Here is a 45,563-nt window from a genome sequence, read left to right on the forward strand (position 1 = left end):
GCACAACACTTTGCGGACTGTATTCGCGAAATTCGCAAACACAATCCGGGTATTACCATTGAGATCCTGGTACCGGACTTCCGCGGCAGAATGGACCGCGCACTGGAAATCCTAACTGAAACACCACCGGATGTGTTTAACCATAACCTGGAAACTGCACCACGCCTGTACAAAATGGCGCGCCCGGGTGCCGACTACAAATGGTCACTGGAGTTATTACGTCGCTTTAAAGAAGCGCACCCTGAAGTAAAAACCAAGTCAGGCCTGATGGTTGGACTGGGCGAAGAAATGCCAGAAATCGAAGAAGTACTGCGCGACCTGCGTGAGCACAACGTCGACATGCTGACCGTTGGTCAATACCTGGCACCGTCTAAGCACCATCTGCCGGTAAAACGCTATGTGCCACCAGCTGAGTTCGATGCGCTGAAAGAATACGCCGACGAAATTGGCTTCAGCCACGCTGCCTGCGGCCCGTTCGTACGCTCCAGCTACCATGCTGATCAGCAAGCTGCGGGTAAAGAGGTAAAATAACGCCAAATTTGTCGTTACCCTTACCAAAGAAAAGCCGCACTTTTGCGGCTTTTCTGCTTTTTACAGCTCAAAGTTCCATAATTAATAGCTAATACCTATTTCACTTAATACCTGTTCAATTTAAAGGAGCAAATATGACGCTAACGGCGTTATAAATTTCTCATTTAGAACAACTAAATAGCAAAGTTTCCGTCTCGCCTACATGAATGTAGATGGCTCAGCGATAGCAGGACACGAGCGTGATGTTATCACCCCTATTTTCTGACTTCAAAATAGAACATTTAATTAAGCAAATTGCTATAACTTGTTAAATCAGTCTCAATATCAAATTTGTACCTTACTCTACATATCTTTAACTTTAGTTTAAGGACCAGTTTCTACATACTTTTAAACCAGCGCTTTAGGGGCGCAGTCAACCTACTCCAAGTGGTCAAAGACATCTAGATCTTAAAAAACGATCCCCTTAAAAACCAGTGCAATACGATTAATGGCAATTACAACGTGTGTGTCGTTTTCAATCAGCGATGCTAAGTTAACAGCCAACACGTCAAAACACAGCGCAGTGGGGAGAAATATCTCCTCACTTATTAGACTACGATGATCGTATCGATAACTAAGCCAATTCGTATGATCGATTAAAAGTGAAAGTTGCAAACTCATCCCAAGTTACCAGTCATTCAACTCAAAACCCATCCTTTGTTCAAAAAACATTCTTGACATATTCACAATTCGTTAATACTGTGGAAATGCGACTTATTATTCGCAACAACAAACAATAGAAGGAATTAATTATGAAAACGATTAAAGCTAAGCTACTACGTGCACTCGGCGTTCGCAGTGCAAAACCATCCACCTCAGCGAAGTATTTCTGGCATCACTACAACAACATCTAATCAATGAAATAGAAGGAATTGACTATGAAAACACTGAAAACTAAGGTGCTTCGGGCACTGGGCATTCGCGCAACATCCCCTTCTCAGTCCAAGCGTTACCTATGGATTATGTACAACAATATCTGATTGATATTGCCTGACTAACCACAACTTAGAAGGAATTGATTATGAAAACACTGAAAACTAAGGTGCTTCGTGCACTGGGCGTTCGCGCTACCTCTGCCTCTCAGTCCAAGCGTTATTTTTGGATTATGTACAATAATATCTGATTGATATGACCTGAATAACCGCAATCTAGAAGGAATTTAACTATGAAAGCACTTAAAACAAAAGTAATGCGCGCATTGGGCCTTCGCACCGCCACTCAGTCAAAGCGCTATCTGTGGAAGTTGTATAACAACATTTAATTCCGCTCTTCAGCCCATGACCTAACCCATGGGCTGTTTCACCACCTCTCCCCAGAATGGCAACCCACAGAGCGAATAATAACAATGATGATACCCAAAGAGCGCCCTGACATTACGGCAATGAGAGAAGATTGCAGTAAGGGAAAAGAAGATTATCAGGTTGACGACCAGAGCTATGCCTTTTTTAACCCACAAAGTGCCCGGCTGGCGAATCAGCTGAACTTTGCCGACATGACCCTGCCGGAGTCCCTGTTTGATACCCAAGACGACGGTCAGCAGGCAATGAGCTGGCAGCATATTCGCAGCGGCTGGCTTAAAACCCTCAAAGAGTTAGACACTCAGGCCGCGCTCAGTCAGGTCAAACAGACAATGAAGACGCATTTACTGAGTGCCGCAGGCAAGCCTGCTAACCTGGACCTGCTGATCCAGGAATGTATTGCATTTTCTGTCCTGGACGTAATGATCTGCGATCTCACCATACAGCAGCGGGCACTGATAACCCGCCACATGCGCGCCCAGATCCAGGTGTTACTGAAACCCGAAACGCACACTCGACTGAGACAATATCCCTTGCTCTGGTATAACCTGCGTGCGGCTCAGGTGATCCGCAAGGCAATCCATAAACGCCGCAAAAGCAAGGAGCCCAGGCTCGACCTGCTACAAAGTGTTGTCGATAACTACGCTGCGCTGGGTATCGACAGAGCACTGGACGCCATGATGACCCTAGTCACCGCGATTTCCGGCCCGCCCGGCGCGGTCGCCAGTTGTATGGCAGCGCAGCTGCTGCAATCTCCCCAATGGCAAGACAAGCTTCGCACAGAACTTAACGCAGCCCCCACTCAGGTGCCCGCTCTGCCCTTTAAACACACACCGCAGTTACACTGGTTTATCAAAGAATCGCTGCGCATGTGGAGTGTTCCAATTGTATTTCGTGAGGCACGCTGTCCGTTTAGCGTGGGTAAACTGACCGTGCAGGCTGGCGATACCTTTTTTAACAGCAGCTACTTTGTGCACCGTAATGAGCAGTACTGGCCCGAGCCTCATGTGTTCGACCCACTGCGCTGGCAGCAGGCAAACGTGCAACCCAACACCTATGTGCCATTTGGCTGGAACCCACGCGCCTGTGTTGGTACGCAGCTGGGCACCAACCAGCTGGCTATCTTGTGTCAGCTGTTATTGTGTGATCTCAACATCACCCTCACGAGTCCGTCGGCGCTCGCGTTTGAAAATATGAACATCCCCTCTGTAGCCGGTTTTGAGGGCACCATTAGCGAGCAACAGGCATGAGATTAGAAGACACCGAAGAAAAATTTAACAAGCCTTTTCAGGCGCTGGACCAGGCACTGTCCAAGTGTCCTGCACACATTGAGTTTGAGCAGGACAATTACTATGTGACAGACTTTGACTCCGCGAAACAGGCGATGGGCAACCCCGACGGCAATTATGTTGAACAATCCGATTTTTTTAGCGTTAACGGCGCGATGTTTTCGACCCGGGATGTACAAATTGCCATCGGCAAAGACGCCATCCTCAGCCTCAAACGTTACTATGAGCAGCGTCGGAGCAAGATAATTGAGCAATTCAAACATCAGATAAGCCTTGGCCAGCGCTGGCCGGATAGTGCCAATGACCTGATGTACAATGCGTTTTATGACTTTCTGGTCGATAACCAGCGCAGTCCCCAGCTACGTAAACTGCTCGATCAGGTGCTCGTTTATTCTCTCTACAGTGGTCAAAAAACCCATGGGGCTGGATGGCGACGCGCCTTTATCCGCATGCGTGTGCACCGGGCACTGCGCGCAGTATTTAAAGCACGCCGCCAGCAAAGTCCGTACCAGGGCAATAACCGAGATGTGATTGACATCTTGCTGGCATCGAGCCCGGAAAACGAGTCACCCAAAGCGCTGGCACAGATTTTTTTATCCTTCTTTTTTGCCATTAACAGCTCCATGGCGTTTACCCTGGCCTGGTCTTTGTATTTTTGTGCCAAAGAGGGTGGCGTTTTGCACCCGGCCCCCTGGATTGTCAAAGAAGCTTTGAGGCTCTGGCCCGTCGCCTGGAACCTGCCCCGCACACCCAGTAAAGCCCATACTCTGGGGGAGCTGGACATTAAGCAGACGGATACCGTTACAGTCTGCCCATACGTGCTGCATCGCCATCCGGACAACTGGCCGCAACCCGAGCGCTTTTATCCGCCACGCTGGGAAGATGCCTCTGCTGACGCCCCCTATATGCCGTTTGGCTGGGGCACCCATAAGTGTATTGCCTCGGCCTTTGCACTGACCTTTACCGCAGATCTGATTGGCGCGATACAAGGCCAACAACTGACATTTGAGCAGCTGTCAGACGAGCTGCATCCGGAGCCTGCCATCGCGCCCCCCGCTTTACAGTCACGGTACACAACCCGGCCTGATCCTATCCTGAAAAAGCCCGCTCTGCGGGCCTGTTCAGCTACCCAGCTTCCTCACGTAACCTGTTGTAATAGTTATTACACGACTTTGCATCTAGAGTTTCATCAGATACCGATCGGCACAGCGCAGCTATACTCTCAGTGGGTTGGCGTGAATCGTCATGCCCGGTCGGGACAGGTAAACGGCGTAGCTGTGGCTCACGCGTCAACTGGCGGGTGAGCATGTGCGCCATTGCAGTTACCTGACAAGGAAACATAGATAAGCGGAAACCGTTATGAGCGATAAGAAAAAACGTAGTAAGCAACAACAAGGTGAACTGGTTAACCCCAAGTATCTGAATAAAAACATCAAACATGCCCCAACCGCCAACAAGGTGCAGTGCTGGACCGGTGGCGATGACTACCAGCCTATTGAGCTGGCCACTCAACGCCTCAAAGAAATGTTTGTTGAAATGGGACAAAAAACCCGTATTGAGCGTGGTCAGAAACCCGCAGAGCGGGCCGTATTTCGAAAGCAACATGGCATCGCCTATGGTACCTTCGAAGTACATGGAAAACTCGATAAAGCCCTTCAGAAAGGAGTGTTTGCCAAACCTGCCAGTTACGACTGTGTAGTACGCTTTTCCAGTGATACAACACCAGATAGCCCGGATCTGCACACCACCTTAGGGGTCGGCATCAAACTGTTTGGCGTGAAAGGCCAGAAGTTGCTGGGCGACAGCGACAATGTTGATTTTATCATGCAAAACATCGATCGCTTTTTTGCCCGCGATGCTTCTCAAATGTGTGCCTTTACCACCGCAGGTGTCATCAACCGCGATTATCCGGCTTATCTTAAAAAACACCCAAAAACGGCCGCTGTGCTTGATGCCATGACCAAGGTCGAAGCCAGCTGCCTGAGTGCGCATTATTGGGCAATACTGCCCTTTAAACTTGGCGAGCAAAATGCCGTGAAATACCGTATTCGCCCTGTGGATACCTATCGCGGTGCGCCGGCACAAGGCAATAATTACCTGGCTGATGATCTACAGATCCGCCTGCGTCAGGGTGAAGCCAAATTTGTGTTTGAGATCCAACGTCGTCCAGCCAATGCCTCAGAAGAAGACTTCCCCATCGACAACGCCATGGTGGTGTGGCCGGAAGATCAGGCACCTTTTGAACCCGTTGCCACGCTAACGCTGCCACAGCAAGATATTTGCGCCATTGGCCAGGCCGAGTTTGGTCGCAACCTCGCCTTCAATATCTGGCGGACACTGGCCGACAATGAACCTCTGGGTTCCATCGCGCAGGCACGAAAAGTGGTGTATCAGGCCAGTGCCGATACCCGCCACCAGGCCAATGGTCAGCAAATGAATGAGCCCGATGCCATTGACCCAAAGTTCACTGGTAATACGGACGAAGACAGCACCTGTATTGTGCGTGCCGGCATTTACCCACCCATAGGTGTGATGCGGGTTGGTGGCAGTAACGAATACTTTATCGGCCCGCAAGTGCCTAACCCCAAACCCCGGCTGGAAAAAGATGCCTATCGTGATGGCAAAGGGCTGCTTAAACGTCAGGCGGCCGAATTCCGTATCTATGGTTTCAATGCCGCAGGTAAGGCTGTCAAAGAGCTGACCATGGATAATGCCAAAATCAGCTGGCAGGTGCATTTGGCCAATCAAAAGTCGTCCTGGTATGAATTTCAGCTAGCCCTGGATGTACCGGAAGCGGCCGATGCGCCACCTAGCCTGCTGCGTAACGCCAACGTTGCCGATCGCAACCGCTTGCTGATCGATGGCGGCAGCCACACGCTCGATAAGCCCAAAGTGAAAAAAGGCCCGCAATTCCATGGCGAGTTTATGGGAGAAGAAGTCTATCTGGGTGAGCTTAAATCCGACAAACAGGGCCGTTTGGTTGTCCTAGGCGGCAATGGTGTATCACGTAATATCAATGGCGATATCGCAATCACCTTTGCCAACAATGAAGGCTGGCACGACGACATTTCCGACGGTCCGGTCACTGCCGAGGTAGAATATGAGGGCGTTAAGCTCCAAGTTGACCCGGCCTGGGTGGTATGTGCCCCACCTGACTATGCGCCAATGCAAAAATCCGTGCGTACCATGTGGGACTTAATGCGCTCAGTGGCCGTCAATGCCGGTATGCTCACCCGCCCGGCTCGGCCTTCTTTCAGACAGGATATTTTGCCCATTTTCGAGCGTATGACCGACTTACAATGGGTCAATGCGGGGTTTGCCGCGGGGTTTGGATTTAAAGCCCCCTTTAACTACACCAGCGAAGAATGGAAAGCCAAACTCGGCAACCCTTCCCCGGCTTATAAAGAGCTGCGTCGCACGCTGTCGAACAATTTCCGTCGCTACGGACAACCTGGCGCTCAGGCAGCGCAACTGTGGCCCTGGCTTTATGGCGATGCGTTATCGATCCCGCCGGCGGGTTCTGAGCGACAGCACTCCACGTTATCAGCACTGCAATTGTCTTTCTTAGATCAGTGGGTTGAGGGCGACTTTACGGCCGATTATATCGATCCAGCAATTTGTCCGCATGCGGCTGAGCCCAATGACATAGACAAAGTGCCGGTTGCCGAGCAACCCGATATGCTTACCCGTGGCGCATTGGATTTTTGTCTTGCTGATGCCTTCCACCCGGGGTGTGAAATGACCTGGCCTATGCGTACGGCCGGTATGTATTCAGCCCCGTTCCGTATCAAGCATGCTGACAAAGCGATCTGTAAAGACACTATCTATTATGGCGCGCAAATCAATGGCGATACCATTACACTGGCACAAGGTCCCATTCTGGGCGGCCAAGTTGCCGGGGGTATTACGCGCTGGATGGCCATTCCCTGGCAAACAGACACAGCCAGTTGCCGAGACGGCTACACACCAGAATACGACCCTTACCTGCCTACCTTCTGGCCAGCGCGGGTACCCAATAATATTCTGGATGTCGCGCGCTACGAAGAAGCAATCAACCCAGCTCTGGATGCCCAAACCCGCGTCGAGGCATTCAATTATCGCAGTGACTGGCTGGATGCTCTGCCGCTCTATGGTCAGCCTGCAACCTACACCGCACAGATCAACAGCATGATCAAAAACTTCGACAAGCTCGCTGTGGTACAGGGTCGCCCGGGCGCAACCGACGACGTCGACCTGCCCGCTAATATGCAAGTCGGTATCACGGCTGAAGATCATCGCGAGGGGCTGGCCAGCGAAGCCGAAACCACCGAACTGGGCAAACTACAAACCATTGCTGAACTAGCTGCTAATCTGGTGCCCAGCCCCGATGGCCGCGATGCAGCTCAACCGGTAATGGCAACCTCGCGTTCTCGGGTCGATCTCGGGGTCATAGAAAAGGTCAGCCGCTTTGCGGTGAACTTCCCCAAAGACTTTAAGTAAGGTCGAGCGCAATGACACAGGTAAAACACTGTCAAATTGCGATCATGGGTGCCGGGGTGGCAGGCTGTATCGCCGCCCTGGCACTGAGTCGCCACTTTCAGGTACTCTTGATTGATAAGCAAGCTGCCTGCCCCGACAAGGTTGGAGAATGCCTGCCGCCTGCTGCGGCGCGGATCCTTCGCAGCCTGGATCTGTTGCATGCTTTTGAACAGCGCCAGGATCTGCATATGCCAAACTATGGCATTCGAAGCCATTGGGGCAGTGAACATGGCCTTATCAACGATACCCTCAGTAACCCGGATGGAACGGGCTGGCAGCTTAACCGGGCCGGATTTGAAAACTGGTTACGCGAGCAGGTGACTGCGCGGGGCATAGAAACGCTCTGGCCTGCTAAGTTGCTGGATGCTCAGCCTGGCAGCGATGGTTGGCTACTGCATCTGGCTAAGCAAACACAAGTTCAGGCCAGTGCGCAAAGTATCGCGGTGCCCTGTCACTTTGTGATTGATGCAACCGGACGTCACAGTGCGTTTGCCACCAAACTCGGGCTCAAACGTAAAGTACTGGATAAGCAAATTGCACTGTGGGCCAGCCTGGATTGCGCTATGGAAAATCAACTGGCATGCATCAATACAAGCCCACAAGGGTGGTGGTATAGCGCCAAATTACCCGCGCAGCGTCGCATACTGGCACTACAAACAGACAGCGATTTACTCAAAAAAGGACTGCAACATGACCTAAGTCAGTTTTGCCGCCTGGCACGCTCACAGGCAGGGTTAAAAGCACTGCTACCAAAGGGTATTGAACAATCAGGGAGCATGCAGCTACATGGTGTGGTATCAGCCAACAGCACCTGCCTGACCCAAACCGCAGGACATCGCTGGGCCGCTTTGGGCGATGCGGCATGTAGCTTCGATCCTTTGTCTTCGCAGGGAATGTTCAATGCCATGGCAACCGCCATGCAGCTAACCAATAGCCTGGCAGGCCATGGCCTGACCGACCCCAGTGTCACGATTGAAATTGCCCGCTTGCATCAGACGCAAATCGGCGCAATCTGGCAGCACTATCTGTCTCATCGGGCGCATTATTATGGTCAGGAGCAACGCTGGCCCGATGCCCCCTACTGGCAACGTCGCCATACGCAAAAAAACGCCGAGTTCAGTTGAGCCCGGCGTGAGGTTCGCAATTCAAGTCCTTTTTAGATACCTGTCCATTTTTATATTTGCTCATTTGGGGGGAGCAAAGTGGTATTATTTTACAATCAGCTGATCTTCATAGGTGTAGATGCTGTTTGGATCTGTCAGGTTAAAGACTTTCACCGCCATGGTCTTACCTACTGCGTTTTCACACTCAAGGATTTGATATAGCACTGGATTCTTAGCCTTGTTATCTACCACAGTGTCCAGAGTGAAAACGTCAGAATGGAATGGACCCTTGCGATCTTCACCATGGAATAAGCCCAAAGACACACCGCGGTCTGCAACTATGCTACAACGCGCGTCGTTGTTTTGGTTATCAATGACCAGACGGCTGCTGATGTGATAAGCCGTGTGATAGCCATATGAGTATGGTTGATTCACGAAGTCACCAGCGGGTGTCAGCTCGATTTGCCAATCGACAACAGGCGCTCCCGGCACGTTAACCAGTACCTTGTACCAGTCACCCGCCGCATCATAACAGCTGACATGCAGTACTTTCTTTTCGGTTAGCGTCGCTTCAGGAATAGCAACGCCCATTTCAACTGTATTGCGATCCGCAATCGTCTTCACACCCAGGTTAACAATATGACGACCGTCATTTGCAGAATACAGGTTTGCAGATTCACAGTAAGCACCTTCACCACGCAGGATCAATTGCGCTTCAAAGTTATGCGCAAACTCACCGGTTAGTAATGCTGAGCTTACCGGGCCTGAGGTATAGTTAGTCAAACGCTCGTATCCGTCAGTATCAAACACATTTTGATAAGCAGTAGCCTGGCTACCAAATGCACTGAACAAAGCGACTGCAGCAAATGACAAAGATAAGGTTTTCATGGTTATGTCCTTTTAGAAAGTAACGAGTAAAAAATATTAATGATTAAACAGCGCAGCGCAGATCAACGATTAACAATCATGCCTGACCCTTGCTGGCTAACTGAGGTCACCATAGCAAGAGAAATTCGCCCCGGACAAATTTCATAAACAAGTAGGGTTACTTATCGAAAATCAAAAAATATCAAATATAATCAAAACCATAAAAATCGAACCACCTACACTCCTAAGCATTGCTCAGGGTTTCAAAACCCACCCCTAAGAGACCCTGTTTTATTCTGTTCAAAAAATAATGAAACTTCATCTGAGTCACTTTATTCCCATTTCTATAAGCTGATAATGCTTGATCTACGACAAAAAAATTTGTCATTCAGCAGCAAAATTTCTCGTCGAAGTAAAGCTTGCACGCCTACCCCATGCGCCCTACTATTTGCGTGTTTTCTGAAGATAGCCAATCCGAGTACATCGCGGTGGTGTGTTTAGCATGTCGAGTCAATGAGCCCGTCATGATGTGGTCACCCCGTGGCAAGGCAATAGAGCAACTATCCAGGATCTGTAACTAGTTCAGGTCAAGGTAATACGCTGATGCGTCATCAATACCTGAGTCACTTTGCTCAAGACCTGAGGCGTTGATCGTGTGCACCACAAACAAGCACAGATCACACTGACAGCCTGCCGGTCGTTATTCGCTGATACTATTTGGAGTCGCTATGCCTATTCAGCCGCAAGTACAAAATTTTGATATCGACGCAACTCTGGTCACCGACTTAGTTGCTCAGTATGGCTCACCCTTATTAATGCTTGATTGTGCGCAAGTGCGTGAACACTATCTGGCCCTTGCTGATGCATTGCCCGGTGTACGTTTACACTATGCATTAAAGCCTTTGCCACACCCGTCGGTAGTGCGCACTTTGCTTCAGCTTGGCGCCTGCTTTGATCTGGCAACCAGTGGCGAAGTCAATTTGGTCCGTGAGCAGGGTGTGCCGCCTGAATGCACAATCCATACCCACCCGATCAAACGTCGCAGTGACATTGTCGATGCACTGGACTACGGTTGTCAGGTGTTCGTAGTTGACAACCTGAACGAACTGGCCAAGTTTCGCGAGTTCACTGAGCAGGCTGAAGTACTGATCCGACTGAGCTTTCGCAACAGCGAAGCCTATGCTGATCTATCGAAAAAGTTCGGTTGTAGCCCGGCCGATGCAATGACGCTCATACGCCAGGCACAACAATGGGGTATTCGGGTGAAAGGTCTGTCGTTTCATGTCGGCTCACAAACGGCCAATGCAGACAAATATGTCGCGGCTATTGAAGCGTGCAAACAGCTGATGGACGACGTGGTGGCTGCCGGATTACCGGCGCTAAGCTGCCTGGACATCGGGGGGGGATTTCCGGTCTCTTATGCGAGCAACCAGGTGGATATTCGTGCCTTTTGCGCACCGATCAATGCGGCACTGGCCGAGCTGCCAGAGACAGTACAGCGGATTGCCGAGCCAGGGCGCTTTATTGTTGCCGGCGCCATGACCTGTGTTGCCTCGGTCATGGGTCAGGCACAGCGTGAAGGCCGCACCTGGTATTATCTCGATGATGGAATTTATGGCTCTTTCAGTGGGCTAATGTTTGATATGGCCTGTTACCCGTTACGCACCTTAAAAGCCGCAGATGTGGTCTACCCCAGTGTGCTGGCGGGGCCGACCTGTGACAGCATAGATGTGATATGTGATGCCGTTGAACTGCCCAAACTGGAAGACGGCGATCTGGTGATCACCCGCATGATGGGTGCATACACCAGTGCAACAGCAACCGACTTCAATTTCTTCAAACGTGCCACCACTGTGGTACTCAATGAAGTGATCCAACTTCACCAGGCCGAATTCGGCAGCTAAACGCCCACCCTTCTGAGGCCCCTTCGGGCCTCTACTTGCCGTCTAAAACCTATCGCGTAACAACATACGCATTGCTCTAATCCGCATCGTTAATAAAGTGAGATAAACCCCCTTAAGAATAAGACCAATGGCGAATAAACCTGAGTCTCACCACAATGATGACATTTAAAACAACCACTGAGCATGTCTAAGGCCTTTGTGACAGTGCTGATAGCAACATTGATTTGTATGTAAGATGCCGCAAGTCGGCCACAATACTGCCTACACCCGAAGTGCGACTGCAAAAATAACAATCCTGCGGCCTCACAGGTTCAGACCGATATCCCCTGCGCTTGCATCGACCTGACACCAGCAATCGCCTGCATAATATCCATAAAATACACATCCTCAAGCAGGGAAATCACATCATTCCATCGGGGGTTAAATTCGTTATTTTCCCAGCGTCTCAGGGTACGCTCCTCAATACCATAACTCGCGGCAGATTCGGCCTGAGTAAATCCTCTTAATTTACGCGCATACTTTAATAACTGTGCCCCCCGGGGAGCACGCAACAAATCAAATGCCTTTGCATTGTCTTGCTGCAATGATGGCACACCTCCTCCCAAAGCGAACGGGTTAATCATAGTGTCTGTTGGGATCTTGCAGTTTGCTGTGCTGGTCATATCCACTTCCTTACTTTTTTACGCAATCTTGTCTTGTTACCCATACATATTGGTGTAATTGGGTCATTATCTACTATCAGCAATGGCTGTTAACGCGGACTGAATCCTTAAAATACCGCCAATGCGTAATTTATGAAAGATGATAGTTTAGTTTTTTACGCAGATCAATGCGTAAATTTCAAATTTTTGCGTAAAAATTTGAATTGCGTTTTCCCGGTTAAGTTCCTATAATGCCTTACTGCTTAAAAATGGGACACCAGAGGCGTGGTATCAAACAATGGAAAAACAACAAAATACGGAAGCTGACAGCTCGGCATTCGCTGAACGCGTTGAATATGCAATAAAACCGCATAGCATTCGTGCCTTTGCGTCAAAAATTGATATTTCTGAAGGCACCTTAAGACGCATACTCAAAGGTGAAGATCCGAAACTGAGTATTGTTGAGCGCATTGCTCAGGTCGCCAATGTTGACCTGATGTGGCTGATCCAGGGGGAAACCGCAGCAGATTGCCCCCAATCCCCCATCATCACCCAACCTCTGGTCAAGCTCGATGAATTTAACGAAGCCTTTGTCTTAGTGCCTGGATATCATGTTTCGGTCAGTACCGGGTATGGTGCCTTTAATGATAATGCCCAGGTTGCGCGCCATCTGGCATTTAGAAAAAAGTGGATTGAGTATAAAAACCTCGATAAAAGCGAACTGGCTGTTGTGTTTGCCAAAGGTGACTCAATGGAACCGACCATCCACAACAACAACACCATTTTGGTCGATCTGAGCGATAAAAAGCTCAGCGAAGGCCTGATCTATGTGGTCCGGCTGGGTGAAGAGTTATATGCCAAACGGTTACAACAGTATCTGGATGGCTCAGTTAGACTGATCAGTGATAACAAAGAATATGTCGAACAGGTGGTGCGTGCAGACGAACTTGAGCAACTGGAAATCATCGGTAAAGTGGTGTGGATTGGTAAAGATTTGGCATAACGAAGCTACCAAAGGTCACTAACGCACCGAATTTCCTTACCTCAAAAAGAATACTGAAATATCAGGTCAGTACCAACGGCCCCGTTCTTTTTCGCTTGTGACTATGTCACCCTGATACAGTTGATTGCGCCCTGCGCCTCCGTTCAGGGTGTCGTAACCCGCACCACCGGCCAGGATATCATTGCCCTCTTTGCCTTCCAGTACATCTTTGTCACCGCCGCCGTTGAGGGTATCATCGCCAGGCCCACCCACCAGCTTATCACGCCCGGCAAAGCCACTTAATTCATCATTGCCAGCACCACCAAATAGCCTATCTCCGCTGCGGCCTCCCATGACCTCATCATCACCGTTACCTGCCCAGATATGCTGCGCTATCGTAATAGTACGACCATCGTAATTGTCATCACCGTCGCCCAGATAAACCTGAACTTGCTCAACCTGGCTGGCATAAATAAACACACAACTGGCACTGTCTGACGTCGCCCGCATCACTTTAATACGCCGACCGTCTCGTGTCAGGCGGTATGTTTCGGCCTCAGCAGTGCCAACAATATTCAGTACAACCAGGTATTTTGCTGATTTCGCCGTTCTCAAAGCCATACGTTTGACCTCAACAACAGCGCCCCCACTGAGGCCGGTACACACACCATCTGATGCAATAGCAATGCGCGTATCAGCAAAACTCAACGCGCTCAGTAACAGTGCAAACAAACCATACTTGTTCATATCCCTATCCCTCTCATAGTCCCACTCACTCGGGCTGGTTGACAGCGCAGCAGCGACATCAGCGACATCAGCCAAAACTGCTGTTATTTTAACCATAGAGTGTGGACACAATGTGCAGATATCACACAGGGTTCAGGTTGTAGACCCGCTGTAAGTCATAGCTATACGATTAATACTTCCAACCTCAGCAATGGCACCATACTGATAAGTAAACACTTCTAGCATAGCATCTAGTGGATGAGATGCTGTTCACACAAAGTGCCCAGATACTTGTGGCTATGACAGCGCCCTGAGAAGCGTTAACTGCGCCTTTCCTCATCACAAAATATTTTAATGCACAACCTTACGATTACTGATGCATGACGGTACAGCGGAGCTTATAAAATCAATAACACGAGAAAAATTTATGGACTTATTTCTAAAGTAGAAAATCAAAATGAGGGACTTTGATTCGCAAACTGGCAAACTGGCCCCACTGAATAAACAGGGTTTTCATTTGCTGCAATGGGAAGAACCTCTGCGCATAACCATTCGCAGAAACTTAACCTATAACCATCAACAATGAGTTCAAAGCGTTATCAGAACGCCATCCACATGATTCATATCCTTGTATGTGAGTACGGCTAACAGCAAAAATGAGCCCTGATTTCAAGGGCTCAGGTGACATTACACAATGCAGCGTGTATTAACACATACACTGCCAGAATTGATTGCCCGTTTCAGACTCAGCCGGGCGACAACGGTAAGTATATGGAGCACCACCCGCGATGTTTGGCGTTTGTTGCTGTGCAAGCTGTTGTGTTTCTGTCAGACGTTTCAATGCAGACTTCTTAATTTGTAGTTTCATATTCATTTCCTTGAGTTGAATTTTTTATGATCATTAATGTGATGATCAAAAATAAACTGACACCCTGCGGACAAAAAATCAACAACTTTATTACTTTTTCATGAATCATCCGTCATCCACTCAGCCATTCTGGCGATAACCTCCTCTTCACTCAAATCTTCCTGATGCGTCCCTATGGTCCAAACGTGGCCGAATGGGTCCTGTAATGTACCCGCTCGGTCACCATAAAACTGATCGACCACAGGGCGAAGCTCTGTGGCACCAGCGGCAATCGCCTGGGCAAAGGTACTGTCAACGTCAGGCACATAAAACATCAAGCTCACGGGCGTACCACCGAGCTGCTTCGGGCTCTTGAAATGGGCATCCGGGCACATATCAGACAGCATCAGATGGGAGTCACCGATTTTAAGCTCAGCATGCGCCACACCACCGCCCGGCATAGGCAATTGCATTATCAGCTCAGCGGCGAAGGCTTTACGGTAAAAGTCTATCGCCTGAGCCGCATTCTCGGTTATCAAATAGGGCGTCAGGGCATGGTAACCATCCGGTATCGCTGAAACTGTCATGGTGATTTCCTCACAGGTTACGGGCAGTATCACACTTTGTCTGTTTGTCGTTACCTATCGCCGGTAATCGCGATACTGCTCGTCAGGCAAACGGTACATTTAAAGCTAGCCTAGTTCAGTGAAATGTCGAATTGTGACAGCGTTGAGAGAATTCGCTTTACAGTGTGTTCATCGCTTTTTCACCACGACAAAAAGCGCTAAACTAAGCGCTTTTGACGCCTTATACAGTGAGAGCATGATGCAACGTAAAAAGCTGGTAAACCACCTCAATGAATATCTTAAGCCGTTCCAGATCAAAGACTACTGCCCGAATGGCTTGCAGGTCGAAGGCAAGCCTGAGATCCGAAAGGTCATCACCGGCGTTACAGCCAGCCAGGCCCTCATCGATGCAGCCATTGAAAAACAAGCAGATGCCATACTGGTTCATCACGGCTACTTCTGGAAAGGCGAAGACCAAACCGTAACCGGTATGAAAAAACGCCGACTCCAGGCCCTGCTCGCACATGATATTAACCTGCTGGCCTATCATCTGCCGCTGGATGTGCACCCAGAAGTGGGCAATAACGCGCAGCTGGGTAAGTTGCTTGAGCTGACATTAGAACGTCCACTGGAGCCCTGGAACAGCAACAGTGTTGCGGTAAAAGGCAAACTCAGTGAACCCATGTCTGCAACCGACTTTGCTGCTTTAATTGAGCAAAAACTGGGACGCAAGCCGCTTGTAAATCAGGCAGGCGATCACCTGATAAAAACCATTGCCTGGTGCACAGGTGGTGGACAGAGCTTTATCGACCTGGCTGCCAGTCAGGGGGTCGATGCCTACCTGACCGGCGAGGCGTCAGAACAAACCATTCACTCATCCAATGAGCAGCAGATCCACTTCTTCGCAGCCGGACACCATGCAACGGAGCGTTACGGTGCCAAAGCACTGGGCGAGTATCTGGCCGCCCAGTTTAACCTGGACGTTGAGTTTGTTGATATCGATAACCCAGTGTGATCTATGGCTAAGCACAAACAACGGACCCTCAACCGAAATGAGGACCGCAATTTCGGCGAGCTCACTAGCAAATTTAAAAACAACATTTACGGCACCACAAAGGGTAAGCTGAGAGAGGCTGTGTTGCAGCGCGATCTCACTCAGCACGTGCCCTGGCTCGGAGTTGACCTGGATAAAACTGTACTTGATGTAGGTGGTGGCCAAGGTCAGCTAGCACTGTATCTGGCCCAGCTCGGGCACGCTGTAACACTCGTCGATATCTCTGAAGAGATGCTGGCACAGGCACAACGTCAGGCCGACGCAGCGGGCGTGAGCGAGCGGATAACCCTGATCCATGCTCCGCTTCAGGCACTCCCGGATCTGGCACTCGGCCAGTTTGATCTCGTGATGTGTCATGCCGTGTTGGAGTGGTTGAGTGAGCAACAGCAAGCTTTATCACTGTTGACACAGCGACTGACGCCACGTGGGTTTTTATCACTGATGTACTACAATCGTGCCGCTCAGCGCATGGCCAATATGGTCTATGGTAATTTTGATTACGTGCGCAATGGACTCAAGGTAAAGCAAAAGGTCGGATTGAGCCCGAATCGTCCACTTGAACCGTCTGACGTCGAGCATTGGCTGAGCCAGCTACCGCTGCAAAAACAAGTGCAATCAGGGGTACGGTGTTTTCATGATTACTTGCGCGATACAAGTAAAGCCAGTGATGAATTTGATGCATTACTGGAGTTGGAGCTGAAGTACAACCAGCAGGAGCCTTATGCCTCACTCGGCAGATATACGCACCTGGTGCTAAAGCACCTCAGCACCCCCTCAGATGCATAAAAAAGACCCTGGCACCGATTACAAGTGCCAGGGCCGAGACATGTGTCCAGGTCTTTAATCCTGTCGTCATACACTCACATTGCTCAGCAAGTGCATGTCAATGCCAAAGGTCGGGAGAGCAACAATTTAACCGTGGCACAGCACTGTAAAAAAGTCATCAATTATCCTTTGAATCATTTGGAAAAGCATTATTTTCATACACTTACAATGATTTATTTCTTTGCAAAGTGCGATAATATCTGGCCATACAACTGGGGCCGTTCAGTGGCAACCCCCTGCCCACCACTGGTTTTAATCACTTCAAGCATCTCCTGATTGTCAATCAGGGTATAAAAATAATAAGGCGTATGATCGCCCTCAGATCTAAGGTGTTGCAACAACTTCAATCCCGCCAGAGGCTCCTGTGCCCGACCCATATCTGAAATAATCAAATTGTATTCGTACATCTGCAATAGCAATAATGCTTCTTCACTGGATTTCACGGTATACACACCAATATGGTGGCGCTCAAAGTAGCGTTTTTCCTGCAGGTTATTCGTCGGATTGTCATCCACCCACAGTATTCGCCCAATCGCATCACTCGGCTCGCCGTAATGTAATCTCGGCGTCTGTTCTGTGCTGTGTGTCATCAACCCAACAAAGCACAGACAGGCAATCACCAATACAGGTAACCAATATCGTGCTGGTAAAGTGTTATCGCTTTGGGGAGATACCACCTGCGTAGACTGCTCGTTCACCTGCGGCGTCTGTGCGCTCATTAAGGCGCTAGTTAACGGATGCTCACTGACCTCAATTGCGGGTGCAAACCGGTAGCCCTGTCCACGCACGGTAACGATACAGTTTTGCTGTAAGCCTGCACGGTTTAACTGGCTGCGCAGATCGGAGACCAGCTTTGGTAGCGACCAGTCGGATACGACGGTATTTGGCCACAGCAATTTAACCAGATCGGCATGAGAACAAACCTGCGGCCGGCGCTGCAAAAGGCAGTGGAGAAGCATAAAGGCGCGGTCGTCTAATTGTGTCGACCGCTCATCGATAATGACGCACTGCGTCGCAATATTCAAACGCGCGTTGGCGAATTGAAATTCCATAACCCTGACAATATTCTTGTTATTATCGCACCAGCCTAGCGGATTTTTTATTCACATGCTAGTTACATGCACTTGAATAGTTATCAACTTTGGTCTTACTGGTACTGTGATTTATACTGAAAAAATCAATTTATAATTATTAAAATCAAACAACTAAGTATTTTATTCAAGCCACTCAAAAGCACGCTTTAAAAAGGCAACAGCGTCTTTTTCAACGATCAAACCATGCGCCATGATCAGGCGCTCGGGTGCCCAATCCAGGATGGTGTTCAGGTGCGTCCTTGCCGTGTCATGATGAAAGATAAAACTTAGTCGCCAGTCCAGTGGAGTCTGACCTTCGGGTGCCACTACGCCAGCGCCTTTCGCCACAAAACGCTGGAATATATTCAGGCTGTTAGGATCAAAGTTCTCTATAAGGTCTGTGACCAGCAAAGTGCAACTTTGCGGGTGGAAAAACACCGCCTCTTCCATTGCTGGTGAGCCGGTAAAAAGCAGTGTTTTTAGGGTATTATCCCAGGGATAATGCTGTCCATTATCGAGGATCCCATCAAAGCTAAGTGTCTTGCACTTCTCTTTTACCTCTTGGGTGCCAAATGTTTGTGCTTCCGGATAGGTCTCCTGCCAGGGCGACATGAACAAATGGTGCAGATGATTGGGTGCCAACAGGTAAAGTACAGGTCCAAGCGCATCCACTTGCGCTCGCAATTCAGGCGTCAGGCGGATTGGACTATGCACCCAAAGTCCACCGCATGGCAAACGTATTATGGTCATCCGGGTAGTGAAAGGCATGGTAAAAAACGACACGGCTTCACCGTCGAAGATCCAGATATTTTCGTCCAGCTGTCTCATATTAATCTCCCTGGGGACCTAATTTCCCCTTATCAAACTTATCTAATATAAGAAAAAGTAATGGGATTAGAGACTAACACACCTGATGATATTTTACCCAACACACTTCATAGCAAGGCCAAATAACCCGTACATTTAACTTTACTGACAGACGTCTTTGAGTATTTGTGCCCCCAGATCTCGCATGATCTGTGGCTCCGGGTGGGTATGCGCAAAAGTACGTAATCCATAAATACTGACAATGAGGCTACGCGCCCTATCCAAAGCACTGCGCTTGCCAGCCAGTTCTCCCTGCTCAGCAATACGCTCAAATACTGCGCAAAGAGCATTACGCCACATCGCACATTGCTCACTGAGGATAGCTTGTGCCTCTTCATCTTGCTCGGCCAATTCGTTTAGCGCTTTTTGTGTCAGGCATAATTTTTGTGGATCATAACTCACACATTCCTCCACAACATGCGTCAAATATGCTTCCAGCCCGGCACTGGCAGAGGGGTGTTGTGAAAACAGCGCCTGTAACTCATCGCTGCGATCTCGGTTATATTGCTCCAGTGCCGCCAGCAGCAGTCCTCGCTTGTTTTGAAACGCACAGTAAATGGAACCCGGGTGCAATCCAGTTGCTGCTTTGAGATCCTGCATACTGGTTTTTGCGTACCCCTTTTCCATAAAAGCCGTCATCGCGGCTCTGAGTACCTGCTCTTTATCAAATTCAGCACTGCGCATTCATTACTCTCCTCATCAAACGTACTGCATTTTACTCATTTTTGAACATTTGTTCAAAATATACTTGAACGATCATTCAAATGATCATATCTTGAATAAGCATTCAAAAACTAACTGGGTCCTACTATGACGAGCAAACTGTTTGAAACTTATGCATTAAATGATCAAATTTCACTTCAAAATCGTATTTTGATGGCGCCGCTTACCCGCTGTATGGCAGATGATAAATTGGTGCCAACTGATGCAATGGCCGACTATTATGCGCGCCGTGCCGATGCAGGCCTTATTATCTCCGAAGCCACCATCATTCGTCCAGACGCTCAGGGCTACCCGAACACACCTGGCCTGTTTACGAGCGAACAAATTGACGGATGGCGCAAAGTAACCGATGCAGTGCATGCTAAGGGGGGTAAGATTTTTGCCCAGCTATGGCATACCGGTCGGGTGGCTCACCCTCACTTTTTTGACGGTGATAAAGTACTGGCACCCAGTGCAGAGAAAGTGGAAGGTACAGTGCCCCGCATGCGGGATTTGAGCTACATCACACCAACTCCGGCGACACTTGATGACATCACTCAGCTGGTAGCAGATTATTCACAGGCCGCCAGTAATGCAATTGACGCGGGTTTTGATGGCATTGAAATTCATGCAGCCAACGGTTATCTGATTGACCAGTTTTTACATTATGAAAGTAATACACGCACCGATGAGTATGGTGAAACCCCTGAAAATATGAGTCGCTTTGCCCTGCAAGTTATCGACGCCATCACAGACCGTATTGGCGCAGAGCGCACAGCTGTGCGTCTGACGCCTGGCGCTTACTTCAATATGCAAGCTGATCCGCGTGATAAATCGGTCTTTGATTACCTGCTGGCACAACTGGAACAGCGTACACTGGCATTCGTGCACATAGGTATCTTTGATGATGCTATGGAATTTGACTTCCTAGGTGGGCGCGTTTCTGATTACGTCAGAGCAAACTACAGTAAAACGCTCGTCGGTGTGGGCGGCTTTACACCACAATCAGGTGAACAAGCGCTGCGTGACGAACGTTTTGACTTACTGGCTATAGGCAGGCCTTTTATTGCCAATCCGGATTATGTTGAAAAAGTCAGACAAGGCGAAACGCTGACGCCCTATTCTGAAGAAATGTTGGCAACCTTAGTGTAACCAGCTGACAGAATATAAACAGGTGCGGATGATCATCTTCCGCACTGTTTCTCCGATTTCGGTGATTACTGCTCGGTCTTTGTGGTGCCGGACATAATCACGGGAAGCTCAGCAGCTTGCCAGTCACGAAAGTCACCACTGAGGTGCAACAGGCTAAAGCCCTGCTCAGCTAACACTTGTTCAAAAATCGCTGCACGACGCCCGGAACGACAATAGACCACCAGCGTTTGAGGTTTTAGCGTATCCAGTAAAGATTGATGTTGTGAGATCTGGTCAAACGGAATATTAATGGCTCCTTTGAGATGCCCAGCCTCGAACTCATTTGGGCTTCTGACATCTACTGTGACATGCGCCCGGGCTGACATCTGATTACGCAGCAGTGCCTGCTGACTAATGATATCGGTTGCTGCTTGTGCAACGAAACAAAACACACTGAGCAACACAAAAATACTCGTCCTTACCACATAACCCTCTCTACTTCTTAGACTTGTCAGTAATTGATAGCGTAGCAAAAAAGCCCGTTATCCACCTAAAGAATAATTTAATTTAAAAAGCAAAAAAGTAGGAATAAAAACCTTTCTTAGTTTAGATTTACCCGCAACAGGCACATCGCGCAAGATGGGAATTTTTCATACGGAAGGCTTACCATTTATTTTACAATTACTTAGTTATTTGATCTGGCTCATTGGTAAGACAACTAAGGCTATAGTCTAATACTCAGCAGCTTGTTTTACTCCTATTACTAATACTTTAAAGATAGTGAGCACTTGGCAGATCAGTGAAAAAGAAACATCAGAGCAAAACTTGAGCTTTTACTCTATTTTGCTATATTTTTTATCAAACCTGAGATAGCTATACCTTACCCCTCAATAAGGGACAGAACAAAAATAACGAATAAACAGATGAAAATTTGTCTTGGGAATTAAATATATCGGTTATGAATTCGTCACAATGGCGAATGACAATAACATCAGTTCGTAAACCTTTTCGGTTGTATTAAACCCAACCGGAAACGTGGCTTAGAAGTGCGATAGTTGAGCCGCCTTAAGTTCGGAAGAGCAATATGGAAAGCAAAAAAATCGCAGTCGTCACTGGTGCACTGGGTGGCATCGGTTCAGCTATCGTTAAAGAGCTGGTAAATGCAAACTGTTTTGTTGTGGCTGTTGCCAGCCCACGACGTACCTCAGCGGATATTGACGCCTGGCTCAATGAGCAGTCGATCAACCCAGCTGCGGTACATGGCATATTCCTGGATGTAACTGATCATCAGGCGTGCCAGGAACAGCTCGATGACGTCATTGACCAGTTTGGTCATATCGATATTCTGGTCAACAATGCAGGCATCACACGGGATACCTCATTTAAAAAGATGACCCTGACACAGTGGCAGGAAGTTATCGACACCAACTTTAACTCTATGTTCAACATGACTCACCCGGTCTTTGCACACATGTGTGCAAACAAATCAGGCCGCATCATCAATATTTCCAGCGTGAACGGCCAAAAAGGCCAATTTGGCCAGGCTAACTATTCAGCAGCCAAAGCTGGAATGATCGGCTTCAGCAAAGCGCTGGCTTACGAAGGCGCCCGCGCAGGCGTAACCGTAAACGTGGTTGCCCCTGGCTATACGGCCACCCCTATGGTTGAAAAAATGCGTGAAGATGTGCTCGAAAGCATCAAGGCACAAGTGCCGATGCAGCGCTTAGCCACGCCACTCGAAGTGGCTCAGTCGGTCGCTTACCTGGCGTCTGATCAGGCAGGCTATATCACAGGTGAAACGCTGGCGATTAACGGCGGACTTTATATGAACTAAGCGGCGTATATCAGGATTGAGCCTACGCTCTGAAGTACCTGGGCAGTAACGCTACCTATACGGACTTTTTTGATAAACAGGAAGCACACCATGTACAACGATCTAATGAAAACTTTTACTGAGCAAAGCGAGCAGTTTTTCTCTCCGGCCATCAAGTTCAACCAACTGGTTGCTAAAAACATTGAGCAACTGGCTCAGATCCAGCTTGATGCAACAGAGAGCTTTACTAAAACTTCTGTTGAGCAGCTGAAAACAGCCGCTGAAGTAAAAGATGTTAAATCTTTCATCGACTTCAATGCAAGCCAGCTCACAGCAATGAACAAGCTGAGCCAGCAAATGATCGACGATGGTCAGAAGCTGACTCAACTTGGCAACGAGTTCAAAGAGCACCTTGACGCAATTTCTAAAGACAGTGTTAAAACCACTGCAAAAGCTTAATCGCTGTCGCCTGCCCCTGCCTATTGCAGGGGCATTTTTTTAGCCTGTTTTTTGTAGTGGCTGATCCGCTATACCAAACACGACACAAGACACGTGCAATCAATTTGCCTATTAGGACACGAGTAATGGATACCGATAACACAGATCTTAATAAAACGCTGACGGCCTGGTGGCAGTACAATCAAGATCTCTACACTATATTCAGTAATAACCTGCTCAAAGAAAACCCCGTTCAACAAGCCCTGAACGAGCAAAGTGCCCGGGATTTTGGTGTCTGGTTGAACGAAATAGCGAAGCAGCCAGAAACCTTTGTTCAGCATCAGTTTGACTGGTGGCAGGAACAAATCAAAATTATGCAACAAACCTGGGGACAGGGGTTCGACACCGAACAACCTGATATCATCGAAACAGAGCGTGGGGATCGCCGTTTCAAGGCCGATGAATGGCGTGATAACCCTTGGTTTAATTACATTAAACAAAGCTATTTGCTATTTGGTCAGTCTTTACTGTCGTCTATCCGTGAAACACCGGGACTGGATGACAAACTCAAAGAGCGTCTGGAGTTTTTTGCCCGCCAGGTGGTGAACTCTATCTCCCCGAGCAACTTCATTTCCACTAACCCTGAGCTGCTTAAGCTGACGTTAGATTCAAAAGGTGAAAACCTGATCAAAGGGCTGGACATGTTTAAAAAAGACCTGGCCAAAAGCGGTGACATGCTGCGGATCAGCATGACTGACGAACACGCTTTTGAGCTGGGTAAAGACATCGCGACCACCCCTGGACGCGTGGTATTCCAGAATCATTTATTCGAACTTATTCAGTATGATGCCACCACCAAAGATGTATTCAAAACGCCTTTGCTGATCGTGCCGCCTTATGTCAATAAATACTATATTCTGGATCTGAAACAGCAGAACTCACTGGTGAAATGGTCTGTTGATCAGGGCCATACTGTGTTTATGATTTCTTGGAAAAACCCGGATGCCAGTATGGCTGATGTGGGTTTTGAAGACTACATTGTAGATGGGGTCATTGCGGCACTGGATGCCATTGAAAAGCAAACCGGTGAAGCCTATGTCAATGCCGTAGGCTACTGCATTGCAGGTACTTTGGTCACCACAGCGATGGCGTACTTTGTTTCGAAACGTATGAAGCACCGTATTAAGAGTGCAACCTTATTAACGACCCTGTTGGATTTCTCACAGCCAGGTGAGATTGGCGTGTTTGTCAATGAGCCAACGATTTCTGCGCTGGAAAAATACAACCTTCAAAATGGCATCATGCATGGTCACCTGCTGGGTGTTTCTTTTAGCATGCTGCGCGAAAACAGTCTGTACTGGAATTACTACGTTAATAACTACCTCAAAGGTGAGGCCCCCATGGATCTGGACCTGCTGTACTGGAACGGCGACAGCACCAACCTCACCGCAAAATGTCATAACTTCATGCTGCGCGACCTGTATCTGGAAAACCGCCTCGTACAACCTCGCGAAATTGAAGTCAGAGGCACCAAGATAGACCTCAGTAAAGTCAAACAGCCTGTGTACATGTTATCAACACGGGATGACCATATCGCCCTGTGGCAGGCTACTTTCCAGGGCATTCAGCACACCAGCGCAAAAACCACATTTGTACTGGGTGAATCTGGCCACATTGCTGGTGTGATCAACCCACCAGCCGCGGAAAAATATGGTTTCTGGTATGGCCCGGAAGCAACCGGTGAAGCCAATGCCTGGTTGGACAAGGCCAAGCATCAGAGTGGCTCATGGTGGCCACACTGGGGTAAATGGTTAAGCCAGTATGTGGACGAGAAAGTGCCCAAGCGCGTCACCAGCAGCAAAACCAATCCAGGCATTTATGCTGCGCCCGGAGAATACGTTAAAGTTAAAATCTAATCGACTAAGAGGCTGCCAATTGGCAGCCTTTATTTTTGCCGGAGCAGCTCACTGTGTCTAGCTGACATCATATGTAAACCACTCAGCCTGACGGCCTGCTTGCTTAATCTTGGAAAATCCTGACGTAGCTTGTAACTGTGATAAAGATTACTGAAAATACTGCTGCGAGAGAGCCTGTCCAGCTGACTCAGAAACACCTTTGCGCTATCTGGCTGCCCTGCTGGTGCCTGTGCCCTGCAACAGGTCTGATAACGCTTTAGCAAACTCACCAAAGTCAGAGCAGGATCTTTTTGCCGCAATGCCAGCTCCGCTTCTATAAAAAATGCCGCACCACTCCAGTAAACACGCGCGTGAGCCCTGAGCCGCCACATATCCTCACTGACCCGGGCAAGTGGACCCGGTGTCTCCCAGGTGCCCAATCGGCCCCGCTCCAGACCCGCCATGATCCGCTGTACGTACTCATCAGTGGTGATCACACCGCCGTGCAGCATAATGACGTTTTGTAAATAGGTGGCAAGGCCTTCAGCTAACCAGAAGTCCGGATAATCGAGCAAAGGATGATACAGGTGGGCCAGCTCATGATACAGGGTCCAGTCGCTGATCAGTTGCTGCTGCGTTGCGAAATAGCTGATATGCAACTCGATTCCATCCACTTCGGAGCGGTTTACGGCCCCCCAGGGGACCGGATCACTACTCAAATAAACATTCTGTAGCTTCACAGGCAGATGAGATTGTGCCAGGGGGCCCAAAGTCTGCTCAGTCGTTCTGAGCCCCTGGTTCAGCCAACTTTTAACAATGGCTTGCTGCTTGCCATCGAGCACATGCAAATCCTGATAAACCACTTCTGTGGCCCAGCCCTGCGAGCACAGTAATACGGCCCCTATCAATCCACGCATCGCGCCTCCTGTCAGCCTCTTTCTCTGTCTCTCACCATAACATACACAAGGTATTTGTCCTGTGCCGTGGTTAATTGGACACCGGATATTTTAGTTTTATGGGCAAGAGCACAGATTAAGATCACCAGGAACACTCACCCCTTAACCTGTGAAGTTCAGACCACGCCCCTTCAGTGAAAAACTCACTCGTAAAGAGCAAAATTTCTTGTTAGACACGCAAGTCGATTGTCCGTTTAATGCGCCCCATCACCAAGACTTATTGAAATCACTTTTTACCTATTAAGGAACGTTAATGACAGATTTGATCTCTTCTGAGCAGGCACGTGAATGCTACAACGTGCGCCACTGGAGCCAGGGCTTCTTTGGTATCAATGATCAGGGAGAGGTAACCGCCATGCCGACAGTAGATAACCCGGGGCACGCCGTTACTTTGACACACATTGCCGCGCAGATTAAAGCGCAGGGCTATGGCTTACCAGCTTTAGTGCGGTTCCCACAGATCCTTGAGCAACGTGTCAATGACATCTGTCAGGCGTTTAATACAGCCATTGCAGACTACCAGTATCCCAAAGACTATCTGCTGGTTTACCCCATCAAAGTAAATCAGCAAAGAGAAGTGGTTGAGGGGCTGATCGCCAGTCAGGAAGGTAAAGAGAAAAAGCAACTGGGCCTTGAAGCGGGCAGCAAAGCCGAGCTATTGACGGTGCTGGCATTGAGCGAAAAAACCAGTGCCGTGATCGTGTGTAACGGCTACAAAGACCGCGAGTACATCCGCCTGGCGCTGATCGGCGAAAAGCTCGGCCATCGGGTATATATCGTGCTCGAGAAGCGCTCCGAGCTGGATCTGGTACTGGCCGAAGCCAAAGCACTGAATGTAACGCCAAGACTGGGCCTGCGTGTACGTCTGGCTTCGCAGGGTAAAGGGAAGTGGCAGGCAAGCGGCGGTGAAAAGTCTAAGTTTGGCTTGTCCGCGTCTCAGGTGTTAACTGTGATTGAGCAGCTAAAACAAGCTGACATGCTGAGCGCATTGCAACTGGTGCATTTTCACCTAGGGTCGCAAATGGCCAACATTCGGGACGTACGCTTAGGCGTAAGCGAAGCGGCACGCTTTTACTGCGAGCTGCGCAGACTGGGCGCTAACCTGATCAACCTGGACGTCGGCGGTGGCCTAGCGGTGGACTATGACGGTACACGCAGCCAGTCACATAACTCGATGAATTACAGCCTGGCTGAGTATGCCAACAATGTGGTGTACACCATAGGTGATACTTGTCAGCAATATAACCAGCCGATGCCGACCATTATTTCGGAATCGGGTCGGGCGCTGACGGCACATCATGCGGTGTTGATCACTGATGTAGTAGGCACCGAGAGCTATCAGCCAGAGCAGCTAACCGCGGTTGCCAGCGATGCCCCGCAGCTGCTGCGTAATATGTGGCGTTCGTGGCAGGCACTGAGCAAGCAAAGCGACGACAGAGCGCTGATTGAGCTCTATCACGACACGCAAGGCGACCTGGCGGAAGTACATGGACAATTTGCCATGGGCATGCTGTCGCTGGAGCAACGCGCCTGGGCTGAGCAGGTAAACTTGCGTATTTGCTACGAATTGCAGCAAAGAATGGACAACAAAAACCGTTTTCATCGTCCGATCATCGATGAACTGGGCACCAAACTGGCCGACAAGTTCTTTGTGAACTTCTCCTTGTTCCAGTCACTGCCCGATGCCTGGGGCATAGATCAGGTATTTCCTGTGCTGCCGCTGAGCGGCCTGACACAGGCGCCGAAAAAGCGTGCGGTGCTGCTCGACATCACCTGCGACTCAGATGGGGCGGTGGATCATTATGTTGATGGTCAGGGCATTGAAAGTACCCTGCCTGTGCCCGAGTATACGGCGGATTCGCCCTACTTGCTGGGCTTCTTCCTGGTCGGTGCCTATCAGGAGATCCTGGGCGACATGCACAACCTGTTTGGCGACACCCACAGTGTGGTGGCCCGGGTGGATGCACAGGGTCAGCTACAAATGGACGACATCGACGCAGGCGATAGCGTGGCAGATATGATGCGTTACGTACATTTGGACGTAGCAGCATTTAAAGAGAACTTTATTGCCCAGGTCAATACCCGACTGGACCAGGCCGATCAGGCCATGTGTCTGGCCGAGCTGGCGTCGGGCCTGGAAGGCTACACCTATCTGGAGGAGTGCTAAGTGACACAGTTGTTCGACCATTGCGACCACTCGTTATACTCAAACGGCATGACGTTTTTACGTCAGCCCATGGTGCGCGACATCGCCCATATTGAGTCCGACGTAGTGGTGCTGGGGTTGCCATTTGATTTGGCAACCTCGGGACGCCCTGGTGCCCGTCTGGGTCCGGATGCGATCCGTCGCGCCTCGGTCCACTTAGCCTGGGAAGGTAAACGTTACCCATGGCAATTTGCGCTTTGGGACAAAATTAGCCTGCACGATGCTGGCGACTTTACTTATCCGGTGGGGGATCCGGAATACTTTACCGCGCAGCTGGAGTTGGCGGCTGAGCAGATCCTCCATCAGGGTAAAGCCTTACTTGGATTGGGCGGCGACCATTTCGTCACTCTGCCCTTATTGCGGGCGCACCAGAAGATACATGGCAAAATGGCCTTAGTGCATTTTGATGCCCATACCGATACCTACAGTCAGGGCTCGCGTTATGACCATGGCACTATGTTTTTTCATGCCCCCAGAGAAGGGCTGATCAGTCCGGAGCACTCCATTCAGCTGGGGATCCGCACTGAGTTCGAGCAAAGTAATCATCGCTTTGCCGTGGTCGATGCAATGCAAGCCAATGATATGGATGCCCAGGCCATTGCCGAGCAGATAAAGGCCAGAGTCGGCGACCTACCGGTCTATCTGACCTTTGATATCGACTGCCTGGATCCGGCCTTTGCACCCGGCACCGGCACGCCGGTGTGTGGTGGCCTGAGCAGCGACAAAGTGCTGAAGACACTGCGCGCACTGCAAGGGATTAATATCATTGGTATGGACGTGGTGGAAGTCTCACCCTCATACGATCAGAGCGAGCTGACGTCCATCGCCGCGGCCACCATCGCCTACGAATTGCTCCATTTATGGGCTATTCGCCACAAATAACTAGAGGCGCCTGCGGGCGCTTTTTTGTTGCTATCAGCACAAAACTTCCGCGCAAAAAACGTCCCAAACCATGCCTTTTTCGTATCCTCTTTGTTTACTATTACTGCTAATTTATTGCTGTGTGAAAGGCGGTTGCTCAGAACGTCGCCTTTTGCAGAGGTGCAGTGCGCTCTGTCACAAAGTGATGTGCACTTAACTCACAGCCACACAGCGTTGTATAGCACACTGCAACAAAATGGATGAAGTCTTTTTGGTCAATTGGAATGGTCAAACTTATGAAAACACCTAATTATACAACACTCACTCTCGGAGCTTTATCGCTCGCTTTTTCTCTTCCTCTGCTGGCAGCAACCAGCGATAACGCCAACTCAGGCGTGGGGATTAATCTTACCGGCATTAATTACTGGTCCAGTCAGTGGACCACGCTGAATGTCATGAAGCACGCTTCTAACGGCAGCGGTCAGCTATGGGCAACCAGTAATGCTCATACCTGGGAATACAACACCGGCCATCAAGCGTTACTGGACCTGGACGAGCAAGGCTGGCCGCGATCTTTACCTAGCGACTCACCCGATGCGCCTTTTCACTATGTCACCACCATTATTTATCACGATAACCCGCACCACCCAGTCGGTGAATTTGTGATCTTATATGAAGGTGAAGGCGAGCTCTATTACTCGGGCCCTGAACTCATCAGCTCAGAACCCGGACGCGACGTGGTACGTATGTCTGAAAATAGTTTCTTCCATTTACAGATCCACGCCACTGACCCAAACAATACCGGCAACCATATCCGCAATATCCGTATTATTGCGCCGGGCGGAAGCTGTAGTAACGCCGCTACGGATTACGCCGCCAATGCGGCAGACTGTGTTAACCCTGAGCAGTTTGTCGCGTTCGAGCAAAGCTATCAGGAACGGATATTTCATCCACTCTTTTTGGATGATATGCGCCAGTTCCGTACTTTGCGTTTTATGCAGCTGCTCAGCACCATAGATAACCCGAACCAGCACTGGGCGCAGAGAAACCAGTACGATTACGCCAGCTGGGCCCTCAATGGCGGCAGCCCCTATGAAGTGGCCATTGCCATGAGTAACAAGCTGGGTGCCGAACCCTGGTACACGCTCCCAGTCCGGGTGGATGATGAGTATATCCGTCAGTTTGCCCGGCTGCTAAAAACGCAAAGCGAAGGCAACTCATCAATTTATGTAGAGTTTGGTAACGAGCTGTGGAACAACGCCTGGCCGTATATTTTCGATGGCTTGTATCTGGAGGAGCAAGGTAAAACCCTTTGGCCCGACACCAGCTACCACGACATTGAATATCGCATGAATTACTACGGGCTGCGCAGCGCGCAAATGTGCGACATCATTAAGACTGAGTTTGCAGAGGATGCCGGCCGTATACAATGCGTGATGGGCGGTCAGACTGGGGTACCCTGGATAAGCGAGCAAGCACTAAACTGCCCTATTCACGCAGCTGGCGTCGGTCAACGCTGCGCCGATAATATGGATGTACTGGCGGTGGGCAGTTACTTTGCCGGATACTTTGCCGATCAAAAGTATCTGCCTATTTTACGGGATTGGGCCAGTGACGGCGCTGAAGGCCTGAATAATCTGTTCGAGGAAATGGACTCGGGCATACTGCATAGCCTGACTTACAACCCCGATGAGCCACCCTGGTGGCAGGCTCCTGAACAGGGTGCACTGGCGCAGGCCAGAGACAACATTCAGGGCAACCTGGCACTGGCACAGCAAGATGATTTGATGCTCGCAGCTTATGAAGGCGGCCAGCACCTCACCTATGCCGGAGATATTCGCGATGGGCGAGATACCATTAGCGAGGCTTTATTCCTGAGCGCCAATCGCGATCCGCGCATGGCAACGGCATTTACCAACCACCTGAACGATTGGCAGGCATCCGGTGCTGGACTATATGTGGTGTTTGAAAGCATCGGCCGGTGGGACAGCTGGGGCGCATTTCCGCTTAAGGAATATCAGACTCAACCCCGTGAGCAGGCACATAAATACGATGCCGTGCTGAACTTTATAAAGCAGACGCCCTGCTGGTGGGCAGGCTGTACACAACACCTAAACGATGGGAACAGTCCGAATAGCCAACCTGCTGGTGACGTGCCAGTCAGCGTGCAACCGACTCATTAGTACAGCGTGGTTGCCAGCAGTAGCTGACAACCTTTACTTGCTAGAGTATCTTTTTGTCATGGGTTTCGGGCCTAAGCAAGGCCTTGAAGCCCTCACCAACGAACCAAAACAACGCCTTATCGGTTTGTTTGTCATCAATCTGACATTTTTTCAAATTTTTTACTAAAGAAGTCGTACAGCCGGACGATACACTAATCATGGCAGGCAGTGACTATCTCTTCCATCGCCATGACTTTAAAAGCTTTATCAACTTATACCCCAAGATAGTGCTAATTGATACGGCTCGTTCCTGGTCTTTGGCTTTGAACGAGCAATCACCTTCTCATGTTAAATTAAATCCGTAAAACCCCACTTTCGGGCTTCTTTCCAGACAATATAACGAAAATAATGCCAAAAACGCTGCTTTCTATACAAAAATACACGCTCTGAAACTGAGCTTGCAGAAAAGAAAAAGGCATATGCGAACACATATGCCTTTGTAAAAAAGTTATTATATTACTTTATGTTAAGCTTTACGCCAGGTGGTTTTACCGGCGCTGTCTTCCAGCACCACGCCCATTGCAGTCAAAGCATCACGCGCGGCGTCGGCTGCAGCCCAGTCTTTGTTAGCACGGGCATTTTTACGTTGCTCTATCAGGGCTTCTATTTTTGCCACTTCGTCTTCGTCCTGATCGCCGTGTAAAAAGGCTTCCGGGTCTTGCTGAGCAATACCCAATACTTCTGCCAGTCTCACCAAAATAAAGGCATGTTCACCCGCCGCTTTGGCATCTGAGTCTTTCAGCAGATTCACTTCTTTGGCCAGTTCAAAAATCACCGGCAGCGCTTCCGGGGTGTTGAAGTCGTCGTTCATTGCTGCTTCAAAACGTGCAACGAACGGGTTGCCCGCCAGTTCCGTTTCAACCAGTTCAACGCCACGCAGTGCCGTGTAGATACGCTCTAATGATGAACGTGCCTGCTCAAGGTTTTCCTGTGAGTAGTTCAACTGACTGCGGTAGTGACCGTTGATCAGGAAATAACGCACGGTTTCGCGGTCATACGCTTTAAGCACTTCACGTACGGTAAAGAAGTTGCCCAATGATTTAGACATCTTCTCTTTATTGACCTGCACCATACCAGTATGGATCCAGGTATTCACATAACACCCATTATTGGCACAACATGACTGAGCGATTTCGTTTTCATGGTGCGGGAATTGTAAGTCCGAGCCACCACCATGAATATCAAACAACTCACCCAGATGCTTAGAACTCATTGCGCTACACTCAATATGCCAGCCTGGGCGACCCTCACCCCAGGGTGATGTCCAGCTTGGCTCACCCGCTTTGGCTTTTTTCCATAACACAAAGTCCAACGGATCGTCTTTGCCTTCTGCCACTTCTACCCGGGCGCCGGCCTGGAGCATATCCAGATCCTGCTGAGACAGCTTGCCATAGTCTCCAAAAGTAGAGACATCAAACAGCACATCTCCATTACTGGCAACATAGGCATGGCCTTTCTCAATCAGACGCTCAATCATTTCGATGATCTCGTCCATATGCCCCGTGACAGTCGGCTCAATATCTGCGGGCAGAATATTAAGCGCTTCAAAATCTTCGTGCATGGCCTTGGTCATACGCACGGTCAGTGCATTGATCTCTTCTTTATTTTCTGCGGCACGTTTAATGATTTTATCGTCCACATCCGTGATATTACGTACATAAGTTACTTCGTAGCCTAAATGACGTAGGTAACGATTCATGACGTCAAAAGAGACATAAGTACGAGCATGGCCTACATGGCAGAAGTCATAGATAGTGATACCACACACGTACATGCCTACTTTGCCTTCCACAATCGGTTTAAACTCAGTCTTTTGACGTGTTAGTGTATCGTAGATCTGCAACATGTAGCTTTTTTCCTAAAATTTATCCAAATTCCCAGCAATCATATCACTTGCACCGCTCTGGCTCTATAAAAAATCTTACTCTCATCGGATGAAAAAGTAACAGTTAGTTGACAATTTCGCCGCTCGTCCACTCTGGGACTTTGTAGTTATCGATTTGTGCTATAAAATAGGCTCCTAATATGAAACGTGTAAATCAAGGACCTGTTATGGTTGTTTTACAAACAAACTTTGGCGATATCAAAATCAACCTGTTTGCTGACAAAGCGCCGGCAACGGTTGAGAACTTCTTAAAGTACGTTGAATCTGGTTTTTACAACGGCACTATTTTCCACCGTGTCATTGATGGCTTTATGGTTCAGGGCGGCGGTTTCGAGCCTGGTATGAACCAAAAAGAAGTCGGTGCGCCAGTTAAAAACGAAGCCAATAATGGCGTAGCCAATAAAATAGGCACGCTGGCAATGGCACGTACGCCTGATCCGCACTCTGCAACGGCACAGTTCTTTATCAATGTGAACGACAATGACTTTTTGAACTTCAGCAGTGAAACAGCACAGGGCTGGGGTTACTGTGTGTTCGGTGAAGTTGCTGAAGGCATGGACATCGTGAACAAGATTAAAGACGTAGCGACTGGCTCTGCGGGCTTCCACCAGGACGTACCGCTGGAAGATGTTGTGATTGAAAAAGCATTCGTTGCTGAGTAAACGACTGCTTTTACAGCTTGAGAGGGATGTGCAACACATACGTCCCTCTTCTCCTTTCCAGCCCTAGCCTGAAGTTGTCTCCATGCGCAAAAGCTACTTTATTTCTGATCTGCATTTAACCGAACACCGCCCTGACATCACTGCCGCCTTTTATCGTTTCCTCAGTAAACATATGCTGGATGACGTCGATGCCTTGTATATTTTAGGTGACTTTTTTGAGGTCTGGATTGGCGATGACGAAGGCAATCCGCTGGCACTGGAAATTGCAACTAAGCTGCGCGCAATTTCCGAACGTGGTATTAAATTGTTCTTTATTCACGGTAACCGGGATTTTCTGGTGGGTCAGCACTACGCAAAGCTGTGCGGCATGACCTTACTGCCGGAGCAAACTGTGATTGACCTGTACGGCACCGCGACCGTCATTTTACACGGTGATGAAATGTGTACGCAGGACGAGGTGTATCAGAAATTTCGTAAAAAAAGTCGTGGCTGGTGGTGGCCGAAGCTCATGCTATCTATGCCCTTATGGTATCGTCGTCGGGTAGCACGTAATGCCAGGGAAAAGAGCAAGCAAAGCCAGATGGGAAAAGCACCGGAAATTTTAGATGTGACCGAAGAAGCCGTGCTGGCAATGTTTGCCCGTTACAAAGTCAGCAATATGATCCATGGCCACACACACAGGCCTGATGTCCATCATCATAATGGCCAGACCCGCACAGTGCTGGGTGACTGGTATAGTCAAAGCTCTTATCTGGTGGCGACTGAGCAGGGTCAAACCCTCACTCAGCATTCTTTTTCAGACTAGTTCACGCAACCAGCTGTGGCGCTCCACTGTGAAATTTAAAATCACTGTCCGGAGCTAAGATCAGCGCGTTTTCGATCTCTTTGAATTCACCAACCCGGGCCACAATATCGAATCGCTGTGGATCCGTAGCGTCGGCAACTTGCTGTGCCAATTCCAGATAATCCTGATAATGACGTGCTTCTGAACGCAGCAGCGACACATAAAAGCGTCCAATGTCCGGCTCAAGATACGGGGCCAGTTTGGCAAACCGCTCACAAGAGCGCGCTTCGATGAAGGCACCGATGATCAGTTTATCAATCAATGCAGCAGGTTCGAACGTGCGCACATGCTTGATCATCCCAGACGCATAACGGGATGCGTTAAGGCTCTGGACCCGCAACCCTTTCTCGTTAATGATATCCAGCACCTGCTCAAAATGATGTAGCTCTTCTTTGATTAGTCGCACCATCTTATCCAGAATATCCTGATTGTAAGCATACTCAGGCTTTGCGGTTAAGCTACCAATGAGCTCATTCTTACTGGCACTAAACTGACCATCGCCAATTTTACGATAAATAAAGTCTTCATAGGGCTTGATCCAGCCCAGCAAAGTTTGTGCAGAGGCGTTATCTACCGCATATTTACGGATTAAAAAGGCGGCGCTTTGTGCGGCTTTCAGCTCACAATGCATGTGATCAACCAGCAAGGCTTGAAGATGTTCTGGTTTTTTCGCTTCGTCTATCCAGCTGTTGGGCGTTTCACATCCCAGAAACTGATAAATGGGTGCCAGCAGGTCGGCGTACTTCTCTAACATGTCTCAGGTAATCATTCGCAAAAATTGCCCCATTCTACCACAAGCGTGCCAGGGGGCACTATGAGAGGCTGCGAGTTAACACAAGTTTGTGCCAGATCAAAGACGCTGGGATTTCAGATTTGTTTCTTGACAAAAATTAACCAATCTTTCATAACTAAAGTGATGTTGTATAAATTTCATACTCACAGGCGTCGCCAGTGACCCCGTTTTTATGGTGATTACGCAGATTAGCCGCATCCGCTCATGATGTTACTAAGCTGTTATAAAAGACAAGGATTGCACCCGTGATCACCGGGCAACTTAGGCACGTCGGACAACAATCTTTTTTGAGGGGCTCGTTATGATTTTAAATCATCTGTGGGGCTTATATGCCCACCCAATTGAAGAGTGGCAAACCATAGACAACCGCCACGAAAGCGCTACCTACAGTCTATCTCACATTGCCTTGATTGCCCTGATCCCAAGTTTAATGGGCTATTATTCTTCCGTTTATCTTGGCTGGAAAATAGGTACCGGAGATGCCGTTTTCCTTACTCATAACAGTGCCGTATTGATTGGCATTGCGATGTATTTTGCTCTGATCATTGGTGTATTCGCACTGTCTTATCTGGCACACTGGATGGCCGTCACTTTTGGCGCTAAGCCAACCTACACACAAACGCTGGAACTGTCGGCGTATACTGCGACCCCCGTATTTATGTCGGCGTTTGCCGCCTTTTATCCGGAGTTATGGTTTGTGGTCTCGGTGGGTCTGGCGGCGCTTGCCTACTCAGTCTATCTACTCTATACCGGGGTACCTATTCTGATGCACATACCGGAAGAGCGTGGTTTTATCTACGCCAGCTCAGTGGTGACCTGTGGCCTGGTTTTATTGGTGATAATTCTGGCTGCAACCGCGATATTGTGGACGAATGGCATAATCAGTCCTACATTTACCTAGGGAGCGCGCTTATGCCCCGCTAAGGTGTATAGGTCAGCTCGCTTCCTTTGCTTTTATCCTATAGAAATCTAACAAAAAGGGCCGCAATTGCGGCCCTTTTTTTAAACCAATTTGGCTAGATTACTCACCTTCACCAGTTTCCTGATTATGCAGCTCAAGACTAGCTGACATCGCTTTTTCACGTGTCGATTTTGCCGAGTCATTACGCAGTGCATCGATGCGGTTCAGGTAATCCTGATTGACGTCACCGGTGATGTACTGGCCGTCAAACACCGAGGTTTCAAAGCGTGTGATACCCGGATTCTCAAGCGCAACCGCATCTTTCAGATCCGAAATAGACTGATAGATCAGGCCGTCTGAGCCGATACTGGCATTGATATCTTCCACGTCGCGGCCGTGCGCGATGAGTTCCGCTGCCGATGGCATGTCGATACCATAGACATTCGGGAAACGTACTTCAGGGGCAGCCGATGCAAAGTACACATTTTTAGCGCCTGCATCACGTGCCATTTCAACGATCTGTGCAGATGTGGTACCGCGTACGATAGAGTCATCCACCAGCAGTACATTTTTACCGGCAAACTCTCTGTCAATGGCATTAAGCTTACGACGTACCGACTTTTTCCGTTGCTCCTGACCAGGCATAATGAAAGTACGGCCAATGTAACGGTTTTTCACAAAGCCCTGACGATAAGGCAAGTCTAGTACGGATGCGATTTCCAGCGCGATATCACAAGATGTTTCTGGGATAGGAATGACTACGTCAATGTCTTTATCAGCCCACTCACGCTTAATTTTTTCACCCAGCTTAGTACCCATGTTGACGCGAGTCGCGTAAACCGACATGTTGTCGATGTTCGAGTCCGGACGTGCAAAGTAAACAAACTCAAAAATACACGGCGCGTGCATAGTTTTGTCAGCACAGATCTGCGAGTAGAACTGACCGTCTTCAGTCACGTAGATGGCTTCACCCGGCGCAACGTCACGAACAAATTCAAACCCGTCGATAGACAAGGCCACACTTTCGGATGCGAACATATACTCAACACCACGTTCCGTTTCGCGCTTACCAAATACCAATGGGCGAATACCGTGCGGGTCACGAAAAGCCAGAATACCATGACCAATGATCATCGCGATGGTCGCATAACCACCAGATGCCTGTTGGTTAACTTCGCTGATGGCGTTAAACATATCCGCCGCATCCAGCTTCATTTTATCGTTTCGACCTAACTCATAAGCCAGGATGTTCAGCAGCACTTCGGAGTCAGACGTTGTATTAACGTGACGACGTGCTTTAGTGAACAAACGCTCTTTTAGCTCTTCTGCATTGGTTAAATTACCGTTATGCGCCATCGCGATACCAAACGGTGAATTAACATAAAAAGGCTGTGCTTCTGCCGAACTGGAAGAACCCGCTGTAGGGTAACGCACATGCCCAATGCCGATGTTACCCTGCAAACGCTTCATATGACGGGTATGAAACACGTCTTTTACCAGGCCATTGGCCTTGCGCAAGCTGAACGTATTGTTGTCAATGGTAATGATGCCGGCTGCATCTTGGCCACGGTGTTGCAAAACAGTTAAGCCGTCATAAATCGCCTGATTAACAGGAGATGTTCCGACTATCCCAACGATACCACACATTAAAAATTTCCTCGCCGATTAACGGTTTGCTGAATTCAAAAAGCTTGAGTTATGCTCTAGATAGGAAAAAAACCATTCTATTACAAAGCCAAATTCAGGGATTACTTGGGATGCCTGCCACCACGATGTATCGGGGGCTTTGGTGAAGGCATCCAGAAAAAACAACGTGGCGCTAACGACCAGCACGCCCCGCATCGCACCGAACACAATGCCAACCAGGCGATCGGTACCAGACAAGCCCGTACGCTGTACGAGTTCACCTAAGATATAATTGACAAACCCACCTAACACAAGTGTCGCAATGAAAAGTATGGCGATTGCGGCGGCATTTCTTAAAAGGGGTTCTGAAATGAAGGTCAGGAAGGTTGCAAGATATTGGTAAAATAAGCTGGATATGAAAAAGGCACCGATCCAAACCACGAGTGACATGGTTTCTTTTACAAAACCTCTCATCAGGCCAAACACTGTCGAAATACCGACAATTGCAAAGATGGCGTAATCAACCCAGATCATATAAACCAATAAGTCGTTAATTTGGGGCGCATTCTATAAGACACGCCCACCAATTACCAGATCATTTTACCACGGTAAATTGAGTCAGGCGGCCGTTCAACTTAGTTAATTTCTTTAATTCTGGGAGCTTAGCTTCGAGTTTTGCTTTATTTAAATCTGGTCCGACAAACACTTTAGTTAAGGTCCCATTAGGCGTTTTCACCGGGCGGGTAAAGGTCTTGAAACCATTTTGGGTAAGCTTTTTCGTCAATGCGTCGACATTGGACTTATGAGAGAAGCTGCCTAACTGGATCACATAGGCCATTTGCGTAAAGTTAGAGGACTCAGGACGCTTTAACGGCTCGCTTTTTACCTCAGGTGCGGCTGTTGGCGGCGGACTTGATTCAGCTGCTGGAGCAGTCGGCTCAGGCTGCACAGTGTCTTCTCTCGCAACTGCCGTTTGGTCACTCTCAGAGTTATTTGTTTGCGTGTTTTCGGAAACTTCGTCGCTCGATTCAGGCAAAGATAAATCAGTACTTAACTTGGCATCATCCGCTTTGATGTCTTCAACCGTTTCTGCCATCGGCTCAGTGCTTAGTGATGCACGTTCATCGACCCGTGTTTTTAACTCTATGGTCGAGAACTCAGGACGTTCCGGGATAGGCTTAAATCCCTCCTTATAATGGACTTTTTCGCCATCCAGAATATTGGGTATAAACACCACCGCTGCAATCACAACAATGCTGGTGCCGACCAGTCGGTTAATAAATCCTGAGTTCACAACTATTGCTCTCTACTGTTCAAAGTACTGCATGGCCGCAGCCACAGTCACAAATGAGCCAAATACAATCAGTGCCGTGTCCTGATGTTGCTGAGGAAGCAGACTTTGCAGGGCCGAGTCGACACTCGGGAATACCTGACTGTGTTCACTATGCGCTGCAGGCAACAAGGTCAGTAATTGCTCAGCTTGCTCGCCACGGGGGCCTTCCAACGACGCACAGCTCCATTTTTCAACCACATCTGACAGGGCATCAATCACGCTCGCTTTATCCTTATCAGCAAGCATAGCGACTAAGGCATGAATTTTAAAGCCCTGATTTTTCAAACGCATTAATTGCGTTCTCAGGTAACGGGCCGATTCCGGGTTATGTGCCACATCGGTGTAAATCAAGGGTTGCTGGCTAAGCTGCATAAACCGCCCTTCGACTTGTAACGCATCCAAAGTTTGCTTTACAAGCTCGGCATCGGGCAATAAATTAAGCCTGGCAAGGACGGTTAATGCTGTTGCGACGTTTTGTGCAGGAATGGCAGGCTGCGCCAATGTCAGGTCGTGCTCACCATATTGCCAACGTAACCCATCGGGCAAGGGCGTAAAGTGGAAATCGCGTTTTGACAGAATAAGTTCAGCGTTAATTTCCTCACCATAGTCCGTCACCGTATGCGGAATGTTCAGGTCACCTACAATTGCAGGCGTGCCTGTGCGGAAAATACCCGCTTTGTCATAGCCCACGAGCTCACGTGTATCACCCAGGTACTCTTTATGATCGAGATCTATGGTGGTGATCACACTGGCATAAGGTGTAACAATATTGGTGGCATCAAAACGCCCACCCAGACCCACTTCAAGGAGCACGTAATCCACTGCGTGCTGCTTAAACAGCCATAATGCTCCCAATGTGCCGTACTCAAAGAACGTCAGCTCAACCTCTCCACGACCCTGACCCAATGCATAGAAGGCTTCAACATGTGACTGATCAGGTAAGGTGTTACCATTGATCCGAACGCGCTCGTTATAGTGGATTAAGTGCGGGGAGGCATACGTACCAACACTGTAACCTTGTGCCAGCAACATGGCTTCAAGGCAACGCGCCGTGGTGCCCTTGCCATTGGTGCCACCAATGAGAATGATTTTACTGCTGCTATTGAGCAGATCGATATTGTTGGCAGCCTGCGCTACGCGCTCCAGGCCCATTGCAATGTTGGCGGGATGTAACTGCTCTAAATAACAAAGCCAATCATTTAGAGTCGATGATTGGCTTGGTGTGGTCTTTGACATAGTGCGCTCAAATTAAAAAATTTACGCTACTCTATGCTCTTGTTCTGTAGAAGGCAAGTTCATGAACTTGGCCAGAATACGTGCCAGTGAGTCACGCATTTCACGACGGTCGATGATCATGTCGACAGCACCGTGCTCCAGCAGGAATTCGCTGCGCTGGAAACCTTCAGGTAGAGTTTCACGTACCGTTTGCTCGATAACGCGAGGGCCCGCAAAACCAATCAATGCTTTAGGTTCAGCCACGTTGATGTCGCCCAGCATAGCCAGTGACGCGGATACACCACCCATAGTCGGGTCAGTCATGACTGAAATAAACGGTAAGCCACGCTCACTCATCTTAGCCAAAGCTGCACTGGTTTTAGCCATCTGCATCAACGACATCAGAGCTTCCTGCATACGTGCACCACCTGACGCTGAAAAACAAACCAGCGGCATATTATGCTCAAGACACTCGTTCACAGCATCGACGAAGCGGGCACCAACAACAGAGGCCATTGATCCACCCATAAATGAAAACTCAAACGCGACGGCAGCAACCGGGATACCTTTAAGGGTACCTTTCATGGCCACCAGGGCATCTTTCTCGCCACTGACTTTTTGTGCCGAAGTAATACGATCTGAGTACTTTTTCGAATCTTTAAACTTGAGTACGTCCTTTGGTTCGTGCTGCGTACCCAGCTCGACGCGACCACCATCGTCTAAGAAACTCTCCAGACGCTTACGCGCACTGATCCGCATGTGATGATCACACTTAGGACAAACATGTAGTGACTTTTCCAACTCCGCTTTGTACAGGATTGAATCGCAGTCTGTACATTTTGCCCAAACGCCTTCAGGGATCTCTTTTTTGCCCGTCGATTTAGCCGTTTTAGGTAAGATTTTTTCTAACCAACTCATTTGCAACTCTCTTAGTGCTCAGTCTGTGTCGCTCTCTGCAGATAGCAGATATATTTTCTCAATTAAAACATGATTAAGACATCAGTGATATAAAAAACTGGTCTTAGTTGTATCAAATGATTAAGACGCTCGCGCTCAGTTTCGCTTTAGTCATTATTTAACTAAATTAACGAATAGTCACATCTGGTAAGAACAGCGGCCCGGCAGGCGTTGACGGGACCTGCCAACGTTCAGGGTAATCTACATCGACCAGGTACAAGCCATTCGGTTTCGCAGTCGCACTGGCCTGAGTACGGTCTTTAATACGTAATAACTCGGCCATCCACTCTGGCGGGTATTTGCCCACCCCAATATCCATCAAACATCCCGTGATATTGCGCACCATGTGATGCAAAAACGCATTGGCTTTAACATCAATAACAATATAGTCGCCAAACCGATCGACCTGTAAATGATGAATATTACGACACGGCGAATTTGATTGGCAATGCACTGCCCGAAAAGAGGAGAAATCATGCTCACCAATCATCACAGGGCAAGCTGCCTGCATAAGCTCTGCATCCAGCGGGTGGTAGTAATGGGTCACGCCACTGCGTAAAATGCCCGGACGATTGACACTGTTGTAAATCACATAGCGATAGCGTCTGGCCGTTGCACTAAAACGGGCACTGAACTCTTCATGGACCGGTGTGGCGTAGCGCACAGCAATGTCGTCAGGTAGTTGAGAGTTCACTCCGAGTGTGAATGCTTTCATATCCCTTTCAGCATGGGTATCGAAATGGATGACCTGACCAGTGGCATGCACACCCGCATCTGTTCGCCCGGCACAGACCACGTCAACCTTGTGATTACAAATGTTAGACAGGGCTGTTTCCAGCTCCTCCTGAACACTATTTACATTGCACTGACGTTGCCAGCCACTATAATTTCCGCCATTGTATTCAATCCCCAAAGCTACACGCATAAACTACTCAAACTCTCATTTCGAACTTAGCCGCGCATTTTATGCGATCGCCGCCGATAATACCAACTTCATCGTCCCACTCGTGGCAAACGACTTATTTGATCTGCTGTTGGAGTGCCAGCGCTTCAGCCTGTACCGACTCAGGCCCATCAGAAAGAATTTCCTCGACCGCGTTTTGCGCTGAATCAAAATCACCAATTTCAATGTAGGCGCGAACCAGGTCGAGCTTGGCAGCATAACCATCTTCTTCCAGATCAACATCTGTGGCATTTTCACCGGCTAGTAGCTCTTCAAAGTCCCCCAATCCCACATCCATATCCGGAGATTGATAAGGCTCTTCCTGTGCAGGTTCATCTTCGCTTTGCGAAAGCAAATCGTCTATCTCCAGGAAGTCCCCTTCTGCCGCAGCCGTTTCGGTGTCGACGAAATCACTGTCGGCTGGTTCATCGATATTCTCAATTTCCAGATCCTGTGCCAACTCTTCACTCAGTAACGCGTCAAAATCCAGCTCTGGTTCTTCTGACAAGGCCACTTCAGAGGTATCCGGTTCTGCCGATTCATCGAGTAAGGCACTGAAATCAGTGTCATTGAGCTCTGCAAGAAACTCATCTTCGATGGCCGCTTCGTCAATATTAATTTCGGGCTCTGGCGTTTCTTCTGTATCATCCTCGTCGGCCAGCTCTCCAAGCTCATCCAAAAATGCCTCTGGCTCTTGTGCGAGTGCGGGTTCTTCAGACGCTTCGGCTTCTTCTGGGTTGCTTTGGGCCAGTTCGGCTAAATCGTCATCCGTGAGCATCAGGTCGGATAAATCATCCTCCAAATCTTCAAGTTCCAGTTCCCCTTCAGGCTCCGACGCCATGGCACTGAGCGCATCTTCTTCATTGAATTCAGGGAAGTCTTCTTCTGCCAGCACATCATTCGCAAGCTCCGCTTCTTCTGAGAGGGTCTCTTCTGCCGCTGCGGGCTCAGCCTCCATCGCTTCTAGCGCATCGTCTTCTTCGAATGCCGGGAAGTCTTCGTCTGCCAGCATGTCATCCGCTAACAACTCTTCTGCTTCGACTGCTTCTGAAAGAGCCTCTTCTGCCGCTGCTGGCTCGGCCTCCATCGCTTCAAGGGCATCGTCTTCTTCGAATGCCGGGAAGTCTTCGTCTGCCAGCGTGTCATCCGCTAGCAACTCTTCTGGTGTTTCAACTTCTTCTGAAGAAGCCTCTTCTGCCGCTGCTGGCTCGGCCTCCGTTGCTTCTAGCGCATCGTCTTCTTCGAATGCCGGGAAGTCTTCGTCTGCCAGCGTGTCATCCGCAAGCTCCTCCGCTGCTGGCTCGGCCTCAATCGCTTCAAGGGCATCGTCTTCTTCGAATGCCGGGAAATCTTCTTCTGCCAACGTGTCTTCCGCTAGCAACTCTTCTTCTGCTTCGACTTCTTCTGAAAGCGCTTCTCCTGCCGTTGCTGGCTCAGCCTCCATTGCTTCTAGCGCATCGCCTTCTTCAAACGACGGGAAATCTCCGTCTGCCAGCGCATCATCCGCTAGCTCCGCTTCTTCTGCTTCGACTTTTTCTAAAGGTACCGCTTCTGCCTCGGGCTCCGCCGCTGCTGGCTCGGCCTCCATCGCTTCAAGGGCATCGTCTTCTTCGAATGCCGGGAATTCTTCATCTGCCAGCGCCTCATCCGCTAACAGCTCTTCTTGTGCTTCGATCTCTTCTGCTAGTGTGTCTTCTGCCGCAGATGGCTCTGCTTCCATCGCTTCAAGGGCGTCGCTCTCTTCGAATGCCGGGAGGTCTTCATCCGCCAGCACGTCATCCGCCAGCACGTCATCCGCTAGCTCCGCTTGTTCTGCTTCGACTGCTTCTGAAGGGGCCTCTTCTGCCTCCGGCTCCGCCGCTGCTGGTTCAGCCTCCATTGCTTCGAGCGCTTCGCCTTCGTCAAATGCCGGGAAGTCTTCATCTGCCAGCGCCTCATCCATTAAATCGTCAGCAAGTGAGGTGTCTTCCTCTACACTCTCTGCGGCTGGGTCCACACTCTGCTCATTATCCCCTTCCAGCTCTATCTCAAAATCGGGCCCATCCAGATCATCAAAGTCACCACTGAAATCCAGTAAATCATCACCATCTTCGTCCAGTTCATCATCGAGTAAACCAGCTGTTTCATCTTGCTCCAGACTTTGCGCGAGTGCTCTTTCAGTCTCACTGACTGCCGACTCAAGGTCATCATCCAGAGAAATCACTTCCTCTTCTGATTCGTCCATCTGCAATTCAGGATAACTGCTCAGTTCTTCGCTGGGTGTGACGGGATCAAGTTCGGTGAGCTCTTCATCTTCGGACAAGTCTATATCTTCGTCGGCGAGTGGATCATCACCAAGGTCAATCTCTACGTCGTTGTCCAGCGCGGTGTCAAAGTTATCCGTTTCAGCTTCGAGCGCTTCCAGTAAGTCATCAACATTTTGCAACTGAGGCGGCGCCTGAGTTTCAGCTTCTTCTGATGGGTGCACCAACTCCTCGGCAAACTCATCAAGTAACTCATCTTCCGTTTCAGCTAACGCGGGTTCATCCGGTTCTGCAACTGGATCAGCGACCTCTAGATCTAATTCAACAGGGCCTTCGGCCTTATCGTGCAATGACTGAAGATCGGCTTCCTCTTCAAGCATACCATCCAGGTGACCCGCACCAGTCGACGAAATAGCCTCAGGTTCTTCCTCGAGTAAGCTGTTCAGATCAACTGGCTCTTCTGTCAGTAATTCGTCTTCAAGCGCTGCATCAGGCTCTTCTTCTAGCAAACCATCGAGGTCATCCGGCACTTCTGTTAGCAGCTCATCTTCCAGCGCTGCGTCAGGCTCTTCCTCTAACAAACCATTGAGGTCATCCGGTTCTTCCGTCAGCAATTCTTCTTCCGGCGCTGCGTCAGGCTCTTCTTCTAACAAACCATCCAGATCATCCGGTTCTTCTGCTAGGTCCTGCACTAGGTCAACACGGTGTAAACATCATGGAATTCTGTAAAGCGTTCAACGCACGTACAGAATCTATCGAGAAAGGCGCACCGGTTCCTGTAATCATTTCTGTTTACAACGACCGTTC

General features: G+C 49.1%; 38 protein-coding genes and 1 pseudogene (1 of these 39 cut by a window edge). 20 read left to right on the forward strand and 19 right to left on the reverse strand.

Features of this window, described 5'->3' with window-relative positions; translation table 11 throughout:
• The 5 genes from lipA to IY568_RS05095 all read left to right on the forward strand — a co-directional run.
• Nucleotides 1–531: the 3' portion of a lipoyl synthase gene (gene lipA, locus IY568_RS05075; RefSeq protein WP_010382649.1), read on the forward strand. Its footprint begins 435 nt before the window's first position; the window shows 531 of its 966 coding nt (coding positions 436–966); its start codon lies off the left edge, out of view; the stop codon is at nt 529–531.
• A gap of 1,384 nt (nt 532–1,915) precedes the next feature.
• On the forward strand, nt 1,916–3,118 hold the full coding sequence (locus IY568_RS05080; RefSeq protein ID WP_194866920.1) for a cytochrome P450: 1,203 nt from the start codon (nt 1,916–1,918) through the stop codon (nt 3,116–3,118).
• Nucleotides 3,115–4,461 carry a cytochrome P450 gene (locus IY568_RS05085; protein WP_194866921.1) on the forward strand — a complete coding sequence of 449 codons (1,347 nt, stop codon included), beginning with the start codon at nt 3,115–3,117 and terminating at the stop codon, nt 4,459–4,461. Before IY568_RS05080 ends, IY568_RS05085 begins: the two co-directional genes overlap by 4 nt.
• A gap of 55 nt (nt 4,462–4,516) precedes the next feature.
• Nucleotides 4,517–7,636, forward strand: coding sequence for a LodA/GoxA family CTQ-dependent oxidase (locus IY568_RS05090; RefSeq protein ID WP_194866922.1), 3,120 nt, complete (start codon nt 4,517–4,519; stop codon nt 7,634–7,636).
• An 11-nt stretch (nt 7,637–7,647) separates the two neighbouring features.
• Nucleotides 7,648–8,799, forward strand: a complete 1,152-nt coding sequence (locus IY568_RS05095) for a tryptophan 7-halogenase (RefSeq protein WP_194866923.1) — start codon at nt 7,648–7,650, stop codon at nt 8,797–8,799.
• A gap of 84 nt (nt 8,800–8,883) precedes the next feature.
• Here the strand turns inward: IY568_RS05095 and IY568_RS05100 are convergent, their stop codons facing one another.
• Nucleotides 8,884–9,666 carry a hypothetical protein gene (locus IY568_RS05100; protein ID WP_125559838.1) on the reverse strand — a complete coding sequence of 261 codons (783 nt, stop codon included), beginning with the start codon at nt 9,664–9,666 and terminating at the stop codon, nt 8,884–8,886.
• Nucleotides 9,667–10,373: 707 nt separating this feature from the next.
• On the opposite strand from IY568_RS05100, the gene IY568_RS05105 reads away from it, so the two are divergent.
• The gene (locus tag IY568_RS05105; RefSeq protein ID WP_194866924.1) at nt 10,374–11,549 is read left to right on the forward strand and encodes a type III PLP-dependent enzyme; all 1,176 of its coding nucleotides are present in this window, start codon (nt 10,374–10,376) and stop codon (nt 11,547–11,549) included.
• 311 nt (nt 11,550–11,860) lie between these two features.
• Here IY568_RS05105 and IY568_RS05110 read toward each other — a convergent pair whose 3' ends face one another.
• The gene (locus IY568_RS05110; RefSeq protein ID WP_228553133.1) at nt 11,861–12,211 is read right to left on the reverse strand and encodes a helix-turn-helix domain-containing protein; all 351 of its coding nucleotides are present in this window, start codon (nt 12,209–12,211) and stop codon (nt 11,861–11,863) included.
• 277 nt (nt 12,212–12,488) lie between these two features.
• Between IY568_RS05110 and IY568_RS05115 the strand changes: the two genes are divergently transcribed.
• Complete coding sequence (locus tag IY568_RS05115; protein WP_125559830.1) at nt 12,489–13,193, forward strand: XRE family transcriptional regulator; 705 nt, start codon at nt 12,489–12,491, stop codon at nt 13,191–13,193.
• A gap of 66 nt (nt 13,194–13,259) precedes the next feature.
• Here the strand turns inward: IY568_RS05115 and IY568_RS05120 are convergent, their stop codons facing one another.
• The 3 genes from IY568_RS05120 to IY568_RS05130 all read right to left on the reverse strand — a co-directional run bounded on the left by IY568_RS05120 (nt 13,260) and on the right by IY568_RS05130 (nt 15,332).
• Entirely contained in the window at nt 13,260–13,919 is a 660-nt protein-coding gene (locus tag IY568_RS05120) for a calcium-binding protein (protein ID WP_164517519.1), read from the reverse strand.
• Nucleotides 13,920–14,604: 685 nt separating this feature from the next.
• Entirely contained in the window at nt 14,605–14,766 is a 162-nt protein-coding gene (locus IY568_RS05125; RefSeq protein ID WP_164487840.1) for a hypothetical protein, read from the reverse strand.
• 98 nt (nt 14,767–14,864) lie between these two features.
• The gene (locus tag IY568_RS05130; protein ID WP_125559826.1) at nt 14,865–15,332 is read right to left on the reverse strand and encodes a VOC family protein; all 468 of its coding nucleotides are present in this window, start codon (nt 15,330–15,332) and stop codon (nt 14,865–14,867) included.
• Between the two features lie 238 nt (nt 15,333–15,570).
• Here IY568_RS05130 and IY568_RS05135 point away from each other — a divergent pair, with 238 nt between their 5' ends.
• Together IY568_RS05135 and IY568_RS05140 are read left to right on the forward strand one after the other, a co-directional pair.
• Nucleotides 15,571–16,326: a Nif3-like dinuclear metal center hexameric protein gene (locus IY568_RS05135; RefSeq protein WP_125560227.1), complete on the forward strand. Its 756-nt coding sequence runs from the start codon at nt 15,571–15,573 to the stop codon at nt 16,324–16,326.
• 3 nt (nt 16,327–16,329) lie between these two features.
• Nucleotides 16,330–17,151, forward strand: a complete 822-nt coding sequence (locus IY568_RS05140; protein ID WP_194866925.1) for a methyltransferase domain-containing protein — start codon at nt 16,330–16,332, stop codon at nt 17,149–17,151.
• Between the two features lie 212 nt (nt 17,152–17,363).
• On the opposite strand, the gene IY568_RS05145 is transcribed toward IY568_RS05140, so the two are convergent.
• The 3 genes from IY568_RS05145 to IY568_RS05155 form a co-directional block, all read right to left on the reverse strand.
• Nucleotides 17,364–18,242: a winged helix-turn-helix domain-containing protein gene (locus IY568_RS05145; protein WP_125559822.1), complete on the reverse strand. Its 879-nt coding sequence runs from the start codon at nt 18,240–18,242 to the stop codon at nt 17,364–17,366.
• Between the two features lie 162 nt (nt 18,243–18,404).
• Nucleotides 18,405–19,091: a DUF4336 domain-containing protein gene (locus tag IY568_RS05150; RefSeq protein ID WP_194866926.1), complete on the reverse strand. Its 687-nt coding sequence runs from the start codon at nt 19,089–19,091 to the stop codon at nt 18,405–18,407.
• A 141-nt stretch (nt 19,092–19,232) separates the two neighbouring features.
• Nucleotides 19,233–19,814 (reverse strand): TetR/AcrR family transcriptional regulator, encoded by a 582-nt coding sequence (locus IY568_RS05155; protein ID WP_125559817.1) that lies wholly within the window; start codon nt 19,812–19,814, stop codon nt 19,233–19,235.
• Nucleotides 19,815–19,940: 126 nt separating this feature from the next.
• Here IY568_RS05155 and IY568_RS05160 point away from each other — a divergent pair, with 126 nt between their 5' ends.
• Nucleotides 19,941–20,984, forward strand: coding sequence for an alkene reductase (locus IY568_RS05160; protein ID WP_125559815.1), 1,044 nt, complete (start codon nt 19,941–19,943; stop codon nt 20,982–20,984).
• A gap of 65 nt (nt 20,985–21,049) precedes the next feature.
• On the opposite strand, the gene IY568_RS05165 is transcribed toward IY568_RS05160, so the two are convergent.
• Nucleotides 21,050–21,448 carry a rhodanese-like domain-containing protein gene (locus IY568_RS05165; protein ID WP_194866927.1) on the reverse strand — a complete coding sequence of 133 codons (399 nt, stop codon included), beginning with the start codon at nt 21,446–21,448 and terminating at the stop codon, nt 21,050–21,052.
• A 599-nt stretch (nt 21,449–22,047) separates the two neighbouring features.
• Between IY568_RS05165 and IY568_RS05170 the strand changes: the two genes are divergently transcribed.
• The 3 genes from IY568_RS05170 to phaC all read left to right on the forward strand — a co-directional run bounded on the left by IY568_RS05170 (nt 22,048) and on the right by phaC (nt 25,130).
• Nucleotides 22,048–22,797, forward strand: a complete 750-nt coding sequence (locus tag IY568_RS05170) for an SDR family oxidoreductase (protein WP_125559813.1) — start codon at nt 22,048–22,050, stop codon at nt 22,795–22,797.
• 90 nt (nt 22,798–22,887) lie between these two features.
• Nucleotides 22,888–23,235: a phasin family protein gene (locus IY568_RS05175; protein WP_010382711.1), complete on the forward strand. Its 348-nt coding sequence runs from the start codon at nt 22,888–22,890 to the stop codon at nt 23,233–23,235.
• A gap of 125 nt (nt 23,236–23,360) precedes the next feature.
• The gene (gene phaC / locus IY568_RS05180; RefSeq protein WP_125559811.1) at nt 23,361–25,130 is read left to right on the forward strand and encodes a class I poly(R)-hydroxyalkanoic acid synthase; all 1,770 of its coding nucleotides are present in this window, start codon (nt 23,361–23,363) and stop codon (nt 25,128–25,130) included.
• A gap of 29 nt (nt 25,131–25,159) precedes the next feature.
• Here the strand turns inward: phaC and IY568_RS05185 are convergent, their stop codons facing one another.
• A complete protein-coding gene (locus IY568_RS05185; RefSeq protein WP_194866928.1) occupies nt 25,160–26,026 on the reverse strand; it encodes a hypothetical protein in 867 nt (288 codons plus the stop codon).
• Between the two features lie 292 nt (nt 26,027–26,318).
• Here IY568_RS05185 and speA point away from each other — a divergent pair, with 292 nt between their 5' ends.
• The 3 genes from speA (at nt 26,319) to IY568_RS05200 (ending at nt 31,315) form a co-directional block, all read left to right on the forward strand.
• Entirely contained in the window at nt 26,319–28,232 is a 1,914-nt protein-coding gene (gene speA / locus IY568_RS05190) for a biosynthetic arginine decarboxylase (protein ID WP_125559807.1), read from the forward strand.
• Nucleotides 28,233–29,153 carry an agmatinase gene (gene speB, locus IY568_RS05195; protein WP_194866929.1) on the forward strand — a complete coding sequence of 307 codons (921 nt, stop codon included), beginning with the start codon at nt 28,233–28,235 and terminating at the stop codon, nt 29,151–29,153.
• Nucleotides 29,154–29,428: 275 nt separating this feature from the next.
• Nucleotides 29,429–31,315: a hypothetical protein gene (locus tag IY568_RS05200; RefSeq protein WP_194866930.1), complete on the forward strand. Its 1,887-nt coding sequence runs from the start codon at nt 29,429–29,431 to the stop codon at nt 31,313–31,315.
• Nucleotides 31,316–31,820: 505 nt separating this feature from the next.
• Here the strand turns inward: IY568_RS05200 and cysS are convergent.
• The gene (gene cysS / locus IY568_RS05205; protein WP_194866931.1) at nt 31,821–33,200 is read right to left on the reverse strand and encodes a cysteine--tRNA ligase; all 1,380 of its coding nucleotides are present in this window, start codon (nt 33,198–33,200) and stop codon (nt 31,821–31,823) included.
• A 206-nt stretch (nt 33,201–33,406) separates the two neighbouring features.
• On the opposite strand from cysS, the gene IY568_RS05210 reads away from it, so the two are divergent.
• Entirely contained in the window at nt 33,407–33,901 is a 495-nt protein-coding gene (locus tag IY568_RS05210) for a peptidylprolyl isomerase (protein WP_125563452.1), read from the forward strand.
• 82 nt (nt 33,902–33,983) lie between these two features.
• Nucleotides 33,984–34,706, forward strand: a complete 723-nt coding sequence (locus IY568_RS05215) for a UDP-2,3-diacylglucosamine diphosphatase (protein ID WP_194866932.1) — start codon at nt 33,984–33,986, stop codon at nt 34,704–34,706.
• A 1-nt stretch (nt 34,707) separates the two neighbouring features.
• Here the strand turns inward: IY568_RS05215 and miaE are convergent, their stop codons facing one another.
• Entirely contained in the window at nt 34,708–35,499 is a 792-nt protein-coding gene (gene miaE / locus IY568_RS05220) for a tRNA isopentenyl-2-thiomethyl-A-37 hydroxylase MiaE (protein WP_194866933.1), read from the reverse strand.
• A gap of 340 nt (nt 35,500–35,839) precedes the next feature.
• Here miaE and IY568_RS05225 point away from each other — a divergent pair, with 340 nt between their 5' ends.
• Entirely contained in the window at nt 35,840–36,439 is a 600-nt protein-coding gene (locus tag IY568_RS05225) for a Yip1 family protein (protein WP_058796058.1), read from the forward strand.
• 120 nt (nt 36,440–36,559) lie between these two features.
• Here the strand turns inward: IY568_RS05225 and purF are convergent, their stop codons facing one another.
• From purF to IY568_RS25245, 7 genes are all read right to left on the reverse strand, one after another.
• Nucleotides 36,560–38,086, reverse strand: coding sequence for an amidophosphoribosyltransferase (gene purF, locus IY568_RS05230; protein WP_125563458.1), 1,527 nt, complete (start codon nt 38,084–38,086; stop codon nt 36,560–36,562).
• 18 nt (nt 38,087–38,104) lie between these two features.
• Entirely contained in the window at nt 38,105–38,599 is a 495-nt protein-coding gene (locus IY568_RS05235) for a CvpA family protein (RefSeq protein ID WP_010382727.1), read from the reverse strand.
• Nucleotides 38,600–38,660: 61 nt separating this feature from the next.
• Nucleotides 38,661–39,359, reverse strand: coding sequence for an SPOR domain-containing protein (locus IY568_RS05240; protein WP_194866934.1), 699 nt, complete (start codon nt 39,357–39,359; stop codon nt 38,661–38,663).
• 12 nt (nt 39,360–39,371) lie between these two features.
• Entirely contained in the window at nt 39,372–40,634 is a 1,263-nt protein-coding gene (folC, locus tag IY568_RS05245) for a bifunctional tetrahydrofolate synthase/dihydrofolate synthase (RefSeq protein ID WP_194866935.1), read from the reverse strand.
• Nucleotides 40,635–40,655: 21 nt separating this feature from the next.
• On the reverse strand, nt 40,656–41,531 hold the full coding sequence (accD, locus tag IY568_RS05250) for an acetyl-CoA carboxylase, carboxyltransferase subunit beta (protein WP_125563464.1): 876 nt from the start codon (nt 41,529–41,531) through the stop codon (nt 40,656–40,658).
• A 166-nt stretch (nt 41,532–41,697) separates the two neighbouring features.
• Nucleotides 41,698–42,495 carry a tRNA pseudouridine(38-40) synthase TruA gene (gene truA, locus IY568_RS05255; protein WP_125563465.1) on the reverse strand — a complete coding sequence of 266 codons (798 nt, stop codon included), beginning with the start codon at nt 42,493–42,495 and terminating at the stop codon, nt 41,698–41,700.
• 94 nt (nt 42,496–42,589) lie between these two features.
• Nucleotides 42,590–45,136, reverse strand: a complete 2,547-nt coding sequence (locus IY568_RS25245; RefSeq protein ID WP_323744718.1) for a FimV/HubP family polar landmark protein — start codon at nt 45,134–45,136, stop codon at nt 42,590–42,592.
• Between the two features lie 302 nt (nt 45,137–45,438).
• Here IY568_RS25245 and rplK point away from each other — a divergent pair.
• Nucleotides 45,439–45,563: pseudogene (rplK, locus tag IY568_RS05265) on the forward strand (50S ribosomal protein L11); the annotation flags it as partial.

The sequence above is a fragment of the Pseudoalteromonas sp. PPB1 genome, from assembly GCF_015356275.1.
Lineage (GTDB): Bacteria > Pseudomonadota > Gammaproteobacteria > Enterobacterales > Alteromonadaceae > Pseudoalteromonas > Pseudoalteromonas rubra_D.

Excerpts from the sequence above, each read along its gene's own strand:
- purF (WP_125563458.1), bottom strand. The coding sequence starts at position 38,086 with ATGTGTGGTATCGTTGGGATAGTCGGAACATCTCCTGTTAATCAGGCG.
- IY568_RS05095 (WP_194866923.1), top strand. The coding sequence starts at position 7,648 with ATGACACAGGTAAAACACTGTCAAATTGCGATCATGGGTGCCGGGGTG.
- speA (WP_125559807.1), top strand. The coding sequence starts at position 26,319 with ATGACAGATTTGATCTCTTCTGAGCAGGCACGTGAATGCTACAACGTG.
- IY568_RS05215 (WP_194866932.1), top strand. The coding sequence starts at position 33,984 with ATGCGCAAAAGCTACTTTATTTCTGATCTGCATTTAACCGAACACCGC.
- IY568_RS05225 (WP_058796058.1), top strand. The coding sequence starts at position 35,840 with ATGATTTTAAATCATCTGTGGGGCTTATATGCCCACCCAATTGAAGAG.
- IY568_RS05160 (WP_125559815.1), top strand. The coding sequence starts at position 19,941 with ATGACGAGCAAACTGTTTGAAACTTATGCATTAAATGATCAAATTTCA.
- IY568_RS05185 (WP_194866928.1), bottom strand. The coding sequence starts at position 26,026 with ATGCGTGGATTGATAGGGGCCGTATTACTGTGCTCGCAGGGCTGGGCC.
- IY568_RS05105 (WP_194866924.1), top strand. The coding sequence starts at position 10,374 with ATGCCTATTCAGCCGCAAGTACAAAATTTTGATATCGACGCAACTCTG.
- IY568_RS05200 (WP_194866930.1), top strand. The coding sequence starts at position 29,429 with ATGAAAACACCTAATTATACAACACTCACTCTCGGAGCTTTATCGCTC.
- IY568_RS05235 (WP_010382727.1), bottom strand. The coding sequence starts at position 38,599 with ATGATCTGGGTTGATTACGCCATCTTTGCAATTGTCGGTATTTCGACA.
- accD (WP_125563464.1), bottom strand. The coding sequence starts at position 41,531 with ATGAGTTGGTTAGAAAAAATCTTACCTAAAACGGCTAAATCGACGGGC.
- IY568_RS05120 (WP_164517519.1), bottom strand. The coding sequence starts at position 13,919 with ATGAACAAGTATGGTTTGTTTGCACTGTTACTGAGCGCGTTGAGTTTT.
- phaC (WP_125559811.1), top strand. The coding sequence starts at position 23,361 with ATGGATACCGATAACACAGATCTTAATAAAACGCTGACGGCCTGGTGG.
- IY568_RS05210 (WP_125563452.1), top strand. The coding sequence starts at position 33,407 with ATGGTTGTTTTACAAACAAACTTTGGCGATATCAAAATCAACCTGTTT.
- miaE (WP_194866933.1), bottom strand. The coding sequence starts at position 35,499 with ATGTTAGAGAAGTACGCCGACCTGCTGGCACCCATTTATCAGTTTCTG.
- IY568_RS05135 (WP_125560227.1), top strand. The coding sequence starts at position 15,571 with ATGCAACGTAAAAAGCTGGTAAACCACCTCAATGAATATCTTAAGCCG.
- IY568_RS05140 (WP_194866925.1), top strand. The coding sequence starts at position 16,330 with ATGGCTAAGCACAAACAACGGACCCTCAACCGAAATGAGGACCGCAAT.
- IY568_RS05145 (WP_125559822.1), bottom strand. The coding sequence starts at position 18,242 with ATGGAATTTCAATTCGCCAACGCGCGTTTGAATATTGCGACGCAGTGC.
- IY568_RS05100 (WP_125559838.1), bottom strand. The coding sequence starts at position 9,666 with ATGAAAACCTTATCTTTGTCATTTGCTGCAGTCGCTTTGTTCAGTGCA.
- IY568_RS05090 (WP_194866922.1), top strand. The coding sequence starts at position 4,517 with ATGAGCGATAAGAAAAAACGTAGTAAGCAACAACAAGGTGAACTGGTT.
- IY568_RS05130 (WP_125559826.1), bottom strand. The coding sequence starts at position 15,332 with ATGACAGTTTCAGCGATACCGGATGGTTACCATGCCCTGACGCCCTAT.
- truA (WP_125563465.1), bottom strand. The coding sequence starts at position 42,495 with ATGCGTGTAGCTTTGGGGATTGAATACAATGGCGGAAATTATAGTGGC.
- folC (WP_194866935.1), bottom strand. The coding sequence starts at position 40,634 with ATGTCAAAGACCACACCAAGCCAATCATCGACTCTAAATGATTGGCTT.
- IY568_RS05110 (WP_228553133.1), bottom strand. The coding sequence starts at position 12,211 with ATGACCAGCACAGCAAACTGCAAGATCCCAACAGACACTATGATTAAC.
- cysS (WP_194866931.1), bottom strand. The coding sequence starts at position 33,200 with ATGTTGCAGATCTACGATACACTAACACGTCAAAAGACTGAGTTTAAA.
- IY568_RS25245 (WP_323744718.1), bottom strand. The coding sequence starts at position 45,136 with ATGCTTGAAGAGGAAGCCGATCTTCAGTCATTGCACGATAAGGCCGAA.
- IY568_RS05150 (WP_194866926.1), bottom strand. The coding sequence starts at position 19,091 with ATGAGACAGCTGGACGAAAATATCTGGATCTTCGACGGTGAAGCCGTG.
- IY568_RS05155 (WP_125559817.1), bottom strand. The coding sequence starts at position 19,814 with ATGCGCAGTGCTGAATTTGATAAAGAGCAGGTACTCAGAGCCGCGATG.
- IY568_RS05085 (WP_194866921.1), top strand. The coding sequence starts at position 3,115 with ATGAGATTAGAAGACACCGAAGAAAAATTTAACAAGCCTTTTCAGGCG.
- IY568_RS05080 (WP_194866920.1), top strand. The coding sequence starts at position 1,916 with ATGATGATACCCAAAGAGCGCCCTGACATTACGGCAATGAGAGAAGAT.
- IY568_RS05170 (WP_125559813.1), top strand. The coding sequence starts at position 22,048 with ATGGAAAGCAAAAAAATCGCAGTCGTCACTGGTGCACTGGGTGGCATC.
- IY568_RS05125 (WP_164487840.1), bottom strand. The coding sequence starts at position 14,766 with ATGAAACTACAAATTAAGAAGTCTGCATTGAAACGTCTGACAGAAACA.
- IY568_RS05115 (WP_125559830.1), top strand. The coding sequence starts at position 12,489 with ATGGAAAAACAACAAAATACGGAAGCTGACAGCTCGGCATTCGCTGAA.
- IY568_RS05175 (WP_010382711.1), top strand. The coding sequence starts at position 22,888 with ATGTACAACGATCTAATGAAAACTTTTACTGAGCAAAGCGAGCAGTTT.